Consider the following 52,105-nt stretch of genomic DNA (forward strand, 5'->3'; position numbering starts at 1 on the left):
TAACCAATCGGGAAATACAAATTCTAAAAATGGTTAAGGAGGGTCTTTTAAGTAAAGAAATATCAGCAAAATTAAATATTAGTTTAAATACCGTTAATACGCATCGCCAACGAGTTTTAAAAAAATTACGTGCGAATAATTCAATGGAAGCGGTCATTTTTGCTTCAAAATATGGATTGTTGTAACTCTCCACTACTGATATATCAGTATTGTATAATACCTCTTTTGGGTTGAACTTTGTGTTTTCAACCCAAATTAAAGTGTATTTATATGATGAGGATTTTTTTAGTCGTCTTTTTTTTGTCGTTTGCAATTGCTCCTATACCGGCACAATTACCCACTCAAACCATTCGGGGGACCGTATTTGACAATGCTTCCGGCACCCCTTTGCCTTATGTTAATGTGGTATTGCTAAATACCAATTATGGCACCGTGACAGACGAGGCCGGTCATTTTACGATTGAAAATGTCAGTATTGGCAGGTACAACATGCAAATTTCAATGATAGGTTATGAATCGTATGCCCTGAAAGAGATACAGGTCTCATCGGGGAAAGAGCTATTCTTTAATATTACATTGAAGGAAACGGTTAATTCGCTTTCGGAAGTAACCATTAAACCGCGTGTAAATAAGCAACAACCCATAAACAGAATGGCATCGGTAAGTGCCAAAATGTTAAGTGTTGACGAGGCACAGCGCTATGCTGGTGGATTTGATGACCCGGCGCGTTTGGTATCTTCTTTTGCCGGGGTATCAAGTAATGTAAGTAATAATGCCATTGTGGTTCGTGGCAACAGTCCGCAGTCGCTACAATGGAAAATGGAAGGGGTTGAAATTCCAAATCCCAACCATTTTGCCGATTTAAGTGCTTTTGGGGGTGGCGGATTAACCGCCCTAAGTAGTCAATTGTTAGCTAACTCAGATTTTTTTTCGGGTGCAATGCCAGCCGAATATAACAATGCTATTTCGGGTGTGTTCGACCTTTTTATGCGCAATGGAAATAATAAGAGGCCGGAGCGGACTTTTCAACTGGGCCTTTTAGGTATTGATGCCGCGTCAGAAGGTCCTTTAAAAAAAGGGGGTAATTCCTCCTATCTGTTTAATTACCGCTATTCAACGCTGTCGTTGCTTGAATCTTTATTACCTGAAAATGCAGGTGGAACGACCTATCAGGACCTTTCGTTTAAATTCTATTTGCCAACCCAAAAGGCGGGTCTGTTTTCGGTCTGGGGCATTGGGTTAATTGATGGTTCCGGGGCAAATGCAAAAACACATATCTCCGATTGGGAATACGAAAGCGATAAAGAAACGCAGTCGGTAAAACAATATATGAGCGCAGCAGGTATCAGCCACAAAATGAGAATTAGCGACAACCGGTTTGTGAAAACAATTTTGGCTTCAACTACTAAAGGCCTTGACTTATCAACCGAAACATTGAATAATAATGCGCTATTGCTTCCAAAAAATAAGATTAACAATGTGGATTATACCGTTGTGTTTTCTTCGTTTATAAATACAAAATATAGTGCAAAACACATTAATAAAACGGGGTTTGTTGCCACTGGGCTACTGTATGATATCTCACTTAAAAACGCTTCGGTTTTTGGCGCGCCGCTTAAAACAGTTGCAGATGAAAATGGTTTTAGCACCTTGTTGTCTGCTTTCAGTAATTCTACAATTAACTTTTCGGAAGGATTAACCATGAATGTGGGCGTAAATGGTCAGGTCTTCACGCTCAACAATCATTACACGATTGAGCCTCGTGTTGGTTTCAGATATCAGTTTTCGCCGACGCAAGCATTGAGTTTTGCTTATGGGCTGCACAGTCGTTTGGAACGTCTGAATTATTATTTCATCAAAAATAGTCTGTATGGAAATGAAGCCATCAATAAAGACCTCGACTTTGAAAAATCGCATCATCTGGTATTGGGCTATGATTTAAATCTTTCAGAGTCTACTCATTTAAAAGTAGAATCCTATTATCAGTATTTGTTTAATGTACCGGTAATTGCCGACAGTTCTTTTTCAATAATTAATCAACAAAACGATTGGTTTTTTAATGAGAAATTGCAAAATGATGGTATTGGTCAAAATTATGGTGTTGATATGACGCTTGAGAAATATATGTCACATGGTTATTATTATATGATAACAGCATCAGTGTTTAAGTCGCAATACAAAGGAGGCGACAATGTTTTGAGAGATACGCGTTTCGATAGAAATTTTACGTTTAATTTTCTTATGGGAAAAGAGTGGCAAGTGGGGCGTTATGAGCAAAATATTTTAGGCTTAAATATCCGATTTAATTATCAGGGTGGGGATCATTATACGCCCATCAATTCCGATGCATCAGCGAAAGAACAGGAACCTGTTTTTGATGAATCGAGGGCTTTTTCAAAGCAATTTTTGCCGGCATTTGTGAGTCATTTTACGACCAGTTATAAAATGAACAAAAATAATTCGACGCACGAAATTGCTTTGAAGATTATAAATATGACAAACTACAAGGAGTTTACTGCATTTGAATATAATTATCAAACACAGCGAGTCGATGAAAGAAGAGAAGCATTAATGCTGCCAAATTTAAGCTACAAAATAGAGTTTTAGTCGTGGCTTTTTATCAAATTATGGACCTTGTGGATAGATTGTGTTGTTGATTTATGTCTATTTAGAGTCTGTCTATAAAGTACAACTTCTGCGTTACGCTTGCTCTCAAAATGGTCATTTACGGAAGTTAACTCACATTTTTCGAGCTGCGCAAGCCTTGAATTTGAACTTTATAGCTTAAACTCCCGACTTTATGGACAGGCACTAATTAGTCAAACTTTTTTCATCTTATAGAATAATTTTTTATCACTCGTTATTCCGCTGCATTAACTAAAAAATATATCCTTTTTCACTATTGTCCGGTAAAGAATATATTCTCCATTTAAGTGCTCAAGCCGAACGGGCTTTTACTTTTTTATTTATTAGGTATTATTTTTTTATGGTATTCATGATCCGTTTCGCTCCAGCTACAGCAAAAAAAAGTAAACACAATTTTGCGTTTAGTGAGTGCAGTGTGCAAACTTGTTTGCAACAATGCCGAACGTAGCAAAATTCAATAATATTAAGATGCCGCCGCTGCAAGTAATTTCCTTAACGGAAATTTCTTGAGGCGGAAAGTAACCCCAATATCTCCTAAAATTTCTGGCTTTCACATTAAAGCCGGGTTTTAATCATTTTTCTAAATTTTTACCAGACACCAATGTCGGGAAATATAAAAACTCACTATAATATTTGTTTAAGCGATGGTGGGCAAGCATCTTTAGAACTTTACTATTAAGACCATTCTGGCAAATGAATGTGAAGTTGCTGTTGAGTTTGATTGGGAAGAGGACACAAACACCGATAAACTAAAGGAAGCAAAAGACATTTGGTAATGGTTGATAATTTGGTCAGTTGTCCCAAGTAATGTCCAATGGTTGTCCCAAAGTGATGTTCGGTAGCTGGGTTCTGTCGAGTCTGAGTCTAAATTATAATTTCTGCGTTATGTATACTCTCAAGAGCGGTATTTTCACCAATGTATTTTTTTTGGGGGGCTTCGCAAGCTTCAAAAATGAAATATTCTTATCTGCCACAATCGGTTTCGGGCAAGCACTAATTCTTCCAATTGTGGATTCGTTGGTAAATCTAAAGATTAAAAAAGTAATTTTACCTGAAACGAGCATGCGAATAGTTTTTCGTAAAGAGGAGTGACTGTTATTGCGGGTGCTATATGGCCAATAAAAATAAATTTATACGAATGAGTGGAGGCCTATTGAAAATTTTTAATATGATTTGTTGAAAATTTGACGTGATTATAGTCCCTATTATGAGCGATTAATTATGTGTTCTTATAATTTTGCTAGTTAAGTTTACTCGTACCTTGTACTATGAATGTGGGAAGCTCATGGATTTTAAGAATTCCCAATGACCAAAATCTTAAAATCGGTATGTTTAGTAAATTAAAAGTACAATAAGGCAGATAGGGTTGGCTTGTATAAATTAGATAAATGCGTATTGTTTTTAAGAATACTTCAATAAACCATATAATTTATGAAAATCAGATTGAATCGAATTCCATTCGTTGTGTATTTTTTGTTTACTCCATTATTTTTATTATTAATAGCAAGTGGAATAGCTAATTCCAACGGTGCTATAGATGAGCTTCTTGTTAATAAGAAGGTGTCAACAGATGACCGTTTTGAAGGCAATGTAGTTACTGAAGAGGGAGCTTGGTGTTGGTTTGCCGATCACCGGGCTCTTCATTACGAAAATGAGAGCGGTTCGATTAATAGTAGTTATATTGGGTATATCGATGTGCATGGCAATATAAAGGCTACTCAACACAATTTTATCACCGGTATAACCAGCGAAGTGTTAATACGTTCCTATTTTCAACCCGATGATCATAATAATCCTTCATTCTTAGTTTTACCCGATGAAAGGATTATGATCTTTTATTCACGACATACCGATGAAGCATGTTTTTATTATCGGATATCAAAAAATCCGGGAGATATCAGTTCATTGGGGGGCGAGTATAAAATTTTAACTTCGGCAAATACAACATATCCGTCACCGTTTATTATGTCGGATGATCCTACTCATATCTATCTTACCTGGCGGGGTATTAACTGGCATCCCACTATTGCGAGGCTTACCATTCCTGATGAAGATGATAAAGTGGTAATTGATTGGGGACCCTATCAAATGGTTCAGTCTACAGGTTCACGACCATATTGTAAATATTCTTCCAACGGCAAGGATAAAATATTAATGACTTATACAACCGGACATTCAGACAATGAATATCCCAACTATGTCTATTTTAATTATATAGATATAAATAGTAAACAACTGAAGGATGTGAATGGTAATGTGCTAAAAACGATTTCCAGTGGTCCATTCAGTGTTAATAAAACCAGTTTTCCGGTTGATTATCCATTAGTTGTTGTTGATAAACCGACAAATCAGCGCGACTGGGTCTGGCAAACGGCCCTCGATTCTGATGGTAACCCTGTGATTGCAATGGTTCAGATAAGTGGTGATAAAACTTCACATAATTACTATTACGCCAAGTGGACTGGCAGCGAATGGCGAAAAACATTTCTGGCAAATGGGGGTGGTCATTTTCATCAGACAGACGGTTTAGAGATGTGCTATAGTGCAGGAATGGCCATTGACGATGGTACACCAAATAATGTTTATTGTTCTGTACCGGTTACAGGTGCATCGGGCGAAGTCTATGAAATAATTAAATATACCCTCGATGGTGATGGTGTTGTTGTATCAAATGAACAAATAACCCAAAATTCAACGTTGAATAATGTGCGACCATATATTGTTACCAATTCCGGCGACAGCCCATTAAAGCTTGTTTGGATGCATGGTAATTATTATGATTGGATTGTTAGTTCAGCTCGTCCTAAAGGTTTTTCAACCGCTATTCATAGCGATATTGCTTTAGCTACCGGGAATGTTGATTTAGCAAGTGGAATTGTTTTAGATGAAGAATTTGATGGGACTGTTGAGGGCTCAGCTACTACACAAAGTGGGGTTTTGGTTTGTACTGACGAAACTTCTGCAACTTTGAATGTTTCTGATGCGACCCTCTTTTCTATATCTATCTCTCCTTATATATATGAAGGTGCCTACGAAGGGGATATTTTTAAAATGGGAAATATTACCGTTGGTCTTGATAAATCTTCTTTAAAGCCATATACCGTTGTTGGAGATATTGTGTATAACAGCACGAATCTTTTGGGGACCTCTGATGTTTGGCAAACGAAGAATCGCAGTACGGGCGGTGTTTGGTGGACACCAACCAAACTTAAATATTTTAACTTAACATTAAGTTATGATGGTACTTTATTAACGGTGTATCGTAATGGTCTGATAGATCAGGTTATCGAGGCCGAAGGCCTTAGCCTTGACGATGTCACACTGGGTGGATTTAATGGATGGATTGAAGATTGCAAGGTGTTTAATCGTCCCTTGTCACAAGAAGAAGTTAAAAAACTGACTGAAACGAGCCTTAGTTATACTTTGGATAACAGTTTGTTAAGTCAGGTTGAACTGGCGTCGTTAGTCGTGCCTGAAAATATTTATACCGATATTGTACTTGATGCGACTTCTGAATCAGGTAATATTATTAGTTGGACCTCTGATAATATTTCAGTAATAAGCAATACTGGTTTGGTAAATCTGCCTCAAACCAAGACTCCTGTTTTACTAACTGCAACCATTAATGGTGAATCAAAAAATTTTGAAGCAATTGTTTGGCCTCGCAATATCGAAAACAACATAATGTTAAAATATACGTTTGAGGCTGCTGATGAGTACATAAATAATGAGGCCCGTTATGTGCAGGATAGGTCGGGTAATGGCCGGGATGCGCGTATAATGGGAAATTCACAAATAAATGGCGTTTTAGATTTAACCGCAAATACGCCTGGTGGCTTTTCAACAAATGGGTATGCTATCGTTCCTGAAGGAACTTTAAATACCATGCGTAGTTTTTCGTTTTTAGCACGAGTAAAGTTCTCAAGTTTATCGACTCAACCGCGTATTTTCGACTTTGGTTCAGCCAGCTCAAACAGTATTTTTTTAAGAGCAGATGCTTTTTCGGCAGGCTATAAGTATAATGGTAATTCAACAACGCTTATCAATTCATCAACAAGCCTTACTGTTAATCAGGAAGCAAAGTTGGCGGTTACTTTTGATGCGAAAACGAAAGTGACAAAAATTTATCTAAATGGAGTTGAGACGGCAAGCAGCACGGCTATAAGTTATGAGCCGTATCAGTTAACCAATATAGGAGCCGACACCAGAAACTATATTGGTCGCACGCAATGGTGGGATACTTCAGTTGCAGGTGACAATATTGATATCAAGGGGACTATCGACGATGTGGTTTTGTATGATATTGCTTTGTCGGCCGATGAAATAGTTTCTGAGCAATCGGCTCAACCAACTTCAATGACGGAGGTGGAGGAGGACAGCAGTTTTTCTATTTATCCAAATCCTGTCATGCAACATCAAAACGCTTTGATTAGTCAGTTATTACCCCCTTCTCGCATCTCTTAAAATTTGGCAATTGAAATAATTAATTTATTTGGAGAGGTTATAGCGGTGAGTATAATGTAATTTTTTATAAAAAAAGGGTGCCCAATTTTGGACACCCTTTTTACAATACTTTTTATTCTTTTATTATTTGTTCTATTCGATGAAAATTTTCATTTGAGATTTTAAGAAAGTAAGCACCTTTGGGTAGTTCCGAGAGGTTCATTTTATGACTTATTCCACTTGCTTTTTCAGCTATCACAACTTTCCCTGTCATATTTATCAAGAAAATGTCCACCGGATTTATTAATACTTTGCCAAAATCTATATTAAGTATTTCAGTGACAGGTATTGGATAACAATTAATTTGAAAAGCGTTATTGTTCAACTGGCTTGAATTTATTATAGCGCTTTTCAAACCTGAGCAACTTACGCCAATCGGGTTAAGGCCTGTAATGCTCATATAATCAATATTCGATAATCCGGATGAGGAAGTGGCTTCTAACCGAATAAGCTTTGTGCCGGCCGTTAAATTAATGTTTGTTGAATATGTTTCAGCCCATGTTGTCCAGGAACCGGTATAAGGAAAACTTACATTTGATACGACGTCGACGCCATCAACTATTAAACGTGCTGGCCTATCAGATGTTCCACCGTTTGCATGTCGCCATACCAATTGGTAAAAACCATCAGAAGGAATATTGACTGACCAGGTAATCCCATTTTCAGAGGCATTGGTGGTGTTTGCAAAGCCATCACCGGTATAGCCTGAATTATTATTATCAATGGTGCCGTCGACACTACAAAAACCTATTTTATTCTCTTGTAATGTTAAGGTATTGATCCCACAATTATTGGCAGTCGCACCTTCCCCGGATGGACTAATATTTCCAATATATAATTTATCCAATAAGGCGCCATCCTCGCGGTAAGCTATCGTAAGCGTATGACTGCCAGTATCCAAAGAGTAGGTCTGGCATTGTTTCCAGGTCCAGTTTGTATAAATGCCAAGGTTATTCCATAGAAACCATGAGCCATCATCCATTTTAACCCAAAATGAGTCATCTGTATCAGCTGTCGTAATTACACGTGCCCAGAGATCATATAATCCGTTGGACACATCGAAGGTATATGTAATATACCCTATTTCACTAGTAGGGGCACTATCTGTACTATTGTTTCCTGATTGTATGGTTACATATTGGTCGTTAGAGGCATTATCATCGGAAAATTTATTCCACAATGAACCAACATTACCACATTCAGCTTCCATCCATACTTCTGAGTTACCCAGACCGCCTACCTCAATAATGTCTGGGTCGGGCGGTGTATCCATCCCAACTCCAAAGTAAAATCCTACATTAGGAGGCATATTATACCCAACATTTTGCCATGCAATGCTTAATCGATATATTGGATCATGCATTAAAGTGTACATTCTTTGTGACGTTGGATAGGGTGTTGTAAAAACAATCAGTTTATCATTTTCATAATGCCTATAAATAATTTCTTCTCTCCAATCGCCCATTATATCAGCTGATAAGCAAGGATTATATTTTGTACTATTATTACTTGTAGCACCATAATTATAGATTGTAGAAATTCTGTCGGTATTGTTATTCGCCGAATTCCATTTTGTTATAACGGTTCTGTCGAGTAATTCCCTTAAAAGGTCGCCATCCCACCAAATTCCGAAATTATAAGTCCAACCTCCACCCGCAGTTGTTGGATAGGCTGTTGTGATAACCGAACCGGTGCATGAATGTATACCAGAACCATTACTACCCCACATTTCATACCCGATGTAATTAGGATCAATATCAGCAGTTAAGCATCTTCCAACATCGCCACTGGCCGGTTGTGTGAATTTCATGGCACCTGAAGCTGCATTTCTTAACGAAAGACCCGGGATTGTTGATCCATTAGCAGATTCATGACACATAAAGTATTCCAATCCTGAACTATTCGGATTAATATCGGAAAGATGACCGGCATCTCCATGTTTTAAACCTGTTGAATATAAACCTGATCCATCGTCATCAATTGCACAAGCGCCGTACATTATTTCATCTTTTCCATCATTGTCAACATCTCCAACAGCAAGATTATGATTTCCTTGTCCTTCATAAGAACTATATCCGTTGTTCGTGTCGAATACCCATCTGCTTGTCAGGTTGCCATCGCGATAGTCCCAGGCTGCTGCAACAATTCGGGTGTAATATCCACGGCACATAACCAAACTGGGGCGCGTACCATCCAGATATGCTATACAAGCTAGAAATCGATCAACACGGTTGCCATAACTGTCGCCCCAATCGGATACTGTACCTCTAGCCGGGACATAAGAAACAGTTTCTAATGCACGTCCTGTTAACCCGGAAAATACGGTGAGATACTCCGGTCCTGAAAGAATGTAACCGCTTGAATTTCTGTAGTCAGCGCTTGAGCTGCCAATAACGTTGCCCTGTCCATCAATGGTGCCGTCAGCTGTTTTACATGCCACTTCCGCATCACCATCACCATCCAGATCATAAACCATAAATTGTGTATAATGAGCACCTGATCTAATATTAATACCCAAGTTTATTCTCCACAGTCTTGTTCCATCCATTTCCATCCCATCTAAAATGGTGTTCCCTGTGTAACCTCCCTGAGAATTGTCCTTGGCATTTGTAGGTTGCCATTTTAATACAATTTCATAATCTCCATCACCATCCAGATCGCCTACACTACAATCATTTGCTGTATAGGTATAAGCGACGCCATCGGGCGTGGTACCTCCGGCAGGTACCGAAAGTGGAATTGTTTTGTAAAATTGAATCCATGGCACGACTCCTTCTGATTTGGGTTGTTCATTACCATTGATAACAGCTGACACACTGTAAGATTCATCTGTACTTATGTTGTCAACATAGTTTGAAACAGATAAGTTGGATGCAATTCTGGTAGATCCGCGATAAAGGTTGTAAGTCGCATTGCTGCTATATTCAGGCCCTAAAATACGCCAGCTTACTAAAACCTCATTGGTGCTGGTTCTTACAGCTACCGTTCCTCTGTTTAATTTTTCCATGTAACGTTGAGCTTGAGTGCTGCTAATTAACGTGATACATACAAGGCAGGTTAATACTAGATTCTTTTTCATAAACAATTTTTAATGGTTAGTAATTAATTTTTACATATTGATTTTTCTCACTATAATCCAAACATCATATTTCATTATGTTAGTGTTTTCTTTTTAATACTTAGAGTCTGTCTATAAAGTTCTTATACTGCAGTACGTTTGTTTTCAAAATGGTTATTAACTTCAGTAAACTTATATTTTTTCGAGTTACGCACGCCTTGAAGCTAAATTTTGCGGCTTAAATTCACGAATTTATGGACCTCCTTACCTCTTTTTAGCAAGCAAATGCCATTTTTTGTCTTATTAAAGTTTTTAAATTGTTCATTTAAGATCGTTATTCTGTGGTTTTCGAGCTTCGAAATAAACCTACTTGCAAAAAACTCCCAAGTACCAATGGAATTGGAAGTGTGAGTTTCATACGACTTATAAAAAATAAATATCTACGTATGAAAGTCTCCCAAATAAAATTCTCTTATGTGCCACCTGCATTTTCGGGCATGCACTACTTATTATTTTTAAAAGAATGCAATGCATACTTTGATTTATATTTATAGCGAATTCAAATATTTTATATATAAAAGGATTAATAATGTGTCTTTTGGTTAATTGGTTGCAAATTAAATAATTATGTCTTAAATAAAAATTTAGAGGTCATATATCCACATTCTTTTTGAATTTTTTGGTTATTTAGTGTCTGTCCATAAACTAAGTGTTTGAAATATAAAGTTCAAATTCAAGGCTTGCGAAGTCATAAAAATCAAGGAGTTTACTTTTCGTAAATGACTGTTTTTATGACAAGCATAACGCAGAAGTTGACTTTATAGACAAACACTATTTAGTGTCATAGTTTTAACATTTTATCTTTTATGAAAGTCATCAAATTATTAAAAGGGTCGTTTTTGAGTTTGTTGTTGATTTTAGGCACCAAAAGTTTCAGTAATGAGAATTTCTTATCTGCTACCCGAACTTTTGGAAAAGCATTCAGTCGATATTTTCAACTATTGTTTTTGTTGCTATTGCTTGGTTGCAATGTTGAAAAGGGAAAAGATACCATTGATTTGAAAGGAGATTGGTTGGTTACGCTTGATCCGGATGATAGAGGGGTTAACGAAAATTGGTTTAAAGAAATACAAGCTGAATCACAAATAATTGAATTACCGTCTACTCTTGATGAAGCGCGTATAGGTGATAGTGTCGAAGCAGAAGTTAAGTTGGATAAAAATACGTTATATGAGCTGTCGCGGAAATACCGTTATATTGGGGCTGCCTGGTATCAAAAAGAAATAAATATTTCAGAATCATTGGATAACAAAGAGATGGTTTTGGAGATGGAGCGTGTTATTTGGAAGTCGCAAGTGTGGGTCGATGGCAATTATAAAGGAATGGATAACAGTTTGGTCACAGCTCATCGTATTGGGCTGGGTAAACTGTCTGCCGGTAAACATCTGATTACTATTTGTATTGATAACCGTCAGCAATTTGATATTTTTGATGATTCACGTGAACGATCATTGGCACATGCTTATACTGAAACGACACAAACAAAATGGAATGGTATTTTAGGTGACTTTAAAATTACGGCATTGGACGATGTTCAGATCAATGATTTACAAGTCTATCCCGATGTTGATAAAGGAGTCATCCTAATTAAGATCTTGGGACAAAATGTTGAAGGGAAAGAGCTTGTTGTAGATGTTGTTGATAATGAAGGTAATCGTGTTGCTAAAGAAGACGTGATTGCCAACAGTCTTGTATTACCTGAAATAAAGGGCAATTTCAAATTATGGGACGAACATCATCCATTTGTTTATTCTGTTTTTATTAAAAACAGGGCCGGAAAGGTTTTAGCCAATAGTAATTTTGGAATGCGTAAAATAGAATCCATAGGTAAGGATATGTTGCTAAATGGAAAGCGAATTTTTTTACGTGGAACTTTAGAGTGCTGTATATTTCCCTTGCTTGGTCATCCGCCATTGGATGAGCAGGGGTGGGAAAAAGTTTTCGGAGCAGCCAAAAGCTATGGGTTGAATCATTTGCGTTTTCATTCATGGTGTCCTCCTGAGGCAGCATTTGCCGTTGCCGACCGGATGGGGTTTTATTTACAGGTTGAAATGCCAAATTGGTCGCTTAAGTATGGCGATGATGAAAATATGGTTGACTGGATGGAAAACGAAGGCCGACGGATGCTTAAGAATTACGGAAACCACCCATCGTTTTGCATGATGTCTTTAGGCAATGAGTTGGAAGGAGATTATTCACAATTAGCTGGATTTGTTGGTGAACTTAGAAATATTGATCGTCGACATCTGTATACTATTACCTCATTTACTTTTCAAAATCGCCATTCCAGAGAACCCGATGAGGTTGATGATTATTGGATTACCCAGTGGACAAAAGATGGTTGGGTTAGAGGTCAGGGAGTGTTCGATCGTTATTCTCCTTCTTTTGATAAGGATTATCGCGCCAGTATCGAATTTCTCGATATTCCTTTAATAACTCATGAAATCGGACAGTACTCAGTTTATCCTAATCTTAAAGAAATTGATAAATATACCGGTGTATTATCGCCGCTTAATTTTAAAGCAATAAAGGCTGACTTAATTGCAAAAGGCAGACTTGATAAAGCGGAGGATTACCTGAAAGCTTCAGGGCATTTGGCAAAAATATTATATAAAGAAGAGGTGGAGCGTGCTTTAAAAACATCTGGCGTTAGTGGTTTTCAGTTGCTCGATTTACATGATTTTCCCGGCCAGGGCACTGCATTGGTGGGTATGTTGGATGCTTTTTGGGATTCTAAAGGTATCGTGTCTGGAAATGAATTTAAAAATTTTTGTAGTGAACTGGTTCCTCTTTTAAAGTTTGAAAAAGCAGTTTATACCAATGATGAGGTGTTTACGGCAAAAGCGGAGGTTGCTAATTATTGGGCAGAGCTTAAAAATCCGGTCTTTGAATGGCAGGTATTAAAAGAGGAGCAATTATTAAAATCGGGTGAATTCAATATTGAAAAGATTGAACAAGGCAGTTTTGCTGAAATTGGCAGTTTCGATTTTGATTTAAGTGAAATTGTCGATCCATCGAAGTTGGATATTCGGCTAACCTTAAAGGGCAGTCGTTACAAAAATGAATGGTCGATTTGGGTATATCCTCATAATCAGGTTCCGGATTATAAAGATGTGGTGGTAACGTCAGACTGGAACAAGGCTGAAAAGGAATTGGCGAAAGGAGGGACAGTATTGTTAACCCCGGAGTTAAGAGCTCTTAATGGCATTGAAGGTAAATTTGTTCCAGTTTTTTGGAGTCCGGTTCATTTTCCCAATCAACCCGGATCAATGGGATTACTTATCGATAATCAACATCCTGGTTTTAACCATTTTCCAACTGATTTTTATACAAATTGGCAATGGTGGGATTTGTGCAAGAGATCAAAATCATTAGAAATGAAAGATCTGGAAGTCAGGCAGATTGTAACCGTGATCGATAATTTTTTTAAAAACCGCGATTTGTCAAATTTGTTTGAAGCAAAGGTAGGTAAGGGCAGACTTCTGTTTAGTAGTATTGATTTGCACTCTGAAATGGATAATCGGGTTGTCGCAAATGCTCTTTTATGTAGTCTTATTGATTATATGAATTCAACGGACTTTTCGCCACTTAATAGCGTTGATTTTGAATCCCTAAAGACTCGGTTCGAGCGCGATTCCAATTAAACGAAAGAAGGAAAGAAATCAGCTTTTTTGACTTAGTGTTAACTGGAATCAGGATTGTTTGCGATGCGTTTGTTATCCTTTTAATTTAGTTTTGTATGTTTTAGGAGAAACGCCCATCTGTTTTTTAAATATTCTTGAGAAGTAGAATGGATCATCATAGCCAATTCTTAAAGCGATTTCTTTCAAACGCATTGATGTATGATCCAATAACTGACAGGCATATTGTATCTTAAGTTGTATCAGATAGTCCATGGGGGAATGTCTTGTCTTTTTCTTGAATTCAAAAGAGTAATGCGATGTAGATAACCCGGCTTGTTTAGCTAGTTGTTGTAACGTTAATTTCGATTGCAAGTTTTCACGCATATAGTGAATCGATGAGGCAATCATATCTTTATCTTTTATTTTTCGCATTTGTCTGAATTGACTTAGAAACCGGAACGAACCCAGAAAATGCCATAGGCATATATTGGTGTAACTAACATTGTCGAGGCTATATCCCATTTCCAGATTATTCATTATTTCTTCAAATAATTGCAATCTATCGTCAATACGGTCAATAGAGGAAGGTGTAATGCTCTGTGCCGAACTAATATTATTTGAAAAGAAAGGCGCCTGGCTGCCTGTGTAATGAACCCAATAAATACTCCATGGGTTTTGTTTGTTTGAGCCATATGAATGGGGTTTATTGGCTGGAATGATAAAATATTGGTTTGCTTTAACTGTTATTTTTTTCCTGTCAACAGTAATCCACCCACTACCACTGGTACAGTACATTAGTATATATTGAGGGCAACCTTCTGGCCTTGCCCGATAGTGATTTATTGCTTTAGGATAGTAGCCAATATCGGTAATATACAGTGTTTGGTTAAGAGGTTCATTCATAATTTGATGAATGATATGTTCAGGTATTACAAAGGTACGTTGCCCTTGAAAGCCATCCCGTTTTTCCATAACGTTATTTTTAATGAGCGAATTTAATAATATAGTCCATGTTTTTAGTTGAAAGTTCCATGTTTTTTTTAAGGATTACTAACTTATTTTGTAGATCGTTAATAATTGGAGTATCTATTGCAATTTTATTTTATGGATCGAATAAAATATAATACAAAATACATTTTCTCTATTTCAATGGTATCAGCCCTTGGTGGTCTACTCTTTGGATATGATTGGGTTGTAATTGGAGGGGCAAAACCATTTTATGAACAATTTTTTGATATCGCTACTTCACCCAATATGCAGGGATGGGCTATGGGAAGTGCCTTGCTGGGGTGCTTGCTTGGCGCTATATTGTCGGGTATGTTAAGTGATCGCTTCGGTCGTAAAAGGTTACTAATTTTTGCGGCATTTCTTTTTACTTTATCTGCTGTTGGGACCGGGGCAACCGATGTTTTTAGTCTGTTTCTTATTTATCGTATTATAGGAGGTATAGGCATTGGGTTAGCATCTAATTTGTCGCCCATGTATATTGCCGAGATAGCACCAGCCCGGATGCGGGGTAAGTATGTGTCAATAAATCAATTAACGATAGTTATTGGGATATTGGCGGCGCAATTGGCAAACTGGCAAATTGCCGAGTCTGTGCCAGAATCATTTACTCCAGCTGATATTTTAGCATCGTGGAATGGTCAAATGGGCTGGCGAATAATGTTTTGGGCTGAAGTAATACCGGCCGGATTGTTTTTCTTGCTTATGTTTTTTGTTCCGGAAAGCCCCCGTTGGTTAGCCAAAAATGGTAACGAACAGAAAGTTGAGGCTATTCTTCAACATATTGGGGGGGAGCAGTATGCCCGGGAAGAATATGCCAGTATTCGTAAGTCGATGGAAAATGAATCGGCGAAAGTGAATTTCAGGTATTTGTTAAGACCGGGGTTACGCAAAGTGCTGATTATTGGTGTAGTATTGGCTGCATTTCAACAGTGGAGTGGTATTAATGTAATCTTTAATTATGCAGAAGAAGTTTTTAAAGCAGCCGGCTTCGGCGTTTCTGATATTCTTTTCAATATTGTTATAACTGGCAGTGTTAACCTGGTTTTTACGTTTGTGGCTTTGTTTACCATCGATAAATTAGGACGAAGAGCTTTAATGTTGATGGGAGCAGGCGGTTTAGCTGCCATATATACAATCATGGGCGCTGCATATTATTTTCATATTTCCGGATGGATTTTATTGGTTTTGGTTTTATTTGCCATTGCTTGTTATGCCATGTCGCTTGCACCGGTTGTTTGGGTGGTTATTTCTGAAATATTTCCAAATAAGATAAGGGGTGCCGCCATGGCTGTGGCTACAGTTTCGTTGTGGTTGGCCAGTTTTTTATTGACGTATACTTTTCCAATATTGAATAAGGCTTTTGGTGCTTCCGGTACCTTTTGGCTATACGGCGTTATTTGCGTAGGCGGATTGATTTTTATTTATAAGAATTTACCCGAAACAAAAGGAAAATCACTCGAAGAGATAGAATCTGAGATGGTTAAATAGTGCTGTTTTTAAGCATTTTGGTTTTCCTGTTAATATGAAACGAGCCATGAGAGGGAACTCACACACAGAAGTATGATTAATTCTGGCGGGTTTCATATGGCAACTGAAAAATAAATTATAATCATATGAAACGAGCCATAGGAATTGATTCACACACAGAAGCATGATTATCCCGGCGGGTTCCATATGGCAACTGAAAAACAAATTATAATCATATGAATACAGGCGTAAAGGCATGGCGCGAAAAGGTTGTTATTCCTACATATGAGGTGGGACGTCCTGAGAAAAATCCCATATTTCTTGAAAAACGTGTTTATCAGGGGAGTAGTGGTGTTGTTTATCCGCATCCTGTCATTGAAAAAATTAGCGATAAAAAGGTCGATAAGGCATGGCATGCTATATATCTTGAAAATAAGTATCTGAAAATTATGGTTTTGCCCGAGTTAGGCGGCCGTGTTCAGATGGCTTATGATAAAACAAAGCAACGTCATTTTGTTTATTATAACCAGGTGATTAAACCTGCTTTGGTTGGCTTAACCGGACCTTGGATTTCGGGCGGTATTGAGTTTAACTGGCCCCAGCATCACCGCCCGTCGACTTATGATCCCGTTGATTCAACCATTGAGGAAAATGAGGATGGAAGTGTTACGGTCTGGTGCAGTGAACTTGAACGTATGTTTCGAACCAAAGGAATGGCTGGATTTACGCTTTATCCTGATAAGGCTTATCTGGAGATAAAAGTGAAGTTGTATAATAGGACTCCTCATCCTCAAACATTTTTATGGTGGGCTAATCCTGCTGTAAAGGTTAATGATGATTATCAATCGGTGTTTCCCCCCGATGTTAATGCTGTTTTTGACCATGGAAAAAGGGATGTCTCAAGTTTTCCTATCGCAACCGGTAAATATTACAAAGTAGATTATTCTGCTGGTGTGGATATTTCACGGTATAAAAATATTCCCGTTCCAACAAGTTACATGGCCATTCAATCAAAATATGATTTTGTTGGCGGCTTTGAAAATGATTCTCAGGGTGGGTTATTACATGTGGCAGATCATCATCAGTCGCCTGGTAAAAAGCAGTGGACTTGGGGGCATGGCGATTTTGGCCAGGCCTGGGATCGGAATTTAACTGATGAGGATGGACCATATATTGAATTAATGTGTGGTGTATATACCGACAATCAGCCCGATTTTACATGGTTACAGCCATATGAGGAAAAGAGTTTCAAGCAATATTTTATGCCTTATCGCGATTTGGGCGTGGTTAAAAATGCGACAAAGGAGGCGATGCTTAATTTTGAGAAAGAAGGCGCCAAATACCGTTTGAAAGTTTATAGTACATCAAACTATCCCAATGCTAAAATCATACTAAAATCAGATGGACGGGAGGTTTTTTCAACAACATTGAATCTTTCTCCCGAAATGAGCTATGATAAGCTAATTGAGGCGGGTTTGAATATCGAGGATATATACCTTTGTGTCCAAAGTCAGGATGGAAAAATATTGGTCGACTGGCAAACAGAGCCTGAGACGTTAAAGCCAATTCCTGATCCGGCCAAAGCGGCTAAAGATCCTGCAGAAATTAAATCTGTTGAGCAATTGTATTTGAGAGGTTTGCATTTAGAGCAATATCGGCATGCAACCTATAATCCTGTTGATTATTATCAGGAAGCTTTAAAACGTGAACCAACAGATGTGCGAAATAACAACGCAATGGGATTGTGGTTGTTACGTAAAGGGCAATTCAAGAAGGCTGAGTCGTATTTTAGGACCGCTGTTAAGACTTTGACAGAAAGGAATCCAAATCCTTATGATGGAGAGCCTTTATACAACCTGGGTTTATCTCTTCGGATGCAAGGTGATTATGAAGAGGCATACAAGTATTTTTTTAAATCCACCTGGAATGGTGCATGGCAGGATAGTGGGTATTTTCAGGCCGCGCAAATAGATTCCATTTTAGACAATAAGGAAAAAGCTCTTGAATTGGTCGATCGCTCATTATGGCGTAACTGGTTGAACCATAAAGCTCGTCATTTGAAAACGATGTTGTTGCGGGTGAGTGGCCAGCATAATGAAGCTTTGAAGTGGATTGAAGAATCATTGAAATTGGATCAATTTAATTTTGGCGTCTTATTTGAAAAATATCTAATCACGAAAAATCCGGCTGATCTTCTTCGATTAACCAGGCTGATGCGCGATAATGTGCATAATTATATTGAGTTTTCGCTTGATTATGCAATGGCTGGCTTTACGACTGAGGCTATAAAGTTCCTGGATATTTTTTTAGAGGGGAAGAATGAAGTATACCCAATGGCATGGTATTTTATGGGTTATTATTATGAGTTAGCAGCTTGTGACACACAATCAAAGGAAGCTTTTGCTAAAGCTGCGGCAATGCCACCCGATTATTGTTTCCCAAATAAGCCTGAGGAATTAATAGTACTTCAAAAAGCCGTTGAATTAAATGCCGACGATGCCAAAGCCTGGTATTATATGGGGAATTTTTGGTATGGATCGCGCCAGTACAAAGAGGCTATTGCGTGTTGGGAAACATCGGGAGGTCTGGATGCTGGTTTTCCTACTGTTCACCGAAATCTGGCTCTTGCTTATTTTAATAAAGAAAATGATGCTCAGAAAGCGTTGGTTTCTTTAGAAGCCGCCTTTAAACTTGATGAAACTGATGCGCGCGTATTAATGGAACTTGATCAACTTTATAAAAAGATGGGTGCATCATTCAGCAAACGTTTGAAAATTCTTGAAAATCATCCTTTTGAGGTTGAGTGTCGCGATGATTTGTATTTGGAAAGGATTACGCTTTATAATCTGTTAGGAAAGGAAGAGAAGGCCTTAGAATTAATTATGGCCCGGCAGTTTCACCCATGGGAAGGTGGCGAAGGAAAAGTTACCGGTCAGTATTTATTTTGTCATATTGAGTTGGCAAAAAAGGCAATCGACGACGGGCTTTACGAGAAGGCGATTCAGCATATTGAAGCCACTTTTAATTATCCGCATAATCTGGGCGAAGGTAAATTAACCGGCGCGCAGGAAAATGATGCTTACTATTGGTTAGGATGTGCATATGATGGGCTTGGTGATAAGGTAAAGGCTAATGAGGCATGGGAAATTGCGGCTGTTGGTTTGTCGGAACCCGCTGCTGTGATGTATTATAATGACCAACAACCGGATAAGATTTTTTATCAGGGATTAGCTTTGTTAAAGTTGGGAAGAAAGGATGCTGCCAATAGCCGGTTTAATAAATTGTTGAAGTTTGGCGAAAAGCAGTTGTTTGTGCCTTTTAAAATGGATTATTTTGCCGTATCTCTGCCTGATTTGTTAATTTTTGAAGATGATTTACAAAAACGTCACGAGTTGTATTGTCACTATCTTATGGCTCTTGGATATCTTGGCTTAGGCAATGTTGATAAAGCTCAAAAGGAATTTTTATTTATTAAAAATGCCGATCATTATCATATAGGGGCAATAATACATGAGAGGATGGTGGAGAGCAAATAAGCTTAATTTTGAGGAGTATGTGAGGGGTATTGTTGTATTGTTTTCGTTTTCACAGTTTCATTATACGATAAAGCTATAGTTGCCTAATTTTTTTTGCGTGGTATATAGCTGCTTTTTCTTGTTCCGTCACCTCTTCTGGGTGGCGGAACTTTTTTTTATTGGTTAATGTGAAAGTTCTTTTTACGCGCAAAGCATTTGAATATAATGGAACATCGGTTATTGATTTTTGAGGCGAAAGTATATTGTTTTATTTATCGGGATTAATCTGTTGTTAGTCGACTGTTTTTTACATTTTTACACATATGTATTGTTTTTTTACACATTTGTGATAGTCCCTGTTTTTTTTTGAAAGAATCTTTGAGTAATAGATTTAGATACTTCTGATTATTGACCCAATTGGAGTTTTAGTAATTAAATAAAAATTTATTTATCTATGAAAAAAAGATGTAATTGTACAGGATGTTATTCTTGTATGTTAAGTCAAACATTAAAAATTGTGAAAATATCTTTGTTGTTTTTGATGGCAGGATCTGTTCACATATTAGCTGAGGAATATCCCGAACGGAATCACCTGGATAATCATTCTGAAATAAATGGACGCATTACTGAAGAAAGAGGTGTTTTTCAGAATGAAGAGAAATCCATTGATGGAACTGTCATTGATGATACGGGGTTTCCTATTCCTGGAGTCACAATTCAGGTGAAAGGTACCAGTATAGGAACGATTACTGATATGGATGGCAACTATTCAATAAATGTTGGTTCTGATGCTGCCGTGTTGGTTTTTTCTTTTGTTGGAATGAAGACCCGGGAGGTTCTTGTTGGTACCCAATCGCAAATAGATATTTCAATGCAACCAGATGTGCTTAATTTGAACGATGTTGTTGTAATAGGTTACGGTACTCAACGTAAGGGAGATGTGACAAGTGCTGTGGCTAGTGTGAAATCAGAAGATTTTATTCAGGGAAAAGTTCAGGATGCAGCAGAGCTGATTAAAGGAAAAATTGCCGGATTGACGATTTCCAAAGGGAGCGGAGATCCTAATGCTGAATCTACAATACGCTTACGTGGTGTTATCTCTTTGGAAGGAAGTTCTACCCCACTGGTGTTAATTGATGGTGTGGAAGGGGGACTTGGCACTGTGGCTCCCGAAAACATCGAATCGATTGATGTGTTGAAAGATGCTTCAGCTGCTGCTATTTATGGTACGCGTGGAGCTAACGGTGTTATTATTATAACGACCAAATCGGGGAAACGTGGAACTGATACCCGTGCTGGGTATTCGGGCTATTTGTCTTTGGCTGAATTTGGAAAAACGCTTGACTTCATGGGCTCTGATGAAATAAGGGAGGGGTTAACTGATTTTACCGACAAAGGGTATGATACGGATTGGTTAGAAGCTATTTCTCAAAAGGCTTTTACACATAACCATGATTTCTACATTTCAGGCGGAACTAAACAAACAACCTATTCGGGCGATTTTAATTATCGAAAGGAGGAAGGAGTTATAATAGATACCTATAATGAAGAAATGCGTATGAGCTTTGATATATCGCATTGGATGATGAACGATATGTTAAAAGTTAATCTTAATATGGTAAAGGGGCTTCATGAGAATAGTGCTACTAATGCCAACGATAATGGAGCTTCCAATATCTACCGACAGGCCATTATCCGCAATCCGACTGAGCCTATATGGAACGAAGACGGAACTTTCAGGGAAGATTTTCAGGTAAATTACTACTACAATCCGGTGGGGATGATTAAAGAACGAAAGGGTAGTTACGAGTCTGAATGGACCCGTATCACCGGAAATATAACCATTGAGCCCGTAGAGGATTGGCAAACCAACCTGATGCTGGCTACCCGTCGCTCAAACTCCCACGATAAAGGTTATTACACCTCTGAGTATTTCAGTCAGAAAATGGATAACCATACCGGTTATGCTTATCATTCACAAGCCGATAGCAAAACCGATAATCTGGAGATTACTTCTAAGTATAATAAAAACTTCAATAGTCATCGACTTAGTCTATTGGCCGGGTATAGCTATCAATACAACCTGAATCAGGGCTTTAATGCCAATAACTATGATTACCAGACTGATTTTTTTGAATACAATAACCTCAATGTGGGGGCAGCACTGAAGGAAGGAAAAGCCGGAATGGGAAGCTACAAAAATGATAACAAACTGATCGGTTTTTTTGGTCGTGTGAGCTATGGTTATGCCAATAAATACAACGCATTGCTAAGTCTGCGTCGCGAAGGTTCTTCCAAATTCGGTGAAAACAATGAATGGGGAAATTTCCCGTCGGCTTCATTGGGGTGGACCATCAGTAATGAAGGTTTTATGAGTAATGTGAGCTGGCTGGAGAATCTGAAAGTGCGCGCCGGGTACGGGGTCACAGGAGTGATTCCCAATGATTCTTATCTTTCGCTTACGCGCTATTCCTTAGGGAGTTCATATTATTACGAAAATGGAGACTGGAAACCAGGCCTGGAGGTGCAGTCAAATCCTAATCCCGATTTGAAGTGGGAAACATCTGAGGAGGTGAATATTGGTCTCGATTTTAGTGTGCTCAACGACCGGTTGGGAGGTTCCATCGATGTCTATAACAAAGAAACTTCTGACATGTTGTGGAGATACAAAGTGCCTACGCCTCCCAATTTGTACTCGGAAACATTGGCCAATGTGGGCGAAATGCGCAATAGGGGGATCGAGGTCGCCATCAATGCTACACCTGTAAAGAAGGGGCGCTTTGAATGGAATACCACCATTACAGCTTCGCACAACAAAAACAAACTGCTAAGTTTGTCCAACGATCTGTACGAAACCGCCAACGAACAGGATGATGCCTGGTTAGGTGAGCCGATATCCATTCCAACTCAACGTCTTGAAATAGGCGAATCTTTGGGGAATTTCTTCGGACTTAAATCTGTTGGCGTTTCGGAAAATGGTTTGTGGCTGATTGAGAATCCTGAAAGCGGAGAAGCTGAAGAGTTTACAGATAACATGTTGAACAACGACAATTATCGGCAATATCTGGGGAATGGTTTACCGGATGTGTATCTTGGATGGAGTAATAGTTTCCGTTACGGAGATTTCGATCTGAGTTTCCAGATGACCAGTCAGCTGGGTTTCCAGATACTAAATGAGCCACGTGCTTTTTATGAGAACAACTCTATCGCCTATAACCGGCTGCGTTCTGTTCAGAAGGCTCCCTATGGCGGAGAGTATACTTTGTCTCCGGCTCAAAAACAGACCATTGTCAGTTATTATCTTGAAGATGGAGACTTCCTGAAATTGACTAATTTGACTGTGGGCTATACGCTTCCAGTTGGTCAGAATAGTTATGTGGAGAAGATTCGCGCTTATGTTTCGGGAGACAATCTGTTTTGCATTACCGGATATGACGGGCTGGATCCTGAACTTTCCAATGGAAATGTGAGGTCTTTGGGAATTGACTGGCGGGACAAGTATCCTGTGATTCGGTCATTTACATTCGGTGTGAACGTTACATTTTAAAACCTGATAACATTATGAAAATGAGAATATATAAATCCATTAAAGTGGTAGTTTTTGGTGTGCTGGCATTTTCATTCAGTGGTTGTACTGACTTGGATGAGACTATTTACGATACCATTGCGGCTGAGAAATATGAGTTTTCGGAGAAAGATGCTGCCAGTATGTTTGCTCCTGTCTATAGCAGTTTAAGAGATGTGTATTGGGGATGGAACGGCTATTGTGACATACAGGCTGAATCATCTGATTTATGGTGTACGCCTTATCGAATTGGCATTGGTTGGGGAGATCTTTACGTCTCCATGCATAAACATGAGTTTCATTCCCAGATTGGACATTATTGGACAGAATGGAACGGGGCTTATTCAGGAATTAATGCTTGCAATAAATTATTGGCAGATGAGGCCGTTCAAAATTCTGAGTCCGCCGTTGCGCAATTAAGAGGTTATCGCGCTCTTTATTATTACATATTGTTTGATCTGTTCCGAAATATACCTTTAGATATCACATATGATCACCCGGAGGGTTGGTTGCCAGAGCAGGCAGAGCCTCAGCAAACATGGGATTTTATCATTGAAGAGTTAAATGATATAAAAGGAAACTGTGGAGAAGATAATGGTATGGGGCAGATTAATAACTATACCGTAAATATGATTTTGGCTAAAATGTATTTGAATCACAACGCATGGTTTAATGATCATTCTGATAATACATATTATGGCAAAGCCATTGATGAAGTAAATGAGGTTATAAATAGTGGGAAATTTGCCCTGGCTCCTGATTATTCTGATAATTTTAAAGAGGATATCTCGGGATCATCTGAAATTATTTTCGGAATTCCTTTTGAAGAAAAATATGCAGGCGGAAACTACTATGCCAATAAATGGATTCATACGGCAGGTAGAGCGGTTTGGGGATTCAATGGCTGGGCTACCGGTGGTAGTGCGGCTTTACCCCAGTTTATAGATACTTATGATGCCGATGATAGCCGTTTTGACGATTGTTGGACCCTTGGACAGCAGTATGATCAGAGTGGAAGTCCCATTTATGTGGATAGTGAACCCCTTGTTTATACCAAAGAGCTTCATAGTATTGATAACCCCGGCTGTTATCCTTTTGAAGGTGCCAGATTGATCAAATATGAAATATTGTCTGGTGACTTTGGTACAAGTTACGACGATGTTCCATTTTTCAGACTGGCGGATGCTTATATGATTAAGGCTGAATGTTTGTTGCGAATGGGCGGATATAATGGAGAAACAGAAGCCGATGCAGCTGCATTGGTGACGCGCGTTCGTCAACGGGCTTTCAAAGATAATCCCTCAAAAGCCATTCGCACTGTGCAGGATCTAAAGGGGGGTAGTGTTTATGAATACGGTTACCGTGAGAACCAGGGGAAAATGGGTGAAGAAGATATCTGGGTGACTATCTATGAAGGTGGAGCGGATATTGAACTGGGTGGTTTGCTGGATGATCTGGCCTGGGAGTTTGTTGCTGAGCACCATCGGCGTCAGGATCTGATTCGATTCAGAATCAATGGCTCCAATCAGTCGGTTTACAATGGCAAGTCATGGTTCTGTAAAGAAGCAAATGCTGATCCGTTAGCGAGTCATTCTAACATTTTCCCAATCCCAAAGGATTTTATGGATGGGAACCCTAATCTTGTGCAGAATCCAGGTTATGGGAATTAATTTTCGTTGCACTAATAGCATAACTCGTATTAGTAATAAATCTCAAGTGCTTGATAGGAAATGTTCAAAGGCAAGGCTTGCGAAGTCCGACAAATGTGAGTTTACTCCCGTAAATAACCATTTTTAGGACAAGCATAACGCGAAAGTTGGCCTTTTTTTGCAAGCACTAACTAAAAAAAAACTAATGAAGACAAATCTGATATATCTATTAATAAGTTTTCTGATTGTCATGCTGGGATCTTGTAATGACAGCATTGAAGACGCAAGCAATAAACATGTGTATAGTGAGGATGAAAATCCTTATTTGAAGTCCGATATTGAAGCAATTATTGGTCATAATATTGAATTTGAGGTTGGACGTTTTGAACCTCAGGTTATTTATCTGGATGATTACGCTAATGTCTTTCATGATAAAATGAATTTAACCGTGGACGAGGTTGTTAGTGGCTTGAAAAATGAAAGCGTGGTGTTTTATAATATTAATGCTTCGAGAAGCCATTGGGATAAAATTGCGCCAACCAAAGGAGAATCGGGATGGTATTATAACTCTGCAGGTGGTATTACTGAGGGTGACCAAGGGTATGTTGCAAGTCTCGAATTTGATGAAATTAATAGGCAATTAATTATTGATGTTAATGAAGCCGCAGAAGCGGGATTAGAAACATCTTTTAATGTCGGATTTGCCTTGAATGGACCTGATTATGATGACTATGTCCGATTTTTGTTTAATGTGGCCGTTACGGATCCTTCTCTGATTATTACTAGTGTGACTATTCCGGATGGTGATTATGCTTCTGCTTCTGTTAATTTGTATGATTATGCCGATGTTATCGCCTATAATATGGGTATTGATGTAGACGAATTTTTGAGTAATCTGGATGCAAACGAGGAGGGAACCATTCATCTGTATGTGGTTGACAGGGAAACTGGTGCTTGGGATGCCGAAAGCAGCTATACTGCCAACCCTCCGGGCTACTGGATGAATGCCTCAGGAGCAGTGTGCTCATGGGGTGATGATGGCTTTACCCTCTTTGCTGAATTGAATATGGATGAAGGACTGCTGAATATTGGTCGCGCACCGGATTTGACTGCCGGATCATCTTATAAAATTAGTCTGGGCTTCAGGGATATAAATGATGAAATGAATTTTGTCCGTTTCATTATTACTGTCACATTAGAATAGAAATTACTACTCCGGCAATGAACCATATTACTCCCTTGTGATTATCGCAGTGTCAAAAGCTGCGGTAATCATTGGGGAGATTGGATTACAGGTGTCGGTAAACATCTATTTCATTGAATTTAACAGTCTGCGACGAATTCTGATTATCAGGAATGAGTCCCCATCAATATCTTAGAGTAATTTTAAACGAATGCAAGCCCTGATGGTATGAAACGAGCCATGAGAATTGTTTCACACACAGAAGTATGATTATCCTGGCGAGTTCCATATGACCACTGAGAGACAAATTATAAACATATGAAAAAAACAGTGTTCCATACAAAAACAGTATATCAGATACTTTTCTTATCCCTAATCTTCATTTTTGGAATTGCCAACAGTTGCGATGATGAAGAGGCTCAGGTTTCTAACGTGAATAAAGAGGAGACTGATGCAGAAGAAGAGAAAAAAATATATATCCCAGACGAATTTGATGGGGAAGATTTTAATGATGAGAATAGTACCTGGTGTTATAAGCGAAGCAGAGAATCGGATAATTTTATTGTTTTTTGGGGTAAAGGATATGGCGACAAGGATCCTGGAGCATCGGAGGTGCCTGAAGCCTATAGAGTGGATATAGATGATATGCTGGAAAAAGCTGAGGGGTTTTATGATCTTAATGTCAATCAACTCAAATTTGCTGAGGTGGGGGTTGGTAAATCCCTCCTGGATGATTACAAGATGATGATATTCCTGTTTTATCAGGATGAGTGGAATGCTACTGGGGCCGGATATGATGACACTATTGGTGCATTATGGCTGAGTCCGAACACGTGTCAGCCTGTAGGTTCAACCATTGCCCATGAAATTGGTCACAGTTTTCAGTATCAGGTATTTTGCGATCGGGGTGGAACTTCTGGATATCGATATGGCTTTGGAGGTAATGGGGGTAATGCATTCTGGGAGCAATGTGCTCAATGGCAGGCATACCAAAGTTATCCTGAAGAGGTGTTTGGTTCAGGACACTTTTCTGTTTATTGCGATAACGCTCACCGACATTTACACCATGAAGATTATCGCTATGCCAGCTATTTTATTCATTATTACTGGGCTCAGAAACATGGAATTGATATCATTGGCAGACTGTGGCGATTGGCAGAAGAACCGGAAGATCCCATCCAAACCTACATGCGAATTACGAATATTTCGGTTGAGCAATTCAATGACGAAATTTATGATGCTGCCAGCCGGTTTGTTACATGGGATATTGATGCTCTTCGGGAAATGGGAGTAGCCTATGTTGGAAAGCAATCTTTCAAATTTGTGGAGTTGGGAGATGGGAGTTATCAAGTGGCTTATGATCGTTGCCCAGGGACCACGGGTTATAACGCGATTCCTTTAAATGTTCCTGAAGCGGGGACTACTATTTCTGCCGAATTTACCGGATTGGTCAATGCCTTAGGCTTTAATCAGGTTGAAAATCCCGAAAGGGCCGGCTGGCGTTATGGCTATGTTGCTTTGCTGGATGATGGTTCCCGGGTTTATGGAGATATGATGAGTGGTACAGAAAATGTGGTGAATTTCGTTGTTTCGGAAAAGTGTAAGAAATTATGGTTTGTTGTTACCGGAGCCCCGGATACCTATGTCCCTCACGCCTGGGATGATGACGAGAGTAATGACGATCAATGGCCTTACAAGGTGAAGTTTACAAATACAGATATTCTTGGAAATATTCATTTTGATGGCACAGAAATTCATGAAAGCGTTGTATTTAATTTTGACATTAATTTTCCTTTTAGTAATAGCGAGTATTCGGGAACCACCATAACACTGGAGGGAAGCAATCTGATAGACCTGTGTAAGGGCTTTGTGCTTAAGCCGGGAGAGATTACCAGCAAAATAGGAAGCGACATTGGTTTTAATGGCCGGGAGGCAGATGGAACATTAAATGCCAATACCACAGCCAATGGTTACGGGCATTGGTTTGATGCTGAGGGAAATGTTTGCGGATGGGGAAGTGAGGCCAGACTTTTTTCGGAGTTTAATGCATCGGCCTTTTCTTTTTCTATTGGACAATATCCGGGGCAATGTGTCCCGGGTGAGCAGTATTCAATCAGTCAGGCATTGGTTTATGAATACGAGTCCGGAAAAACAGTTCAGGCAACTTTTATTTTTAATGTTATCATTGACTGACAGCCATTAAAATTTCCGACTGGTTTTACGAAAACTATTTAGTGTTTGTCTATAAAGTCAACTTCTGCGTTACGCTTGTCATAAAAACAGTCATTTACGAAAAGTAAACGCCTTGATTTTTATGACTGCGCAAGCCTTGATTTTGAGCTTTATATTTCAAACACTTAGTTTATGGACATACTCTATTTAAACAGATAATGAGAAAATTTATTTTTCATAGATTCAGTACAAACTGGAAGATGATTGTATTAATAGGTTTGATTCTTTTTGAGGGGATATTGTCAGCACAGGTTGTTTCTTTTGATTCTTCTGGTGCAGGCAACCCCCTTCTTCCAGGTTATTTTGCTGATCCGACCATTAAGAAATTCGGAGATACCTGGTACCTGTACTCCACCACTGACGGAATAAAACTCGCTTCGGGTGAACCACAGGTGTGGATTAGTAAAGATTTTGTGAATTGGTTCAACTACGAGATGGATCTGGATGTTCCAAAAGGCCTAACCAATGTATGGGCGCCTGATGTGGTGGAAGGAAATGACGGAAGATATTATTTTTATATGGGCAATTGTCAGTTTGGATGTAATATTTACGGATATGTTTCCGACTCGCCAATGGGCCCTTGGAAGCCAATCAATGATGGTGTCGCTGTGATTGAAGTGGGCACCGGACTTGATAACCTGCCGGCGCTGGATGCCCAGTTCCTGAAAGATGATGATGGATCTGTGTACAGCTGGTTTGGAACCTGGTGTCATTTGTTCGACGGAATAGGATGGGCGGAGATTGACCCGGTGGATATGACAACTATTCTCCGTAGTGATGCGATCCCTATGAATCAGGTGCCGGAGGCTTTTGAAGCGGCTTACCCACTAAAAAGGAACGGGAAATACTTTTTGATGTATTCTTCCGGCGATTGCAGACTTAGCTCTTATGCGGTTCATTATGCTGTTAGTGACCGTCCCGAAGGTCCATACCGGTATGGTCAGAACTCACCTATATTGCAGTCATCCGATGACGGGACCATCGATAGTCCCGGACACCATTCAGTTCTGAAGGGAAATGATCAATACTATATAGTTTATCACAGACATGACAATCCCCACAGTACGGGAGGCATGTTTCGTCAGGTCTGTATTGATCGGTTGGTGTTTGAGAATGATACTACAATTCAGAAGGTAAATCCATCACACCATGGAATTGATTTCGGACAGGATTTGATGGTCTGCGAAAATCTGGCTTATAGAGCCTTGGCTAATGCTTCATCTTTTTATCATCTGGAATCAAAAGCTACCCGATTTTCAAATGGGGATATTAATCATCAGTTTTTACCTCGATTTGCTACCGATAACAATAATGGTACAATCTGGAAAGCTGCTTCTTCCACACTGCCTCAGTCGTTGGTCGTTGATTTGGGGCGTATGATAAATGTTAAACGAATAATGACTCGTTTCGAATATCCTACTTTCTATTATCAATATACAATTGAGACTTCTACCGACGGTATTCACTGGACATTATTTGCAGATAAAAGCAAGAATCGAAGATCGGGTTCACCAATGATTGATGATGGCAATGCTACGGCAAGATTTGTGAAGTTGACGGTGACGGGTACAGAAAAAACAGGCGTGTTTGCAGCAGTTTGGGAATTGGAGGTTTACGATTCGCTTTTTGAGGTTCCTTTTTTTCAAAACCCGGAGTCTGCTGAAGGACCCGGAGTAGAGCGTACAGAAAGCTGTATTGTTAAGCTGGATGCAGAAAGACTGAAATCAGGCGTGCTTACAGGTGATATTCCAAATAAAGGCGTAATAGGTGGAAGTTTTTCAGTTACGGGTGCCCAATTGAAAATAGAAAAGATAGATGGTGTTAAGGCTTTCTTTTTTGACGGGCTACAGGTTCTGGAGCTTAACAGGCAAGTCCCTGAAAGTATGGCCTGGAATGCGCCGTTTACCGTTTCCTCCTGGGTTTTGAATCCGGAGGTCGGTGAGAGTGAATGTATCACCACCTGGACTTCCAGAGAGAATATGATGATGGGGTCGTATGCTGCGCTTATGTACGGTGCTGGCCATTATGGCGCTGTGGCCCATGGAGATGGCTATGTCGATCTGGCCTACTGTAAGGTTCCCGAAGCCGGTGAATGGCACCATATTGCACTGGTTTTTGATGGGATGAAGGAAGTGCTTTATGTTGATGGAGTACTGGTATTGGAACAGCCCATCAGTTTGTTTGTGGAGAACAGTTGTGTAATTATTGGTGGCAGTGGTTTATCAGAAGAGAATTTCTCGGGGTATATATCCAGTCTCAGCCTGTTTAATAAACCAATGATAAAGACCGAAGTAGAGGCCTTGATGAATAAAAGCAGACCTCGCGGGTTGAGTAACAAGAGATAGTGCAAAAATAGGTTTTAATTAATAAGATAAAATGTTTCAATATGAAGTTATTAAAGGGACTTAAACGTGAAAAATCAGGGGGAGCTGTTTCTCTTTCTCTATTGTTGGGGGGGATGTTATGCGTCGGCAGTGGATTGGCAGTTAGTGATGCTTCGGCTCAGGAACAGTTGGAACCCACATCGGGTTTGCTGGAGTTCGCAACCCCGGATTTTAAGCTTTCGGTGAATAAATCAACTCAAACAGCAATAGAATTATCGCCGGTGGTTGAGCCGGGCTTTAATTATACAACGGGTGAGTGGTCGGAGCTTAGAAAAGGAGATGGATATTATCAGCTGGGTGATGTAAACTTCCGTGTGCGGCAGAAGGGGACGGTTGATTGGACCAGTTATTCAACTGCTGCGCAAAGAGGAGATGTTCAGGCGTTGGACAATGGAGGTAGGGGTGTTTTGGCGGCTGCCAGATTGGATGGTACGCTTCCCAAAGATGTACCGCTTGAAGTCACGCGCTTTTGGGAAAATGTAGATGGGAAATTAATTTTGCGTTTTGAGTTGTATAATAAACTCGATAATGAGATTGAAATCGGAGCTTTGGGCATACCGATGGTTTTCAACAATATTTTTCACAAGAAGCACCTGGATGAGGTGCATGCCGGGAATGTGTTTTTTGATCCGTATATTGGCATGGATGCCGGGTATTTGCAAGCTGTAAGGCTGAGCGGAAAGGGACCCGTATTGCTGGTTTTGCCGCATGGCAAAACGCCTTTTGAAGCTTATCGTCCCCTGCTCGATGATCCTATGCCACGTGGAATCACTTTTGAGGGATTTCATGAATGGATGGTTCACAGTAAAGCGTATGCCGACAATGAGTGGCGTGGTGTGCAACAGTGGAACAAGCCCACATCGGTTGTTTTGGCTCCGGGAGAATCCTGTTCGGTGGGCGTTGAATTTGTGTTATGCGATAATGTTCATACCATAGAGCAAACGTTAATTGAGCAAAAGCGTCCGGTGGCTGTTGGTTTTCCAGGCTATGTGCTGCCCCGGGATGTGGATGGACAGTTGTTTGTTAACTATAAGGCCGGTATTCAGTCTTTTGAGGTGATGCCCGAAGGTGCCCTGGCAATAAAAGAGGACGGAGTGACGCCGGCGGGTTGGAAAAAAATTCGTGTTAATGGCCTTAAATGGGGGCGGGCGCGTCTTTTAATTACTTATGAAGACGGTACGCTTCAATCTGTTAATTATAAAGTTATAAAACCGGAGGCAGAGGTGGTTGCTGACAATGGCCATTTTTTGACGCACGAACAATGGTTTGATGATGAAAGTGATCTTTTTGGTCGCGCCCCATCTGTTATAACTTATGATTATGAAGATAAGCGACAAATAACTCAGAATAGTCGGTCGTGGATAGCTGGTCTCAGCGATGAAGGTGGTGCCGGAAGCTGGCTTAATGCTGTAATGAAACAACTGGTGCAACCCGATCCGGATGAAGTGGCCAAAATGGAAGATTTTGTTAACCGAACTTTGTGGGGAGGTATTCAATATAGCGAAGGCGAACATAAATATGGCGTTCGTAAGAGCCTCTTTTATTATGAGCCTGATAGTATGCCTGATGGAACTTACAGCAATGATGTTAATTATGGCACCTGGGCGGCATGGAGTAAAGAGGCTTCTGAGTCGGTAGGACGCTCGTATAATTACCCTCACGTTGCGGCTGCTCATTGGGTGATGTATCGTTTGGGACGTAACTATAAGGGACTGGTAACTCAACGTTCGTGGGAGTGGTATCTGGAGAATGCTTTTCAAACTTCCATGGCGATGGTCGGGCAGGCGCCTTATTATGCTCAATTTGGGCAGATGGAAGGCACTGTTTTTCTGTTGGTATTGGAAGACTTAAAAAGAGAAGGGTGGAACGACCAGGCTGAAAAACTGACGTCTGCCATGCGTAAAAGGGCCGGGCATTGGGCATCTCTTAATTATCCTTTTGGTAGTGAAATGCCCTGGGACTCTACGGGGCAGGAAGAAGTATATATGTGGTCTAAATATTTTGATTTCGACGACAAGGCCACTGTTACATTAAATGCCATATTGGCTTATATGCCTACAGTTCCTCATTGGGGGTATAATGGTAGTGCCCGGCGTTATTGGGATTTTCTGTACGCAGGGAAGTTGTCGCGCGTTGAGCGTCAACTTCATCATTATGGCTCAGCATTGAATGCAATTCCTGTCTTGCATGCCTATAAAGAATCGCCTGATGATATTTATATGTTGCGAGTAGGGTATGGCGGATTGATGGGTGCTTTATCGAATATCACTCAGGATGGTTTTGCGCCTGCAGCATTTCATTCTTTCCCCTCAACATTGAGTATCGATGGTATTTCAGGTGATTATGGTACGGGCTTTTTTGGCTATGCCGTTAATACCGCCTCTTTTCTGGTTAAACATAGTGAGTTTGGATGGCTGGGTATGGGAGGAAATGTGACCTCCAAAGGTGAATGGATTACTTTAAATTTAACAACAGCGGCTCGTTCACGTGTTTTTGTAGCGCCACTGGGGCTTGAGATATCTCTTGATGCCGGTAAAATTAAAAGTGTTTCATATAATTATTTGTCTGGCCAACTACAACTGGTTTTGGATGCTAAAAATGATTATACACCGAATGCTTTATTGCGGATTTTGTTGAATGATACTAACGGAATCGATAATTACAAACCTGCTGAATTTTTGGCGAATGAGCGTGGTGTTTATGTAATTCCATTGAAGAAGAAAAACAAAACAATCATTATCCGGAAAACAACGAATGAGCAAGAATAAATAAATTAAGTGACTGAAATATAAAATTCAAGGCTTGTGAAGCCCTAAAAATGTGAGCTTAGTGGTGTAAATGCTTATTTTAAGAGTAGGTGTAACACCGAACAGGGGCTTTTCAGACAAACTCTAATTGGAACATTTAGTTTCTGATGGAGGAGGAATGCAATGATTTGGTTTATTATGGATTCAGTCAATGATCCTGTTTTTTTGAAATAAACAACTTATAAAATTAATAGAAATGATTAAAAATGTCTTTTGGTTTATTTTTATGGGAGCGGCAGTGTGCTTCTGTGGTTGTCAGCAGCCCGAAGCAGAGAAGCATTATGTCAAAACCGGCGGTCCGGAAGTGATTCCGTTTCGTGCTCTACAGTTTGGTTTGGAAGATGTTAAATTGCTGGATGGGCCCTTTTTGGACGCGACTAAACGCAATGAGAAAATTCTTTTAAATTATGAACCTGATCGTTTGTTGGCCCATTTCAGAGAACAAGCAGGTCTGGAGCCCAAAGCTGAACACTATGGTGGTTGGGAAGGCGAATCGTTGACAGGTCATAGCCTTGGGCATTATCTTTCTGCCTGTGCGATGATGTATAAAACCACTGGAAATGAGGAGTTCTTGGATAGGGTGAATTATATCGTCAGTGAACTTGATGAAATTCAAATAGCCAATGGGGATGGGTATATTGGTGCTTTTGAAGGAGGCAAGAAGGTTTTTGAGGAACAGATTGCTAAAGGAGAAATTCGTTCAGCCGGTTTTGATCTCAATGGAATATGGGCCCCCATTTATACGCAACATAAAGTAATGGCCGGTTTGATGGATGCCTATAAGTTATGTGGAAACGAAAAAGCGCTGGAAATTGAAAAGGGATTTGCCGATTGGCTTGGAACGATCGTAAAAAACCTTTCACATGAGGATATTCAAAAGATGCTTCATTGTGAACATGGCGGAATTAATGAATCTTTTGCGGAACTGTATGCCGTTACAGGTGATAATAAATATCTGGAATTATCGCGGGTGTTTCATCACGAGGCTGTGTTGGGGCCTCTTTCCGAAGGGATAGATATTTTGCCGGGCCATCATGCCAATACTCAGATACCCAAATTAATTGGACTGGCGCGTCGTTATGAACTGACCGGCGATACTGTTGATCGAAAAACAGCAGAATTTTTTTGGACGAGTGTTGTCAATCATCATTCGTATGTTACCGGTGGTAATGGTGACCATGAGTATTTTAGCAGTCCTGATACTCTTAGCAATTATCTTAGTAGTAACACAACTGAAACGTGCAATGTCTATAATATGCTTAAACTCTCAAACCATTTATTTAAATGGGAAGGAGAGGCTAAAATTGCTGATTTTTATGAAAGAGCGTTATTTAACCATATTCTCTCGTCTCAACATCCCGAAACCGGGCATGTTATATATAATTTATCGCTTGAGATGGGGGGGCATAAAGAATATCAGGACCCTTACGGATTCACTTGTTGTGTGGGAACCGGAATGGAAAATCACGCCAAGTATCCGAAAAATATTTATTTCTACAATGATCAGGAATTGTTTGTGAGTCAGTTTATTGCCTCTGAGCTTACCTGGGCTCAAAAAGGCTTAAAATTGACTCAGCATACACAATACCCTGATGAGCAAAGTACTGCTTTTACTTTCGAGTGTGAAAAACCAATTGATTTAGTACTGCAGATTCGTTATCCTTACTGGGCTCAAAAAGGTATGACAGTGAAGGTTAATGGCAGGGAAGTTTCATTTAGCGCAACGCCACAAAGTTTTGTGGCTATTGATCGTGTTTGGAAATCAGGGGATAAAGTAGAGGTGTCTTTTCCTTTTTCGCTTAGATTAGAGACTATGCCCGACAATAAAGACAGAGTTGCTTTGATGTATGGCCCTTTGGTTTTGGCCGGACAGCTGGGACCCGAAGATGATGCAAATGCCGCCAATCCTCTTTATGTGCCTGTTTTGATGGTTGATGATTCTAATCCTGAGACATGGACTACCAGCGTTCAGGGGGCTACTAATACTTTTAAAACGAAAAATGTTGGGCGTCCGCGTGATATCGTTTTTAAACCTTTCTACAAAACTAATGACTGGCGCTATTCTGTCTATTTTGACATCTTTAATGAAGCCAGATGGAAGACTTTTCAGGAAGAGTACAAAGCCAGGCAGGAGGCTAAGAAAAAACTGGAGGCCCGGACCATTGATTATTTTCAACCTGGAGAAATGCAGCCGGAAAGAGACCATAATTTTAAAAGCGAAAAAAGTTGGGTTCATGAGTATCGTCGGCGTAAATATCGTGAGGCCGATCGTGGCGGCTGGATGTCTTTTGAAATGAAGGTCGTTGATGAAGGTCCTCTGCAGTTAGCTATTGAATATTGGGGTGGTTATTCTGGGAGTAAAACCTTCGATATTTTGGTTAATGGAGAACGAATTGCCACTGAAAATATCTCCAATGCCCGCCCCGGTGAATTTTATACCCAGGTTTATGATATCCCTGATGGCATTGACAGAGAAAATGGTTTTATTACCGTAAAATTAGATCCCAAAGATGACCATAGGGCAGGACCGGTTTTTGGCGCTAGAACCTTGAAGAAGTAAGCGCTTAATATTGATAATTTATAGACTCCCTGTGAAAAATGGTTTTGCAGGGAGTTTTATTTGATAAGTGCAAGAGTTTTTCGAGAATGTGCCATGCATCTGTTCTAAAAAGGATAATTTTTGCATATACTTTTTGTTTAATGATCCCTCGCTCTTTTATTAGTAGTTAATCTCTTAATTTAGGGTGTGAGTATAATTTTTTTTTAATATGATACGTTTTGTTTTTCTTTTACCTTTTGTTTTTTCTGCACTGATTCTTAATGCACAGCTTACTAAGGAGGATTATGAAAGGGCCGACTCTGTTTCGAAGTTTAGGAATATGGTACTAAATGAAGTACTTGAACTGAATTGGATAGACACGACCGAACTATTTTGGTACAAAACGAGGATCTCTTCCGATACTATACGTTATTACATTGTTGATGCTAAAAGCCTGAGTAAACGATTGGCTTTCGATCATGACCGCGTTGCAAAGGTGTTGAAAGAAGATTTGAATATGAATGCTAAGCCGGGTCAACTTTGGCTTAATAAACTGAAATTCTCTCCCGAAATTGAAAGTTTTACTTTCCAATATAAAGATTCTGTATGGAAATGCCACATTACGGAGGATTATAAACTGGAAGCTATTGCCCCCGCGAATAAGCGGCACTCTGGAGGTCATTGGGGCAAGACTCGCGATGAGCTGGGCAACGGACCTGTTACATCTCCCGATGGTAAAAAGGTGGCTTTTATTCGCGATTATAATTTGTTTGTCAGGATGCTGGATGAGGAGGAGCCGGTACAGCTGAGTTTCGATGGAGCTGCCGTGGACCTCTATTCTTCTTATATTTCATGGTCCCCCGATTCACGTTATCTGACGACTAATAAAGTCAGACTTCATGAAAAACGCTATATGCAGTTTATAGAGTCTTCTCCCAAAGAACAATTGCTTCCAAAACTGCATAAAATTGAATATCTCAGGGCTGGCGATGTTCTTCCCATTCATAGACCCACTCTGTTTGATGTGCAGGAGAGAAAACAAATTGATATTGATACCAGAGCTTTCGAGAATCAGTATAGTATCTCAAATGTTAAATGGTTGGCCAATAGCAAGGCATTCACCTTTGAGTTCAATCAACGTGGACACCAGCGATACCAGGTGGTAAAAGTTGATGCTATGACAGGGGAGATACTCATTGTAATTGATGAGAAGAGTTCTACTTTTATTGATTATAGTGGTAAGCGGTATCGATATGACCTGGAAGATACTCAGGAAATTATTTGGGCTTCGGAGCGCGATGGCTGGAATCACCTCTATCTTTTTGATGGCCAGTCAGGAAAGATGAAAAATGCAGTGACTAAGGGTGAGTGGGTCGTTCGTGGTGTGGAGCATGTTAATGAGGACGAACGTTTCATTATATTTCGTGGCAGTGGTCGCAACAAAAATGAAGATCCCTATTTCGAGCATTACTACAGGGTGGGCTTTAATGGCAAAGGGCTTGTAGATCTGACGCCGGATAAAAGACAACACAAGGCTACTTTTTCTCATGATTATAAGTTTTTTGTAGACACATATTCAACGCCGGATATTCCCCCGGTTAGTGTCTTGAGACAATCTGCCGACGGGAAGATCTTGATGACGCTCGAAAAAGCGGATGTTTCAAAGCTGACTGAGTGTGGATGGGTGGCACCTGAACCCTTTGTTGCAAAAGGGCGCGATGGAAAAACGGATATCTGGGGAAATATTTATCGACCCTCCAATTTTGACCCTCAAAAATCATATCCTATTATTGAGTATATCTATGCAGGCCCCCACAGTTCTTTTGTGCAAAAAAGTTTTGTCCCTTATATGGGACATTTTAGCAGGCTGGCCGAACTGGGATTCATTATTGTGCAGATTGACGGCATGGGAACTTCTAACAGAAGTAAAGCATTCCATAACGTTTGTTATAAAAATCTGAAGGACGCCGGTTTTCCTGATCGTATCAAATGGATGAAGGCTGCAGCAGAAAAGTATCCCTATATGGATACTACAAGAGTTGGAATATTTGGGGCTTCTGCTGGTGGTCAGAGTGCCATGGGAGCTGTGCTTTTTCATCCTGACTTTTATTCTGCCGCGGTGGCTTCTTGTGGCTGTCATGACAACCGAATGGATAAGATGTGGTGGAATGAGCAATGGATGGGATATCCGGTAGGTCCCCATTACGCCGAATCGTCGAATGTTGTGAATGCCCACCTTTTGGAGGGACATCTGTTGCTGATTGTTGGCGAGAATGACGACAATGTTGATCCGGCTTCAACCATGCAGGTCGTGGATGCTTTGATTAATGCTGATAAGGAGTTTGAATTGCTTGTATTACCTGGTGTTAATCATACCCTGGGAGGTAAGTATGGGGAGCGCAAACGTCGTGATTTCTTTGTCCGTTATTTGTTAAATGAAGCGACTCCCAATTGGAATAATTGATTGTTGTTCTGTTTATTTATTTTATCATACCCAATTTTCAGAGGGATCGCCCTATTCAAAGGACACGCCCACCTGTTCGCCGGTGGCCGGAATAGACTTAAGATCATGCCTGTTTTCATTGTTCTCTGACAAGCCAATATTCTGTGCCTGCACACGAATCCGGTTACTGCTTTGATCTTCGGTCGTCCAAAGAAACGCACTTTTACATGACCCGGCATCAGTTTTTGCCGTTGTAACAGCGCCATTTGCCACACGAGGCAGCCATGCAAAACTTGTTTCCTGGTATCGAACCGCATAAGAAATGACGGGTGGTGATGACTGTTGTAAAGTGTTAATTTATAGTGCTTTTGTGAGGCGCAGAAAAAACACGTGTGATTTTTCAAAAAAGACGTGTGTTTTTTGAAAAAAGACGTGTGTTTTTTATTAAAATGTAGCGTGATATTATCAGACATCACGCTACATTATTTTTTTTAATTCAAATCCGTTCGGTGTAGCGTCTCGCTACGTCGTATTACGTAAAAAATTTTTATTTTATTTATGTGCTCAAGCCGCACGGGTTTTTACTTTTTTTACTCATTGAAGTTTTTATTTCAAAGGTATTCGTGATCCGCTTCGCCTCGTTCGGTGTAGCGTCTCGCTACGCCTAATTACGTAAAAAAGATATTTTTCATTTATGTGCTCAAGCCGCACGGGCTTTTACTTTTTTTACTCATTGAGGTTTTTATTTCAAAGGTATTCGTGATCCGCTTCGCTCCACTACAGCAAAATTCAATTAATTAAAATGCCGTCGCTGCAAGTCATTTCCTAAACGGAAATTCCTTGAGGCGGAAAGCAACCCCGATATCTCCTGAGATTACTGGTTTTTATATTAGAGCTGGATTTTAATTAATTCTCTAAATTTTTTTATTTGCCATAAAGTCGGGAGTTTGAGCTATGAAGTTCAAATTCAAGGCGTTTACTTTTCGTAAATGACTGTTTTTATGGCAAGCATAACGAAGTAGTTGACTTTATAGACAAACACTAAATATTAAAATAATCTCTAGGCGATTGGCCGTAAAGTTTTTTAAAACAGGAAGTAAAGTAGGCTGGACTGGCAAAGCCGCTTTCATAAGCCGCTTCTGCAATATTACATTTTCCTGCACGAATTAATTGAGTGGCATTTTTTATCCTAATAGTACGTATAAATTCTGTCGTGGAGCATCCCACAATTCCTTTAAGTTTTTTGTGAAGCAGGGAACGACTTACGCCCATTTTATTTGTCAGAAAAGTTACATCAAGGTGCTCATTATCCAGATGTTCTTTTACAAGCTTAGTCAACTCTTCTATGAACTTTATATCGGTGTTGGAACAATATAATTCGCATGATGGAAAGGCTGCGTCATTATGAAAATGAGTAAGCACTTTTTGCCTGTTTTTTAAAATGTTTTCGATTATTTGAATAAGCATTTCGGGATAAAATGGTTTCTCAATGTAATAATCAGCTCCTGTCATTAGTCCTTCCAATTTGTTTTCTACACCTGTTTTTGCGGTCAGCAATATAATAGGTATATGGGAGGTGGCCTGATCGGTTTTGACTTCTTTTGTAAATGTAATACCGTCCATTTCAGGCATCATAATGTCGCTAATAATGATATTTGGTGTTGATGTATTAAGTTTCTCTAATCCTTTTTTGCCGTTACTAACAGCTTCAACATGATAATTAACCTCTAAAAACTCGATAAGAAATTTTACCAATTCAATATTATCTTCAATCAGCAGAATATATGGTTTGCCTGAAATCGCGTCTATGGGATCGCCAATCTGCTTTGGAAATGATTCCTGGACTATTTCGGATTTTAAATTTTGTTTTATAAACTGATCCTTTTCTGTTACAATTTCTTCGTCCTGGAAATCGGCTTTTGAGACGGGGAGCAATACCGTGAAACTGGAGCCTTCACCCGGCTTACTATCCACTTCTATGGTACCCCGGTGAAACAGAACCATACTTTTTACGAAAGCCAGCCCTATTCCTGAATTTGCAGAATGGACGTTTCCATGATCCGATTGGAAAAATTGATCAAAAATTTTATCAAGGAACTCGGGTTCAATTCCTTTGCCCGTGTCTGATACCTGTATAATCAAATTTTGTTTGTCATTTGAGGAAGCACCTTCTCTTGGTTTGATATCTATGAATAACTTAATTTTGTCTCCTTTTTCGGTAAACTTAAAAGCATTGGAAAGTAAGTTAATAATGATTTTGTCAACTTTATTTCCATCGAACCAAATTTTAGAATTCGGTTGAGGTATTTGAACAATAAATTCGATGCCTTTTGAATCAGCTAACTCCGAGAATGATTCTGTTATATCATTTATATATGTATTAATATCCTGAAGCGAAATTGTCAATTTATCTTTTCCTGTTTCAATTTTTCTGAACTCCAGCAACTGATTGATCAAATAAAACAGACGCTTGGCGTTCCGTTCAATTCCCGAAATCTTTTCTCTTAAGGCTGGACTCAGTTTTTCTTCTTTCATAAGTTGGCTGGTTGGACCGATTATTAGTGTTAAAGGTGTTTTAAGTTCATGTGATATATTCGTGAAAAAATCAAGTTTAATTTGATGGATTTCATCTTCATGTTCGCGTTCCCGACGTTCCAACATTAATAGCGCTTTTGCTTGTTCAATCCTTTTATTTATTTTCAGAGTCAGGCGGGTCAATAAAATTATTGTCAAAAGAAAACCGGCGAAAGCGCTTTTGGACAACCACCAGGGCGGACGAATTACGATTTTTAATTGTTGACCTTTAGCAGCATTTCGAATGTCTCCTATTGAGGCTTTTACATGAAAGTAATAGGTGCCGGGACTCAGGTTTGTGTATGTCGCAAAATTGCGTGTTCCCACAAAATTCCATTTTTTTTCAAAACCTTCCAGATAATATGCATACTGACAGCTACCAATAGCTGAATAGGCTATTGCCGCATATTCTATTGTCAGAACATTTTGATCATAATCCAGTAAAATGTTTTTTGATTTGTTTAATGACTGTTTTAACTTTTGGTCTTCTCCTGGAATTACTTCTTCATTGAAGAGTTTCATTCCGGTAAATATTATTTCCAATGTGTCGGGTTTTTGCTCAGGCTGATTTTCATTGAAAGAAATCATCCCGTTGTTGCCACCAAAATAGATGTTTTCCTGACTGTCTCTGAATGATGCACGGTAATTAAATTGATTGAAGGGAATTCCGGAATTACTGTCATACAAAATATTTATATCCTCATTGGGAGAGAATCTTACTAATCCTTTATCACTGCTGGCCCAAAACCAACCATTATCACCTTCTTCAAGACTAAATATCCATGACACAGGAAACCCTGTTTCAGTGTTGAAGAATTTTATATTTCCTGTTTTTTCATTATACCTGCACAATCCTTTGTAGCAATCTCCAAACCAGACATTACCCTTCGAATCGGTTTTTACAAAATTAATACTATTCATTTCCGGTAACCGGTTGAACAAACAAAGAGAATCCTTAGATGGTATATACTCATATACTTGTGATCCGGAAGTAAACCACAATTTCTCAGACGTTCCTGCTATACATACAAATTGTGATTTTCCTAGTATTTTAGGCTTCAAAGCAGAAAAAGAGCCTGTTGCTTTTTTATACACCGATATGCCTTCCGACGTGGCTATATAAATAGATTTTCCTATATCTAAAAATGAGTATATCGCATCTGATGATAATTCGTTTGTATTACCAGGATTCAGGTACTTTATTTTGTTGTTTTTGGTGTTTAAAATGTTGATACCTCCGGTGTATGTGGCAATCCATAATTCGTAATCGGATACGAACAGAAGATCGTGAATATTATTGTATGATAAAAGTGCCGGTCCTTTATTTTGTGAATAATGAATTATTTCACCAGAATAGCGGTTGTATTTATTAAGCCCATTATCCTCAAGTCCAATCCATAAATTGCCTTCCTTATCTTCGGTGAGACAACTGACAACATTGCCATTCAACTCGCCCTTTCCTAATCCTGGATTCCAGGTTTTGAAAAAGTTTTTTTTATTACTCCAGAAGTTGATTCCTCCGAAATAAGTTCCCAGCCAAACATTTCCTTCCCTATCACAAAATGCATCATAGATGGGATTGCTATTTAATCCGGTAGGGTTTTGTAAATCAAAATAATGTAATGTCAGATTTTCTGATTCCGGGTCATAAATAGCTAAACCATCTTCGCTGCCTATCCAGATGCGACCTTGCTGATCTTCTGTCAGGCAATGCACCAGATTATGATGTAAATTAAAGGGAGCTTCCTGACTTTGAGAGTACACCTGGTACTTTCCGGTAGTGTGATTGAAACGGACCAGACCATGCTCCGACATTCCCAACCAGCTATTTTCGCGCGAATCAACAAAAAACAGAGTAGTCTGTTGGGGCGTCAATTCTTTGGGAACGTTATAATATTTTACTGTTTTTGATTTTTTTGAAACGACCACTATCTTGTCGTTATTTGTCAAAATAACAATCGATATTGGGGTCTCAATAATACTATTAAAACCCATTTCTTCCGGGAATGATACAAATGGAAAGATAGTCTTTAATGGTTTTTCCATTTTAGTTGAGGCATCGAGGAATGTGATTTTGTCCGTTCTGCAAATCCAAAAGCCATCTTTTGAAGGGACTACAGATAAAGCTGCGTCAACGCTATTTAATAACTCATAAGGTTTGAAACATTCCTGATAGCTATCGAAGTAATAATATTTTTGATTTATGGTACGGGTGATTAAAAGAGAATCAAAAGCAAGATAGAGTTTATCACCAAATATAGTCACTTTATTAGCCGAAGTGTCGTAAGCAGGAAACTCCTTAAATGTTTGTCCATCAAATCGGGTTACAATGGCTCGGGTTGCAAACCACATAAAGCCATCAGAATCTTGTATTATGCTCTTAACAAATGAAGATGGTAATCCATCCTCATTTGTGTAATGGACAAATTCAGTGAATTTTATTTCTGACTTAACACTCGTGGTGATCATATATAATGTGAGAATCCAAAATAATCGGTTCATTCCTGTTTTTTATTGGAGCTGCTTGAGCTGTTACTTTTTTATTGTATATGCCTTAAGTACTGCGATCGAAATATAGAGTATAATTTAGGATGTGGCAAAAAAATCATTTAGTTCTGCCTCATTTAAATTTAGGTTGTCATTGAGCTATTAAAGGTGTTAAAATTTTTTTCAGAGTTGGCAATGAAGTACAAAATATAAAAAAACGTGTTGTTTGCGAATCTGTGATAGTGATAGTTGATTTTTTGAAATTCAGGCGGTGTTACGTCCTGTATTTTTACATTATTTAAATTTTGTTAGTGTGTGTTCATTATTGTGAAGATGTTTATGATAATTCTAAATATTTAAGTTCAGCTCTCTGAGACGGGAACGGCAATGTTTTTCATTATAAATATTTATATAATGATCTTAAAATCAGTATTATGAATAATAGATTACTAATGTTTTTTTGCTTGATTGAATTCATTTTTGCTTTGCGGATGGTTGGTCAGGAAACAGGGCTTGTAACCTTTTACGATGAATTACAGGCGGATGAAGTTGTCTTGTTAAAACAAACAGCATCTGACTTATATCTGGGGTCGCGTGATGTAGCAACCAATCATAGTGCCGCATGCCTGGTGCCATTTTCTCTTTATAATGAAGATATGCAGTTCGGTGTTGGCTCTGTTGATCCAACCAATTTTGAATGTCAGTTTTATGTTAAAAGTACTGCCTCGCAGACTAAATATTTTTTACATGCCATAAGCAGTAATGGCTACACTACCCAGATCGGGGAATATACGTATGGAGGTTTGACGACATGGGTTTTACATTCGAATGCTGATGGTACCACTAAAATCAGGAACTCACAAACAACCGGAAAATATTTAGGTTCAGACGCTTTAATATCGAATTCAGCACTTTATCGTGATAAAACGGGGTATGTTGATTGGAAGATATACCGGCTTGCTGAATTACAAGCTGCTAAAGCAACCGAACTTGAATCGGCAACTAATGATAGTCCTGTGGAAATTACGGATGTGGCCATCTTAAATTCAAGTTTTGAAGATGGAAACCCCGGTCTTGGTTGGAGAAATAATGGTTTTCAACGCCAAAATAATGATGCGTTTTCGGGAACTAAAGATGGTTCATATTATTGCGAAAAATGGGTGACCAGAGGGACCAATTTACCAAGTGCAAAAATACATCAAACACTTGTAGGATTGCCAAACGGAAAGTACGAGGTAACAATTCAGGGTGGTATTAAGATACAATCAAGTAACGATGAAGAAGATTTACCCGGTTCGGGAATGAAAGTCTTCGCAAATTATTCGAATCGTTCAATGGATGCTATTATCGACGATTACTCTGTTATTACCTGTATAACTGATGGCCAATTAGTATTTGGTGTCGAACTCGAAGATGTTATGGGCAATTATGCCTATTTCGACAATGTAAAACTAAAGTATTACGGCGGTAGCCTGGAGGCCTGCATCAGCACCTTGGATCCGATGATCGTAAGGGCTAATGAAATTCTTGATGAAGGCACATTTCCTGTCGCTTCAGGCGTGGCATTGGAAGCTGCTGTTGAGGATGCTGAGAATGCAAAATCAGCCTCGTCGTTAGATGATGTTTTAACTGCCATACAGACACTCAACGATGCCTTGAATCAAATAGAGCAAATTGTTGCTGATTATCAAGACTTGAAGGGTTATGCTGATGAAGTTGAAACGGCCATTTCGGTATATCACAGAACCGATTTATCGGTTTATTATGATACACTTTTAACAGCCTTTAATAATCAGTTATGGGATGCCGGCCGTATTCAGAAAGAAATTGACCGAAGGGATAGTTTGTTTTATTCGGTGGAATTGGAGGCTGCTGACCCAACTCCTTATACAATTAAACAACGTTTCGATGTCGACCTGGTTGAGTCTTCTTTTCCGGTAGCTTATGCACAGGCAATTGCAGATGATAATCATTTTATCGCTTACTATGATAAGGATAAGAATTTGTGCGTTGGCTATCGAAAATTGAATGAATCGTCTTTCAAAAAAACCATATTAAATTCTAAAATTGCCTGGGACAGTCATAACTATCTTGAGATGATTGTTGACAATGAAGGTTATATTCATGTAAGTGGCAATATGCACAATGTTCAGTTGAATTACTGGCGTTCGAAAAACCCATACGATGCATCTGAGTTTGAAATGCTTAACTATATGACTGGATCGGAAGAAGATAATACTACCTACCCAAAATTTTTAATGACCAATTCGGGTGATCTTCTTTTTCACTATCGTTATGGATGGAGTGGAAATGGTTACGAAATTTATAACATATGGGATCCTCAAACTAAATCGTGGAGCAGGTTTCTTGATGAGGCTCTTATTGACGGATTGGGCGATCGAAATGCCTATATGAGTGGTCCTTACTACGAATCTGACGGTTATTACCATCTTTATTGGGTCTGGCGCGAAACGCCTGATGCGGCTACAAATCACGATTTTTCTTATGCGCGTAGCAAGGATTTAAAAAACTGGGAAAGTGCTGCGGGCGATCCGGTTGCCAGTCCAATCGTTTTTAGTGAAGAAAAGCTTAGAGTTGATATATCTTCAAGCATGTATGGCACCGGAATTCTAAATGGTGTGCAAAAACATGCTCTGGATTCGAAAAACAGAATTGTTCTGGTTAATATGAAGTATGATGAGCTTGGTAATTCTCAACTGTATGCTTATCGGATGAAAGACGACAAAACCTGGGAAGAAAAGTGCATCACCAACTGGATTTACAGATATCAGTTTGGTGGAGGTGGTTCGCTCCTTTTTGAAATAGAACTGAAGGGGATGCGTAACCTTGGAGGCGGTGAAATTGGCGTTTCCTATTCTCATTCGCAGTACGGCGAAGGTGAAATTATTATTGATGAGGAATCCCTTGAGCCAATTGCTATACGTGAATATGCTAAGACTTATCCCACTAAACTTGACAGTGTCACAATTTCCGGAACCTACTCAAAGCCCATTGAGGTAAACATAGATCAAACCGGAAATTATATTTTGAGGTGGGAAACAATGGGCGAAAGTAACGATCAAATGCCATCCGGAACGTTACCTCCTTATTTTATGCTTGAGTTGATTGAATTGGAATCAGCGGCTACTGCAATTCCATCCAATTATAAAACAAATAGCGATTTGACCGTTGTTCAGATACAATCAAATCTTAAAATTGGCGGGCTTGCAATTGGCGATGATGTGGTAGTTATTGATGCGTGGGGCAGGGTTATAAGCACCTTTGTCGCACGGCAAAAAGAATACTATATCGCTGTTCCTACGAGTGGGTTTTATATTATATCCTCAGGGGGCGAAAGCCGTAAGATTATTGTTCAATAAAGGAATAATAGCGTTTTTTTAGTATAAATTATAGCAACATCTGTCACCGTGGCAGATGTTGTTTCTTTTGATATTTCAGATTTTATGTGAGTTATACGGTGGGTATTAAATTTTCTGACTTTTCTGAAACAAATCAGTATGCCACGGAGGTCTGATTTCACTCCCGTCTATTTGATATACAAAGACCATCAATTACAATACATTCAATTATTATATTAACCAAAATCAAACAACATGACAATCAGAACTTTTTGGATCCTGTTTTTAAAAGTACTTGGAATTTGGCTCGTTTTAAGTGGCTTAACCACTATCCCCCAGTTTATTGGTGCAATTTCTTTTTTTGGAGATAATAGCCAGGATAATTTTTTTGCTGTTATTTATATTCTAGCCTTATTGCTCATAGTAGTTGGAGCCTATTTTGTGATAATGAAATTATTTATATTTAACTCAACCTGGATAATTGATAAATTAAAATTAGACAAGGGAATTAAAGAGGAAAAAATAGATATGAGTATAAGCCTGAAAACTATACTTACCATCTCAACAATTGTGATCGGAGGTCTTATACTTGTTGATGCACTACCAATGCTGTGTAAATATTTTTTTACATTTATTCAGCAGGAATCGTTATTTAGAGATGCACCTCAATCTAATTGGATAATATTTTATTCTCTTAAAGCATTTATTGGGTACCTTATAATGACCAATAGTAAATTAATTACCGATTATATTAAAAAAAATGAAGAGAATATTGAGGTCTAAATAGTGTTTGTCTATAAAGTCAACTTCTGCGTTACGCTTGTCATAAAAACAGTCATTTACGAAAAGTAAACGCCTTTATTTTTATGACTTCACAAGCTTTGTATTTGGATTTTTCCAGCAAGTACTAATTATAATGGAGTCGTTGTGTATCAAAAAAAGCAAAGGAGGTCAATTGGGCCTCCTTTGCTTTTTTATCGTATGCTTTATTTATTTTGTTTTGTCGGGTGCTTCAGGAATGGCAGGAAGTGGTTTGTATTCTGTTTTAACCTGCTCTTTGATTAACTCAATGGCTTTTTCGAGCTGAGCATCTTTCCCCATATATTCCTCGTAAGTGTTGTTATCCAGCACAATGTCGGGATCGACACCGTGACCTTCAATAATCCATTTGCTTTCTTCTGAAGAGTAAGATGCAAATTCCGGTTTACGAAGGTCTGCGCCATCGATAAAGGGCAATGAGCCACTAATACCGACTACGCCACCCCAGCTGCGGGTTCCAATTACAGTTCCCAGTTTGTAATGCTTGAATGCGTATGGGAACAGGTCGCCATCGGATGCTGAATAACGGTCGATCAGTAACACTTTAGGTCCCATCATCATTTGTCGCGGAACAGGAGTGGGATGGGTGAAGTTACGTCGCATATTCGACCGCTGTGCTTCACGTTGAAGTCGTTCGATGAGCATTGGTGATACATTGCCACCTCCGTTGCCGCGATCGTCGATAATCAGTCCTTTTTTGTTCAACTGAGGATAGAATAATTTAGCAAATTGGTTAAGTCCGTTGGGCCCCATATCCGGAATATGGATGTAACCGACTTCACCGTTGGTTGCTTTGTTTACTTTTTCGATGTTGTTTTGTACCCAGTTGTAATAATAAAGATTCGACTCATCGGCAATGGGCGAAACGATAACTTTTCGGGCACCATCAAACGAGGCTTTGCTGTTAACCGTTAATTCAACCTGCCGGTCGGCTTTACCAACCAATAATGAGTAAAGATCGCTTGTTGAATTGGTGTTTTTCCCGTCAATGGCAAGGATAAAATCACCTTCGTTGATATTCAATCCAACGTCTAACAAAGGCGAACGTAAACTTTTGCTCCAATTAGTCCCCTTAAGTATTTTATCAATTTTAAAGAATCCCGAAGCATCGGCACTGATTTTGGCACCCAATAAACCTGTTGCTATGCGTTTGGGAGTTGGCCGGTCACCGCTTTGAACGTAGGCATGGCCTATATTTAATTCACCAATAAGCTCGCCAATCAGGTAAGTCAGGTCGTCGCGATGGCGCACATAAGGAACCAATTGTGCATATTTGTCGTGCATGGCTTTCCAGTCAAGACCGTGCATATTCTCAACATAAAAGAAATCGCGCATCTGTCTCCAGCTTTCGTCGTAAATTTGCTTCCATTCTTTTTGATAATCAACCCAGACTTTCATGTTCGACAGATCGATGGTTTCGTCCAGTTTGACTTCACTGGAAGGAAGATCAATAATGCCCCATTTGTTGTTTTCCCGAACCAACATTTTCTTGCCATTGGAAGAAATTGTGTAGTTAATTTTACCCAATGTGGTTTCTTTTTTCTTCTCTAAGTCGTAGACCTTTGCGTTTTGTTGATCGGAGTAATCGATGTAATAAACCTTGTTGTTAATACACGCAATATTGTAATATACCGATGCTTCGATGGGGAGTGAGACAATTCGATTCGAGATGCCCTCAAGGTCGATGACGATGGACTTATCTTTCGAAATACTTTCTGCTTTGTCCGATTTCTTATCCGTCTTTTTTTCTGCTTTTTCGACTTTAATTTTTACGGTATCATTTTCTAATGCAAAAGGCGATGGGGTATCTTTCGATAAGATGGCCATATAGATGCGTTGCATTTTTGAATAAGAGTGATTCCATTCGGTGTTGCTGTAGGTCGGATTGAAATCACGTTCTGAAATGAAGATGATGTATTTCCCATCATCCGAAAATGTTGGGGAACCTGAGTCGTACCAGTTATCGGTAATGTCGTTAATTTGTTGTGTCGTAAGATTGTAAACAACAATTTTAGAAAATTGGTTATCGGTGGGTTGGCTGAAAGTAATCCATTTACTATCGGGTGACCAGTTGTAGGCGTATATCTCTCCATATTCGGCCTGGTAAACAGTTGTTTGCTTTTTGGTCTCAATATCGATGTATTTCAATCGTAACTTCCTGTCCGACCACATTATTTTTTTACTGTCGGGTGACCAGGCGATGCCAAATTTATAGGTGTCGGCATTGTCGGTTAGTTGTATGGCTTCGCTGTTACCATCCTGTTCTTTAATGTATATTTCAAATTCGCCGGATTGATCGGAAAGGTATGCAATGTATTTTCCATCGGGCGACCAGGTGGCACTGCGTTCGTGTGCTCCGGATGTTTGTGTGAGATTTTTGGTGATTCCTTTTTTCGAAGGCGTACTAAAAATTTCACCGCGTGCGGTAAATACAACACGCTCGCCATTGGGTGACAAATCCGCGTCAGTTATTCGTTTCGAGGCATCTTTCCATTCGTTGCGGGCATAGATGAAGTCGTTGTTGATAAAAACCGGGACTTTGACGGCTTTTTTGTCTTTGACGTTTAATCTGTAAAGATAGCCCCCATTTTCAAATACAATGTTTTCGCCACCCAGAGATGGAAATTTTACATCGTATTCGGTAAAGTTTGTGACTTTTTCAGTGGTGTTGGTTTTTGTGTTGTATACAAAAATATTCATGGTCCTGTCACGATCCGAAAGGAAGAAAATTTCATCACCGGCCCACATCGGAAATATATCCTGTGCCGTGTTATTGGTGATGTTCTTCATTGATTTGGTCTTGAAATCAAACACATGGATATCGTCGGCCATTCCACCTTTGTAGTATTTCCATGTCCTGAATTCCCGAAAGACACGGTTAAAAGCAATTTGACTGCCATCGGGCGAGTAGCTGCAAAAGCCGCCCTCTGCAAAAGGAAGCTCTGTTGATAAACCGCCTTCAACAGGAACTTTAAAGAGTTGGCCCTTAAAGTCGTTGAAGGTTTGTTTACGTGATCGATAAACAATTTCTTTTCCATCAGGCGTCCAGGTCATGGCAATGTTGTTAGGCCCCATTCTGTCTGACACTTTATCACGTCCTAAGGTGGCAGTATAAGTTAATCGTTTGGGAATGCCTCCGGTTGATGGCATGACAAAAACTTCGGTATTGCCATCGTATTGTCCTGTAAATGCCAATTGTTCTCCATTGGGCGAGAATCGGGCAAATAGTTCATAACCAATATCATTGGTGAGCTTGTTTGCTGTTCCTCCTTCAATGGGAACGGTGTAGAGGTCGCCGGCATAGCTGAATGCAATTTGTGTTTCCGATATAGTTGGAAAACGCATTAGCCGGGTTTCGGCAGGTGTGGCATATGCGCCAACAATTCCCCATAGAAATAGTGCAATAAGAGAAAGATTATTTTTATACATCTGTTCTATTTTTGGTTCGTAGCTGCAAATAACTAAAAAACAATTGTTATAACAATAGTTAACGTCATGTTGTTTGTATTTCTTGACAGATAACAGATCTGTATTTTATTCATTATTACTTTATAAGTATATTAATGAACATCACAATTTTGAATGTGAAGAAGTTCTGTTACAACATCCGGTAGATCATCCTCCTTCTGGGTGTTTTTTATTTTTGATATGCGCGTTCGTCCGAATGTTTATGGATTAATACAGCATTTCCAGTTTTTTGTGACGAGTGCATTCGGTTTTGATTCTCGATTGGACAAAATTCATTCTTTCTTATAATATTTTTTGGAACATTAGGTGATGTTTTAAAAGACCACACGTGATAATTTTTTTTTCACACGTGGTTTTGTAAGCCGCGTGGGTAGTGCGTTATGAAGGGGATTTCAGACTAATAACGAGGTTGCATTCATAATTATTGATTGTTTTGCACATTATGATTGATAATATAAAGCACAGTCTACTTTTTTGAGCGAATGATTGAATCAATAGATCGTTAGATTAAAGGTGTTACATAAAAATCCGGGAAGAGCTACGCCCCATCCCCCCTCAAGGGGGGACCGAGGGGGGGTAGAACCCTGACGTGCCAGCCAAAAACTTACAACCCTAAAAGCCCCCGCACCCCCCTGACCCCCTTTAGGGGGAACTCCCGACGCGCCAGGCAAAGCACCACCACATTTACGACATAACCAAAATATACGAGAAACATA

At 39.3% G+C, this 52,105-nt stretch carries 20 protein-coding genes and 1 pseudogene (1 of these 21 running past the window's edge); 16 read left to right on the forward strand and 5 right to left on the reverse strand.

Annotated features, from left to right (window positions below; translation table 11 throughout):
- The 3 genes from ACT3CD_RS12210 to ACT3CD_RS12220 all read left to right on the forward strand — a co-directional run.
- A protein-coding gene (locus ACT3CD_RS12210) for a LuxR C-terminal-related transcriptional regulator (protein WP_444645915.1) crosses the window boundary here: on the forward strand, window positions 1-185 show its 3' portion. The gene continues 601 nt to the left of window position 1, outside the view; 185 of the gene's 786 nt are visible here — the last part of the coding sequence; its start codon lies off the left edge, out of view; it ends in the stop codon at window positions 183-185.
- Between the two features lie 85 nt (window positions 186-270).
- A complete protein-coding gene (locus tag ACT3CD_RS12215) occupies window positions 271-2,607 on the forward strand; it encodes a TonB-dependent receptor (protein WP_444645916.1) in 2,337 nt (778 codons plus the stop codon).
- Window positions 2,608-4,077: 1,470 nt separating this feature from the next.
- Window positions 4,078-7,110, forward strand: a complete 3,033-nt coding sequence (locus tag ACT3CD_RS12220) for a BNR-4 repeat-containing protein (protein WP_444645917.1) — start codon at window positions 4,078-4,080, stop codon at window positions 7,108-7,110.
- A gap of 112 nt (window positions 7,111-7,222) precedes the next feature.
- Here ACT3CD_RS12220 and ACT3CD_RS12225 read toward each other — a convergent pair whose 3' ends face one another.
- Window positions 7,223-10,228, reverse strand: a complete 3,006-nt coding sequence (locus ACT3CD_RS12225; protein WP_444645918.1) for a rhamnogalacturonan lyase family protein — start codon at window positions 10,226-10,228, stop codon at window positions 7,223-7,225.
- A gap of 845 nt (window positions 10,229-11,073) precedes the next feature.
- Between ACT3CD_RS12225 and ACT3CD_RS12230 the strand changes: the two genes are divergently transcribed.
- The gene (locus ACT3CD_RS12230) at window positions 11,074-13,911 is read left to right on the forward strand and encodes a sugar-binding domain-containing protein (RefSeq protein ID WP_444645919.1); all 2,838 of its coding nucleotides are present in this window, start codon (window positions 11,074-11,076) and stop codon (window positions 13,909-13,911) included.
- 72 nt (window positions 13,912-13,983) lie between these two features.
- Here the strand turns inward: ACT3CD_RS12230 and ACT3CD_RS12235 are convergent, their stop codons facing one another.
- A complete protein-coding gene (locus ACT3CD_RS12235) occupies window positions 13,984-14,862 on the reverse strand; it encodes a helix-turn-helix domain-containing protein (RefSeq protein WP_444645920.1) in 879 nt (292 codons plus the stop codon).
- Window positions 14,863-14,994: 132 nt separating this feature from the next.
- Between ACT3CD_RS12235 and ACT3CD_RS12240 the strand changes: the two genes are divergently transcribed.
- The 10 genes from ACT3CD_RS12240 to ACT3CD_RS12285 all read left to right on the forward strand — a co-directional run bounded on the left by ACT3CD_RS12240 (window position 14,995) and on the right by ACT3CD_RS12285 (window position 38,703).
- Window positions 14,995-16,386, forward strand: a complete 1,392-nt coding sequence (locus ACT3CD_RS12240) for a sugar porter family MFS transporter (protein WP_444645921.1) — start codon at window positions 14,995-14,997, stop codon at window positions 16,384-16,386.
- 215 nt (window positions 16,387-16,601) lie between these two features.
- Window positions 16,602-19,901 (forward strand): DUF5107 domain-containing protein, encoded by a 3,300-nt coding sequence (locus ACT3CD_RS12245; protein WP_444645922.1) that lies wholly within the window; start codon window positions 16,602-16,604, stop codon window positions 19,899-19,901.
- A gap of 496 nt (window positions 19,902-20,397) precedes the next feature.
- Window positions 20,398-23,427, forward strand: a complete 3,030-nt coding sequence (locus ACT3CD_RS12250; RefSeq protein WP_444645923.1) for a SusC/RagA family TonB-linked outer membrane protein — start codon at window positions 20,398-20,400, stop codon at window positions 23,425-23,427.
- A 14-nt stretch (window positions 23,428-23,441) separates the two neighbouring features.
- Window positions 23,442-25,115: a RagB/SusD family nutrient uptake outer membrane protein gene (locus ACT3CD_RS12255; RefSeq protein WP_444645924.1), complete on the forward strand. Its 1,674-nt coding sequence runs from the start codon at window positions 23,442-23,444 to the stop codon at window positions 25,113-25,115.
- 184 nt (window positions 25,116-25,299) lie between these two features.
- Window positions 25,300-26,298, forward strand: coding sequence for a DUF4859 domain-containing protein (locus ACT3CD_RS12260; protein ID WP_444645925.1), 999 nt, complete (start codon window positions 25,300-25,302; stop codon window positions 26,296-26,298).
- A 297-nt stretch (window positions 26,299-26,595) separates the two neighbouring features.
- Complete coding sequence (locus tag ACT3CD_RS12265; RefSeq protein ID WP_444645926.1) at window positions 26,596-28,470, forward strand: DUF4859 domain-containing protein; 1,875 nt, start codon at window positions 26,596-26,598, stop codon at window positions 28,468-28,470.
- 239 nt (window positions 28,471-28,709) lie between these two features.
- Window positions 28,710-30,854 (forward strand): family 43 glycosylhydrolase, encoded by a 2,145-nt coding sequence (locus ACT3CD_RS12270; RefSeq protein ID WP_444645927.1) that lies wholly within the window; start codon window positions 28,710-28,712, stop codon window positions 30,852-30,854.
- 41 nt (window positions 30,855-30,895) lie between these two features.
- Complete coding sequence (locus ACT3CD_RS12275; RefSeq protein WP_444645928.1) at window positions 30,896-33,661, forward strand: DUF5695 domain-containing protein; 2,766 nt, start codon at window positions 30,896-30,898, stop codon at window positions 33,659-33,661.
- A 235-nt stretch (window positions 33,662-33,896) separates the two neighbouring features.
- Window positions 33,897-36,260, forward strand: a complete 2,364-nt coding sequence (locus ACT3CD_RS12280; protein WP_444645929.1) for a beta-L-arabinofuranosidase domain-containing protein — start codon at window positions 33,897-33,899, stop codon at window positions 36,258-36,260.
- Between the two features lie 208 nt (window positions 36,261-36,468).
- The gene (locus tag ACT3CD_RS12285) at window positions 36,469-38,703 is read left to right on the forward strand and encodes a DPP IV N-terminal domain-containing protein (RefSeq protein ID WP_444645930.1); all 2,235 of its coding nucleotides are present in this window, start codon (window positions 36,469-36,471) and stop codon (window positions 38,701-38,703) included.
- A gap of 51 nt (window positions 38,704-38,754) precedes the next feature.
- Here ACT3CD_RS12285 and ACT3CD_RS12290 read toward each other — a convergent pair whose 3' ends face one another.
- Both ACT3CD_RS12290 and ACT3CD_RS12295 read right to left on the reverse strand, forming a co-directional pair.
- A complete protein-coding gene (locus ACT3CD_RS12290) occupies window positions 38,755-38,955 on the reverse strand; it encodes a hypothetical protein (RefSeq protein ID WP_444645931.1) in 201 nt (66 codons plus the stop codon).
- 768 nt (window positions 38,956-39,723) lie between these two features.
- A complete protein-coding gene (locus ACT3CD_RS12295; protein WP_444645932.1) occupies window positions 39,724-43,758 on the reverse strand; it encodes a two-component regulator propeller domain-containing protein in 4,035 nt (1,344 codons plus the stop codon).
- Between the two features lie 1,487 nt (window positions 43,759-45,245).
- Between ACT3CD_RS12295 and ACT3CD_RS12300 the strand changes: the two are divergent.
- Together ACT3CD_RS12300 and ACT3CD_RS12305 are read left to right on the forward strand one after the other, a co-directional pair.
- Window positions 45,246-46,508, forward strand: a pseudogene (locus ACT3CD_RS12300) (BNR repeat-containing protein); the annotation flags it as partial.
- Window positions 46,509-47,357: 849 nt separating this feature from the next.
- Window positions 47,358-47,885 (forward strand): hypothetical protein, encoded by a 528-nt coding sequence (locus ACT3CD_RS12305; RefSeq protein WP_444645933.1) that lies wholly within the window; start codon window positions 47,358-47,360, stop codon window positions 47,883-47,885.
- Window positions 47,886-48,092: 207 nt separating this feature from the next.
- Here ACT3CD_RS12305 and ACT3CD_RS12310 read toward each other — a convergent pair whose 3' ends face one another.
- The gene (locus ACT3CD_RS12310; protein WP_444645934.1) at window positions 48,093-51,350 is read right to left on the reverse strand and encodes a S41 family peptidase; all 3,258 of its coding nucleotides are present in this window, start codon (window positions 51,348-51,350) and stop codon (window positions 48,093-48,095) included.
- Window positions 51,351-52,105: the final 755 nt, after the last annotated feature.

It is taken from the genome of Geofilum sp. OHC36d9 (assembly GCF_052400685.1).
Classification (GTDB): Bacteria; Bacteroidota; Bacteroidia; order Bacteroidales; family Marinilabiliaceae; genus CAZHHH01.

Bases quoted from the DNA above. Each gene is read 5' to 3' on its own strand.
- ACT3CD_RS12215 (WP_444645916.1), top strand. From the start codon at position 271: ATGATGAGGATTTTTTTAGTCGTCTTTTTTTTGTCGTTTGCAATTGCT.
- ACT3CD_RS12265 (WP_444645926.1), top strand. From the start codon at position 26,596: ATGAAAAAAACAGTGTTCCATACAAAAACAGTATATCAGATACTTTTC.
- ACT3CD_RS12230 (WP_444645919.1), top strand. From the start codon at position 11,074: ATGAAAGTCATCAAATTATTAAAAGGGTCGTTTTTGAGTTTGTTGTTG.
- ACT3CD_RS12285 (WP_444645930.1), top strand. From the start codon at position 36,469: ATGATACGTTTTGTTTTTCTTTTACCTTTTGTTTTTTCTGCACTGATT.
- ACT3CD_RS12270 (WP_444645927.1), top strand. From the start codon at position 28,710: ATGATTGTATTAATAGGTTTGATTCTTTTTGAGGGGATATTGTCAGCA.
- ACT3CD_RS12260 (WP_444645925.1), top strand. From the start codon at position 25,300: ATGAAGACAAATCTGATATATCTATTAATAAGTTTTCTGATTGTCATG.
- ACT3CD_RS12295 (WP_444645932.1), bottom strand. From the start codon at position 43,758: ATGAACCGATTATTTTGGATTCTCACATTATATATGATCACCACGAGT.
- ACT3CD_RS12280 (WP_444645929.1), top strand. From the start codon at position 33,897: ATGATTAAAAATGTCTTTTGGTTTATTTTTATGGGAGCGGCAGTGTGC.
- ACT3CD_RS12225 (WP_444645918.1), bottom strand. From the start codon at position 10,228: ATGAAAAAGAATCTAGTATTAACCTGCCTTGTATGTATCACGTTAATT.
- ACT3CD_RS12235 (WP_444645920.1), bottom strand. From the start codon at position 14,862: ATGGAAAAACGGGATGGCTTTCAAGGGCAACGTACCTTTGTAATACCT.
- ACT3CD_RS12310 (WP_444645934.1), bottom strand. From the start codon at position 51,350: ATGTATAAAAATAATCTTTCTCTTATTGCACTATTTCTATGGGGAATT.
- ACT3CD_RS12275 (WP_444645928.1), top strand. From the start codon at position 30,896: ATGAAGTTATTAAAGGGACTTAAACGTGAAAAATCAGGGGGAGCTGTT.
- ACT3CD_RS12255 (WP_444645924.1), top strand. From the start codon at position 23,442: ATGAAAATGAGAATATATAAATCCATTAAAGTGGTAGTTTTTGGTGTG.
- ACT3CD_RS12305 (WP_444645933.1), top strand. From the start codon at position 47,358: ATGACAATCAGAACTTTTTGGATCCTGTTTTTAAAAGTACTTGGAATT.
- ACT3CD_RS12240 (WP_444645921.1), top strand. From the start codon at position 14,995: ATGGATCGAATAAAATATAATACAAAATACATTTTCTCTATTTCAATG.
- ACT3CD_RS12220 (WP_444645917.1), top strand. From the start codon at position 4,078: ATGAAAATCAGATTGAATCGAATTCCATTCGTTGTGTATTTTTTGTTT.
- ACT3CD_RS12245 (WP_444645922.1), top strand. From the start codon at position 16,602: ATGAATACAGGCGTAAAGGCATGGCGCGAAAAGGTTGTTATTCCTACA.